The following is a 57,671-nucleotide window of genomic DNA, read 5'->3' on the forward strand; positions in this document are numbered from 1 at the left end:
CTTTGTGGAATAATTGAATCACAATTTGCTAATTAGCATACTGCCTCATTATCACATTGCATTTTTTAACCTCAGAGGGCACGGAGTTTTGCACAGAGGTACACAAAGTTTTATTTTATTTGGGAGTTCATTAGGTGATTTTCATGTTTTGTTTGGTTTTATGCACAATTGTAATTAATTCCAGCAAGACCCACTATTTTTGTTTTTGTATCAAGAACCACTAATCATAAATGAATATAAAGATGAAGTCGGGGGAGTTTATTACCCTCTCTGCCTGCACCATGATGTTGACTGCCTTGGGTATCGATATTATGCTACCTGCTTTTGCCAGTTTGAGAGAGCATTTTGGTTTCAAGCCTGAATCAACGGCCACAGCCCAAATCATCGTTTTCTTTTTTATGGGTCAAATCGCCCAATTGTTTTTTGGAATATTGTCGGATCGCTTTGGCAGATTGGCCATTTATCGCATTGGTTTTCCTTTATATATTTTAGGTGGCTTGGTAGCGGCTTTTGCACCCACATTTGAGATCATGCTGGGGGCGAGATTTTTTGCCGGAGTGGGAGCTTCGGCGGTATTTATGACTACTATTGCAGGGGTTAGAGACCGTTTTGTTGGCGATCAAATGGCCCGCACGATGTCGCTCATTTTTACTATTTTCTTGTTTACACCCGTCATAGCACCCTTTTTGGGACTGGCCATACTGTCGGTTTCGTCTTGGCAAATGGTATTTCTTACACCCGTTATCTTCGGCATCGTGATATTCATTTGGTCGTTCAGAATGGAAGAAACACATCCCGTTGAAAAGCGAACGGACCTCAATTGGCCCAGCGTGAGCTTATCCTTAAAAACAGTCATCAGCAATCGTCCATTTCTAAGATATACCACCATTACTACTTTATTATTTTCTGCTTTGAGCACATGGGTGGCCACTTCAGAACATATCGTCGGGGGAATTTACGGCAAACCTGAACTATTTGCTTGGGTTTTTGCGGGCATAGGACTCTTGATGTCGCTTTGTACATTTTTCAATTCTTACTTTTCCACCCGAATAGGAGCGAGGAAAAGTATAAAATGGCTTTTGATGGCCTATGCCACGGTGGCCATGGTTTTGTTTGTCATTACGATAGTTTTTGGGGAGCCGCCTCATTTGATGGTGTTTTTTGTGGGCATCGCACTTTTGATGGCTATCAACATCGCCATAGAACCCAACAGCAGTGCATTGGCTCTCGAACCTATGGGCAATATGGCCGGCGTAGCTTCTTCGGTTTATGGTACTTTTTTCTTTTTCATCGGTTCTGCCTTGGGCTCCTTGGTAAGTTTCTTTATGACAGAAAGTGTGTTTCCATTGATATTGAGTTTTTTTGTGATTGGTATTGTCAATTTGGTTTTGGTTTTTGGAGGAAATAAAGAGAAAGTATTATAATGTTAAAATCTATTTTCTATTTGTCTGGTATTTTACAAAAATGATCAGGTAGTTTGATCATGATTATTTACTATTGTGCAACCAAAAAAATAAATATCCATGTTTAAAAGTATTCTGGTGTTGTCGTTGAGCATTGCTTTTGGTTCCTGTGGACAATTCAAAAGCTTTTCAGTTATAACTGAGCCCACACGTCCTGGATTGGTTTATTTTTCAAAAAACGATGGATTGGATTGGGAAAATGTCGGTGAAGGTTTGCCTGATAGTTTGAGTATTGGGCTCGGTGGTATTGCGGTTTCGGAGAATTTGCTGGGCATAGCCACCAAAGAGGAAGGTGTTTATCTATTCGATGAAAAGGCTAGCAAATGGGATAATTTACCCACCAATGAACAAATACTAAATGATCAGGTGGGGCCGCTATTTTTTTATAGCAACCACATTTTCTTAGGAACTCAATATGGGGGCGTTTATTTTTCTAATGACTTGGGCAAAAGGTGGAGTTTAAGTAATGATGGGCTCAGCGATAAAACCATCAGAAGGTTTGTGGAAATAAACGGCGTGCTTTATGCTGCCACCAATGATGGATTGTATAGTTTTGACAATCCCCAACAAAAGTGGGATAAAGTCTATGGTCAAGCTGGTTTACAGGTAAATGGCGTCACTGAGTTTAAGGGCGATTTATATTTGGCAACCAACCGAGGCGTATATAAATCCAATAAAAACGCAAAAGATGGGTCCTTGATTTTGCCCAATCATTCTGTTCATAATATTGCTGCTGATGAGCGTACGCTTTATGCCATGACTTACACTTCCTTACTGATTTCGACAGTGGATGGCATAACTTGGAAAAGCTGCCAAGCAGGACTTCCTGATAATTTGTACACTTTCAATATAATAAAAAAAGGAGATAATTTGTATGCGGGACAATGGGATGGCGTTTATAGCAAAGTAGATACAATGGCTTCTTGGAAATCCACCAGTACTGGTTTACCCACCAAATTTGCCGCTACCAATTTGAAAGTATTTAAGGATATTTTGGTGGTTTCAACGGCAAAGAGCGAGCGAAAATAAAATAAGTATAAAGAAAGAAAAAGATATAAAAATATGAAAACCCTAAGATTAGAAGAACCAGAAGTTTTTAAATTCATAGAACAAGATCAGCCCTCAGGTTTGGAGCCACATGAGGCCTTAATAAAAATAAAGAACATCGGTATTTGCGGTACGGATTATCATGCTTTTAGGGGTAAACAGCCTTTTTTTAGCTATCCCCGAGTGCTTGGGCATGAGTTGGGTGCGGAGGTAGTGGCCGTAGGAGAGGAGAATGACCGAATAAAAGTAGGCGACAAAGTTACGGTAGAACCTTACATGAACTGCGGTGCTTGTCAGTCTTGCAAAAATGGTAAAGGTAATTGTTGTGAAAATCTACAAGTACTGGGTGTACATACCCATGGTGGTATGTGTGAGTATTTAAAAGTGCCTATGCACAAACTACATGCCTCCAAAAGTTTGAGTTTTGAACAACTGGCTGTGGTGGAGCCGTTGAGCATTGGAGCCCACGCGGTGCAACGTGCTGGGGTCTCTTCAGAAGATTTGGTGTTGGTAATAGGTGCTGGACCTATCGGTTTGTCGGTGATACAATTTGCCAAACTTACCGGTGCTACGGTGGCAGTCTTAGACATCAATGCCGAGCGACTAGCATTTGCCCAAGAGCAATTAAAAGCCGATATACTTCTTGACGGCTCGCAAGGTTTCTGCACGGAGATTTTACGAGAACAGCTAGAAAAGTCCCTCAATGGTGAATTTATGGGGCTTCTTCCCACAGTAGTCTTCGACGCCACAGGAAATCCGAAATCTATGAAAAATGCCTTCAATTATGTAGCCTTTGGCGGAAAGCTGGTATTTGTGGGCTTGTTTATTGGGGATGTCATTTTTGATGATCCACTTTTTCATCGTCGTGAAATTACGCTATTTGCAAGTAGAAATAGTTTGCCGCAAGATTTTACCAACATCATTGAACTGATGGAAAACGGAAAGATTGATATCAAACCCTGGATAAGCCATCGAGCCAAATTTGATGATTTGCCTGAAATTTTTAATCACTGGCTGGACCCCGAAAGCAAAGTGATTAAAGCGATGGTTTCGCTTTGAATGACTTGAAATTTTGTATAAGTGGGTTTGAATAGATACAGTTTGATTTATAATTTAGGACAATGAAATCCTGCAAAATTATAAAATGTTTTTGACTGCTTGGAAAAAATAAAGGGAATGGGCTGTGGAGCGTTTTCGATGTCTTCGACGAAGCAGGGTTTTGCCCAAATTTATTTAGTTATTTTATCTAGATAGTTTATTTGCTACCGTTTAAATAGGTAAATTATCTGTTTTGCTTTCGATTCGGAAAAAAACAGACCTATTTTGATTAAAATGCGTCTCTTATTTTTTGAGCTATATTATTAAGTGAACTGATTTGCTACCTATTAAATAGATAAAATATCTGTTTTGCAATCGATTTGAAACAATAGTACTGTTTTGACTAAAAAGGTTTAATATGCATTAAGATATTTTATCTAGTCATTTCATTAGCTTCCTTTTAAATAGTTAAATTTTCTGTTTTGTAATAAATATGGAAAAAACTCTTTATTTTTTGATTAACTAGAATTAATAAATAATAGTCAATTTTTATCTTTTAGGTCAATTAGTATTGCTTAGGTTGAGGTTAATTTTCAAGAATATACTTTTTATCAGCATTTATGCATTTTCACAACTATAACGTGTAAAATAAGTCACCGATCATATATCGCCCACTTTTTCAGCTTCTTTCTTCACTTTCAATGCTCGTTTCGTTACTTTTAAATCTTTGAAATAACCTATTGTAGCAATATCTACATATAGTCCAACATAGCCTTTTTTGCTATTGCCGAGCATTTTATTGACGATAAATGAAGAATATTTCAAATCGTTGATAAACATTTCAGCAGTTTCACCATTGATTTCTAAACGAAACGTAATCCACTCATTGAGCATCACTGGTGCAGATCCTTCATAAGAACCCGCTGGGAATTTATCTCTTAGGGTTTGAAACTTAAAATTGGGATAGGCAAAATACTGTACTGCGTGATTTCTCGCCATTTGGTTATTGATTCTTCCGACTTTTGGACGTAAATAAATAGATTCCCAAGCAGAATCATCTTCTGCAATTCTATAATACAAGCCTATAAAACCAGCAGCTGGCGGATAGGGTGATGGGTTTTGAATTTGGCTGTACATTTTTACTTCAATCGTGCCATTTTCAAAATCGGCAATGTCCAAAAGCCTTGCATAATGTCGGTCGTCAACGGTAGATTCTAAGTTCTTTTCATCGAACGGAAGTGCCTTTAAATCACGTTCAATTTTCAATACTTTTTTGCCTTCAAACTTAATAACTGAGCCCGTAACATTGTGTAATTCAAAGGTTTGTTTGCCGAATATTATATTTTGTCCTTTAGAAGTGGATAAAGTTATAAAGAAGGCAATAATCGAGATATACTTTTTCATCCTTTCACATTTAATTTTGATCATGCAAAGGTAAAGCAATGGAAATCTCAGCACTCTTAACCTAGATTAAGAAAACCATTATTGAATTACAAATTTATCAGAAAGCCTTTTTTGTCAACCCTTTCCGGATTTTACTCAAAAACTCGGGTGTAATGCCTAAATATGATGCGATTTGTGTATTGGGTAGTCTATTACTCAAATGTGGATATTGCTCTAAAAAACTTAAATACCGTTGTTCAGCAGTGGAACTGAAATTCTGTAGAACTCGGTTTTGAATCTCTACAAAATTATTTTCAGATATGACTTTAAACATCCTGTTCACTTTATGGACTTCTATAAACAACCCATACAAATCAGGTTGGTTTATTTGGTAAATTTCAGAGCCTTCAATAGCTTCAATATATAGCTTGCTTGCCGTTTGGGTATAAAAACTACCAATATCTGCAATCCAATCACCCTCTGCAGCAAATTGAATGTTGTGACTAAAGCCTTTGTCATCAATGCCATACATCTTAAAACAGCCTTTGATTACGAAAGTATAATGCTTGCAGACTTGCCCTTCCTTCAAAATTAATTCTTTACGTTTGATATTTGATTTAGTTATCAAACTTTCAATTAAAGCCGCCTCTTCAGCCGATAAAGGTAGTATTTCTTCAAAATCTTTGAAAAGAGATTGCATTATAAAATAAAATTGGGTTTTAAAATTGAGAGCCGAAATTACGGTTAATTTGTAAAATAGTATATCAAATACTTTATTTGATATTTAGAAATAAAACCTAATACCACAAATGTCTAATATTGAAATAACTAGGGTTTGGACTGATGATATAAAACAACTGCAAATCATTGGCAAGCAGACTTTTTTGGAGACCTTCTCAGAAGGAAATTCGGAAGAGAATATGAAAATGTACCTGGAAGAAGGTTTTGCAGAGGAAAAACTTTTGTCAGAACTTCAGGACCCCAATGCCGAGTTTTATTTTGCTACCTCAGAAGGTGATGTAATTGGTTATTTAAAATTAAACTTTGGAGACTCCCAAACCGAGTTGAAAGATAACAGTGCCTTAGAAATAGAAAGAATATATGTTTTAAAGGATTTTCATGGAAAAGGTGTAGGTCAATTGCTTTATAAAATAGCTTTAGAAATTGCCCAGATGAAAAAGGTCAGTTATGTCTGGCTGGGTGTTTGGGAAGAAAACCCGAGAGCCATAAGTTTCTATAAGAAAAATGGTTTTGAGGAGTTTGATAAGCACATCTTTAAGCTGGGAGATGATGAGCAAACTGATATTATGATGAAATTGATTCTTTAAATTCAAAAACACCCTAATAATCTTTATTTTTATAAAATAAATATTGGGTAAAAATGGTAGATGCGGCCGTAAAAATGGTATTTGGATATTACGCAAATAATAAGAACTTTGCATTCGAATAACCCAACCGCTATAAATGAAGTTAATTTTCCTCTCTATTTACTTGATACTTTCTTTCTTCGCTACATTTTCTCAGCAAACTGACAGCACTCAAACTCCAAGTTTCTTAAGAGGACAAATTACAGCAACCAATAACGGCGTTTCGCTAATTCCCACGTTTTCATTAGGCAGACCAGCCGTTTTGTTTGATATGAACGTTGGAAAGGGGCGATTGAGTTTTGATCCCATGTTTCGCTTTGGTATGAATGGCAAACCATGGGCTTTTGTATTTTGGTGGCGGTATAAACTTATTCAGCAGAAGAAATTTAACCTCGGCTTGGGAGCTCATCCTTCGGTGGTATTTCGGGATATATCGGTGACAGATAATGGAATCACCAGGAATTTATTGGCAGCTCAAAGATACTTTGCATGGGAGGTTTCGCCCACCTATCTGGTCTCCAAAAATGCCAACCTAGGTGTATACTATTTAGGCTCAAAAGGTCTAACCAAAGATGTTTTGCAGCATACTACATTCATTGCATTGCGAAGTGTGTTAAACTTGAAGCTTTCTGATAAGTTAAGAATGTCCTTAATTCCACAGGCTTATTACCTAAAAATGGATGACTACGATGGCACGTATGTAAACGCCACGCTGAATTTATTCAAAAGAAATTTCCCTGTCTCGTTGAACGCCATTGCGAGCAAAGCCATAAAAACGGAGATTGCTGGTAAAGATTTTTTATGGAGTGTAGGGCTGGTGTATAACATTAATAACCAATACACTAAGTTAAAGTGATGGTTTAATTCAAGCCCCGAAACTCATTTGGACTTACCCCAACTTTTTGTTTAAATAGACGTGTGAAATGTTGAGGGTATTTGAAGCCGAGCTCATAGGCTATTTCGCTTATAGATTTGCTGTTGTCCATAACTTTATCTTTGGCCAGGTCTAAGATTTTCAAATGGATAAGTTCGAGCGTGGTTTTGCCAGTTTCTTTTTTTAGTAAATCTCCCAAATAGTTGGGCGAAAGGTGTAGTTCTTTAGCAAAATAGGTAACGGAAGGCAAACCTGTATTTTGGAGATTTTCACTTAATATATAATCTGTCAAAAGATTTTGAAATTTCTCGATCACTTGGTGGTTAGCGGTTTCTCTGGTAATAAACTGCCTGTCATAAAAGCGAGAACAATATTTCAAAAGCAACTCAATGTTGGCCACCAAGATTTTTTTACTGTGTTGGTCAATGTTTTGCTTTATTTCTGTTTCAATATTTCCAAAACATATATCTATGAGGCCCCTTTCTTTCTCTGAAACATGCAAAGCTTCGTAAGAATCATAGCTAAAAAAAGAATATTCATGAATAGTTTTGGCCAAAGAAGTGCCTTTGATGAGGTCAGGATGAAAAACCAAAGCCAGTCCATAAGGCTGGTGCCATTCGCCTTCTGGCTCTGAGCCGCCCACTTGCCCAGGGCCAAAGAACACGATGGTTCCTTCTTCATAGTCATAGTGCTTTAAGCCATATCTCAGATCACCACATTTACTGTCTTTGATGATGATGGCATAAAAATCCAAACGAAATTTACTTCTCTTCAGTGGATTCCCTTTACTCAAATCCAACAAACTGACGAGTGGATGCAAAGTGGGGTGATTGAAGGTTTCGTTATAGGTTTTAATGCTATCGTAAATGACCATATTTTCTAATTTTTAGGTAAATCTAAAAGAATAGAATCATATATTTTTCTATAAAAGGGAAATTGGTAAGTCAAACCGTAAAATGTATAAGAGATTGGGATAAAGAGCTTGGTAATTTTGTAAATTAAAATTATTCATATCTGAAAATGAGGTTATTAGTACTATTTGTTCTCTTATTTTTTTGTTCCTATTTAAGCTTTGCTCAGTCTGAGGACAGCACACAAACTCCCATGGTTTTTTCAGGCAATGTCGGCTTTACCAACAATGGTTTTTCTATTATTCCAACGTTTTCTCTAGATTATCCCGCATTTGTGGCCAATTTATCTTTTAGGAAAAAGAAATTGAGTTTTGAGCCAGATATTCGTTTAGTACCCAATGCCGAAAAAGGAGGCCTAATATGGTGGCTGCGATATCGTTTGGTCGATAATAAAAAATTTGGTTTTAGGATTGGTGCACACCCCGCATTTACGCTCATTCGTAGAACCGATGTAGAAGACGGGAAAACCAAGGAAATTACCGAAATGCTTCGTTTTTTAGCTTTTGAGGCTGTGCCGAGTTATCAATTCAACGATAAAATTGGTGTAAGTGCCATGTATTTACAAGGCAATGGCCTGCAAAACCACGGTCCTCAATTGACTCGAGTTTTGTTTCTAAACGCAAACGTCACGCATATGGGTATGGGCAAAAATTTATATTTTAATTTATTCCCTTCCATATATTTCTTATATACCGATGGCTACAGAGGGGATTATTTTACCTTGACAGGTTCGGTGGCACATAAAAAATTTCCATTTAGCTTACAATCTACCATTAATCAGACTTTTACTTCCAATGTTCCTGGTAATAAAGATTTTATGTGGAATGTGACTTTGAATTATAATTTCAAGAAGATTTATAAGAAACTCAACTAAATATTTATCAAAGTGAAACGATTGTTCTTGCTCTCTTTTATTCAGATATTCATTGGTTTGAGCATTTCATACAAAGCCGAAAATCAAATATTATCAGAAACAATGATTGAAAAAAACAAATTTGTAAGCGGAAATAAAATACAACTCAAAATTGGAGAAAAAAAATTCACGGCTACGCTTTTAGATAGCCCAACCTCCAAAGCTTTCAAAGCTCTTTTGCCTTTGACGCTCAATATGGATGAATTAAATAACAACGAAAAATATGCCCAATTGCCCCAAAGCTTACCAACAAATGCCTCTGTACCTGCAAGCATTCAGTCGGGCGATTTAATGCTTTACGGTTCGAGAACTTTGGTGCTGTTCTACAAAAGTTTTTCTACTTCCTACAGTTATACCGCAATCGGAAAAATTGATGATGTATTGGGGCTTTTGGTGGCATTGGGTGATGATGATATCAAGGTAGTATTTCAATTGGCTGATTAAAGCGTACATAGTTCAACTCCTAGAAACTAAGGGTGCTCATCTAAGCTTCGCCTTAAAATAGCTGGTAAAGTCATAAAATATTTGAACTCAAGACCGCAGCTGCTTTTAAAAATGGTCATAATAAGGCAAGTAAGGTATTTTAATGAATTGTGGTTATTCTCGATTGAAAATACTTTCTAATCCTTTTAATATTTGATTTTCGTAAGTTTTCCTTTGAAATTTGTTTAATAGAGAGTGTTTAATACTTCTAAGTTTGTAGAATAATTTAAACATTCATTTTAAATAATATGTCTTATTCTATACCAAACGCTTTTTATAGAAACATACTTTCATTATTTCTTTTATGTAATATTTCTTTTAGTTCATTAGCTCAAGAAGATACTACCTCAAAAATCATCAATTTCAGAGGGGCTGTTAGTGTTACTCAAAATGGGTTTTCATTTATTCCTGCCTTTTCGCTGGGAAAACCAGCCGCTATTTTTAATTTTAATATCAATGGAGGAAAAAGATTTAGTTTTGACCCTGAGTTTCGATTTGCTTTGAAGGATGGCCGTCCTTGGTCATTTATTTTTATTTGGCGTTACAAACTTGTCAATCAAAAACGTTTCCAAGCATCTATTGGTACGCATTTCCCAGCTGTACCATTTAGAGTTTTGGCTTATGAAACTTCACCCAAAGTCAAAAACACTTTAGCAGTTTCTCGTGTCATTCCTTTTGAATTTACGCCCAATATCATCCTCAACAAAAATAATAGCCTCAGCCTTTTTTGTCTTTATGCCAAAGGCGTGAGCGACGACGCCAATAATCACACTGCTTTGGTTTCGCTGAGATCTGTTTCAACAATTCAGCTAATTAAAAGCTTATCTTTAAGGGTTAATCCCCAACTGTTTTATCTGAAACTAGATGCAAAAGAGGGTTATTATTTTGCCTCAAATTTTACACTTTTATCGAAAAAAACGCCATTTTATTTGGGTTCGACTATAAATAAACCATTAAAAACTGACATTGCAGGGAAATCATTCGATTGGAATATTAGTTTGGGATATGCGATGGATAGAAAGCTGATTGTAAAAAAGTAGATTATGGAAAAAATAGAATCTTTACAAGATTTTTATAGCAGGAAATTTGAGTGGATACCCGAAAATCTGGGTCGAGATATCGGACATGTCAATGTTTTTAGATTGCCACATCCAGCAACTAAACCTGTGCCATATCGCCGTCGAGATTTTTTCAAAATTACGCTTTGTAGAGGAAGTAGTCGTATACATTATGCAGATAAAGTTTTCTCCTTCGAAAAACAAGCACTTGTGTTTTCAAATCCGTTTATTCCTTATAAATGGGAGCATGTCGATGACGACCTTTCAGGGTTTTATGTAGTTTTTGATGCCAGTTTTTTTAATCTATTCGGCAACTTGATTCAATATGAGGTTTTTCAACCAACGGGTACACATGTATTTGAATTAGATGATACCCAATTTGAGTATTTATCGAAAGTCTTTGAAAAAATTGAAACCGAACTCAACTCTGAGTACATCCATAAATATGATGCCATCAGAAATCAGATTTATGAGTTGATTCATTATGCCATGAAAACCCGTCCTTCATCGCGAATTGAGAAGTTACCCATTAATGCTTCACAGCGAATTTATTGGCTATTTTTAGAACTGCTTGAACGCCAGTTTCCGATTGACGAAAATCATACCGAAATTATTCTGCGGACAGCCTCTGACTTTGCCTTTCAACTCAATGTTCATGTAAATCATCTTAACCGAGCTGTGAAAGAAGCTGGCGGAAAGACAACTTCACAACTCATTGCCGAACGCTTATTACAAGAATCTAAAATTATGCTTAAACAAAGCAAATGGAATATCTCCGAAATAGCCTATTCGCTTGGCTTTCAAGAAGTGACACATTTTAATAATTTTTTTAAAAAACATACATTATTGAGCCCTACTAAATTTAGAAATAACTGAAAATTTTTGGCCATATTCAGAGTTTAAACCGTTTAAAACAGAACTATCTACATGAAAAAGAGAACTTTAGGAAAAGATTTGGAAGTTTCCGCCATCGGTTTGGGATGCATGGGTTTGAGTTTTTCTTATGCTCCATTTCCAAGTGATGGCGAAGCTATTACCTTGCTTCAAAAAGCGGTTGAAGAAGGTGTAAGCTTTTTTGACACAGCAGAAGTATATGGGCCTTTTACCAATGAAGCATTGCTAGGAAAAGCTCTTAAGCCCTTTAGGCATAAAGTCCAAATTGCTACAAAATTTGGATTTGATATAGTCGATGGCAAAATGATTGGTGTAAATAGCAGACCAGAAACAATTAGAAAAGCCGTTGAAGGGTCTCTAAAAAGACTAAGCATTGACTGTATTGATTTGCTATATCAACACCGGGTTGATCCTAATGTGCCTATCGAAGATGTGGCAGGCACGGTAAGTGACCTTATAAAAGAGGGTAAAGCCAAATATTTTGGGCTTTCAGAAGCAGGAGCAAATACGATTAGAAAAGCACATGCTGTGCAGCCCGTTACGGCTCTACAAAGCGAATATTCTTTATGGACTCGTCAACACGAACTTGAAATCATACCTACCATAGAAGAGCTGGGAATAGGTTTCGTTCCATTTAGTCCACTAGGAAAAGGTTTTTTAACAGGTACAATTGATGAAAAAAGAGAATTTGCTGCTTCGGATATTCGATCAATAATTCCTAGATTTACGGAAGAGGCTAGAATGGCCAACAAAGCATTGGTTGATGTAATTGCAGAATATGCTCAAAAATATAATGCTACAAATGCTCAAATAGCCTTGGCTTGGGTTATGGCTCAAAAACCTTGGATAGTTCCAATTCCCGGAACCACTAAAATTCATCGATTAATAGAAAACAATGGTGCTGAAAATCTTCAACTTAGTTCTGAAGACTTGAGACAACTGACCTTAGCATCCGAGGGTGTTAAAATTACTGGAGAAAGATATACGGAGGCCATGGAAAAAACGACAGGATTGTAATTTCCCTTTCAACAAATTAGCTTTCAAAATCTATTGGGCTAAAATAATTAGGCTGAAAAATTTTGTGCTTTTTTATTTATTTGTTTTCGATTATTTTAAATTGAATTAATACCTAATTTGGATCACCTAAAAGTAGATATTCACTCATTTTTAACCATAGAACATTTGAATTTCGTAAGAAATCGTTTGAATGACGTAGTTTTTATAGAATAAATAGCAATATTTTTGTAAAGAGATAAAAGTCTTTAAATATCAATTATCATGGCAAAATACAATCTTAAAATAAACGGAAAAACCCGTAATGTGGATGTTGATCCTTCCACACCAGTGCTTTGGGTTCTTCGTGATACGCTAAATATGCCTGGTACCAAATTCGGCTGTGGAATGGCTCAATGCGGTGCTTGTACCATTCATTTGGATGGAAATGCCACTCGCTCATGTGTGCTGCCTGTTTCAGCTATTGGAAAATCAGTCATTACGACAATCGAAGGGCTGTCTGAAAATGGCACTCACCCAGTACAAAAAGCTTGGCTCGAGCATGATGTGGCCCAATGTGGCTATTGTCAAGGTGGACAAATGATGTCTGCTGTTGCTTTGCTGAAAACCAACCCAAATCCTTCGGATGAAGATATTGATGCTGCCATGAGTGGTAATATTTGTCGTTGTGGTACTTATCTAAGAATAAAAGAAGCGATCAAAACAGCGTCTAAAACATCAAACTCTAAATAAGAACATAATGGAAAATATAAAAGCACAAAGTAGAAGAGAGTTCTTAAAGTCTTCAGCCCTTGCTGGAGGAGGATGGTTGTTAAGTTTTAGCTGGTTTTCTGAAGCAAAAGCAGCGGGAAAGCTTGCTGAATTGAACCTAGCCGAAACTTGGAGTGAGCTGACTGGATATATTAAAATTACTCCTGAGAATGTTATTAAAATCTTTTGCCCTAATCCTGAATTTGGTCAAAATGTAATGACCTCACTGCCTATGATAGTTGCGGAAGAATTAGACTGTGATTGGAAAAATGTGATAGTAGAAATGAGTACTCATGATAATATTAAGTTCGGTTCACAGTTTACAGGAGGAAGTAATTCGATAAGAGCATACTGGAAACCATTACGAAATGCAGGAGCAGCAGCTCGTAAAATGCTTATCGAAGCCGCAGCTCAAACTTGGGGAGTTCCAGCAACCGAAATCACAACTAATGCAGGCGTTTTGTCTCATTCAAATGGAAAAACAGCGAAATATGGCGAATTAGCTGCAAAAGCTGCTACCCTTACAGTTCCGAAAGATATAAAATTGAAAGCCCCAAAAGATTTTTCTATTGTAAGAAATTCAAAGAAAAATACTGAAGGAGTAAAAGTTGTAACTGGAAAGCCACTTTTCGGAATAGATTATAAGGTTGACGGAATGTTGATTGCTATGATTGAGCATCCGCCAGCATTTGGTATGAAATTAAAATCTTTTGATGCTACCGCTGCAAAAAAAATGTCGGGCATCAAAGATATTTTTAGTTTCAAACTCTATGATGATGGTTTCGAGCAAGGTGGTTTTGATACGCGTGCTTTCAACGAAATGATTGCTGTAGTTGGAAATTCTACTTGGGAGGTAATGAACGCCCGCAAAAAGATAAATGCTCAATGGGAAGCGGCGGGCGATGTAAAAGAAACCATCATGGGCAGAGGTGGGAAAACTGAAAAAGTAGTGCCTGCCAGATTAGAAACTACAAGTAGCCAATTTGAAATGATGGCTGAGTTTGCCAAAAAGCCAGCTAAAGAATTAAGAAAAGATGGCGACCCTGAGACAGCTTTCAAAAATGCAGCTCAGATTATTGAACGCACGTACAATGCTCCGTTTTTGGCACATAATTGTATGGAACCAATGAATTTCTTTGCCCATGTGCAAGATGACAGAGCCTTAGTAGCTGGGCCATTGCAAGCACCTGGGTTGATGGAGCCAACGCTTGCAAAAATCTTGAATCTTCCTGCTGACAAAATAGAGATTCAAATGACCCGCATGGGCGGTGGTTTTGGTCGTAGAGCTTATGGGTCGTATGTATATGAAGCGGCTCGTATCTCTCAGAAAGTCAAAGCTCCCATAAAATTGATATATTCTCGTGAAGATGACATGACTCACGGAATCTATCGTCCGATGTATACCGCTACTTATCGTGCAGCTTTGGATGCCAATAAAAATCTGATTGGTTTTCATGTAACTGGTGGTGGTATTCCCGAAAACCCAATTCATGCCAATCGTTTTCCAGCTGGTGCTGTGGATAATTATTTGGCAGATGGATGGGAGATTCCTTCGAACATTACGATTGGAGCGTTCAGAGCTCCTCGTTCAAATTTTAATGCCGCTGCAGAGCAGTCGTTTTTGGATGAGGTAGCCGAGGCCATGGGAAAAGACCCAATCGCTTTCCGACTTGATTTGTTGAAACGTGCCAAAGAAAATCCAGTAGGCAAAAATAACGATTATGATGCCAGTAGATATATAGGTGTTTTAGAATTGCTCAAAGAAAAATCAGGTTGGGGCAAACCCGAAAATGTGGGTAAAAAACGTGGTGTAGCTGCCTATTTCTGTCACGCATCGTATGCTGGGCACGTGGTGGATATGGTAATGCGTGATGGACAACCATATGTTGAATCAGTAACTTCTGCCGTTGATTGTGGGGTTGTGATAAACCCCGACGCAGCCCGTAACATGGTACAAGGTGCAGTGGTTGATGGAATCGGACAGTCGTTTTATGGAGCATTGACCCATAAAGATGGTGTTCCTGAGCAGAACAATTTCCATAATTATCGCATGATTCGTCATAATGAGGCTCCAAAGAAAATTGATGTTCATTTCGTTGAAAATGAAATAGATCCTACAGGTCTTGGCGAACCACCTTTCCCGCCTGTATTTGGAGCTGTGGCAAACGCTTTGTTTAAAACCACGGGCAAAAGGTATTATAATCAACCTTTTATGAGTGAAGGTTCAATGCAAAATATAAATTAACTCAACTCGGCTAGTTTCAAATCATACCCTTAAGAATTATTATTTGATTCTTTTTGGGTATGGTTTTGTTTAATCAACCTATGGTATATTTTTTTTGAAATTAATATTGCCTTTTGTATTGCTTAGCACTCATAATTATTTAAAGTTTTGATTATGCCGAAAAATCATGATTAATCTTTCTCGAAATTTATACATTCTAAACAAAAACGAGTACATTAGGTATCTAAAATCAAACTATTTAGTTCTTAATCATGGGAGACTAAGGAATTGTTAAAATTTTGTAAAGCAGACGGATGTATTTGCAAAAAAAGTCCTCGTTTTTTTTATTTAACTTAAATTTTAATCTTGTAAAGGTATGGGGCTTTATTCTTAGCCCCAGTAAATTTTTTTTCTAAGCGTTCCAGCACATTCATTTCTAATATTTTTTTTTGGAAATTTGTTCTTACATACTCTCTTTCAAATATAGTTTCATAAATGTCCTGTACCTCCTTGATTGTAAATGTCTCTGGTAATAAATTAAATGCATTAAACTTCTTATCAATGTCTTCTTTCAAGTGATGGAGAGCATGCTTAAAAATTTCATCATGATCCATTATTAAATCAGGGATGCTATGAACATTATGCCATTCAATTGACGCATCTATTTCAGATTTTTTGGGATGAATTTTTTGAATGTCTACTAAAGCATAGTAGCCGATTGAAATAAATCGATTGGTAAACCAAAGATACTTATCACTATTTTTTATATTTTTATCATAGGCTGCAGAATTAGCTTCAATGAGTTTGTCTATAAATTCTTTACGTTTTCTATTTGCCTTTCCAAATACTTCAAATTGGTTTAAATAGATGTCGTTTAGCCCTGTTCTTTCCAGCAAAATCCTTTTAGCAGCTACGTCAATATCCTCATCTTGGGTAATAAATCCACCTTGCAATGCATAAAAATCACCGCTGAAATTTAGCTTTGAAATGAGGACCTTCAAAGTTTGCTCTTCATATCCAAAAATTACACATTCAATAGAAATTTGATTAATATAATTGCTATCTTTTAAAAAATCCATTACACAATTTTAGTTTCTATAGTTTAAACTTCACAAAATCTTACCCCATAGTTTAAGAAAAACAAATATAACTTATATTCTATTTTTTATTGTATATTTTTTTATACAATAGCTTTTTTTTGTATAAATTTGTCTTGAAATTTTATAATGATGATTTTTTAATAAATCATAAGAAATTTTATTTGAAATAGGTTTCATTAAAACAAAATCGACCATGTTGAAAAATCAAAAAAAATGGCTAATTATTGTTGTAAACATTTTAGTTATTAACTTTTGTTTTGCACAAACTAAACTTGTGCAAAATAATGATGAATTGTTTAAGTCATTTTCAACAAAAGACTCCATATTCAAAGCTCCCTTCATTGATAATGAGGAATGGCGAGACTTACCGGTGAGACATCTATACATACACGGAGGTTTTACGGGAACAGAAACTCGTTTTTCTTTTTACTTTCCAGAAAAACAAAATTATCAAGGTCGTTTTTTTCAGTATATCACACCGTTTCCTGATAATGAAAATCTTTCGCAAGGAGCAAAGGGAGAAGACGATAAAATTGGTTTTTCGATTAGTAGTGGAGCATACTTTATCGAAACGAATGGAGGTGGAAAAGTAGATTTTGCTAAACCATCGTTCAATTCAGACCCTACGATTGGAGCATTTAGGGCAAATGCCGCTTCGGCTTCTTTCTCTAAAATTGTTGCAGGCAAACTTTATGGTACTCATCGTACATACGGCTATGCTTTTGGAGGAAGTGGTGGAGCTTACCGTACAATTGGAAGTATCGAAAATACTGATGGCGTGTGGGATGGTGTAGTGCCTTATGTATTAGGCTCGCCAATGGCTATTCCTAACGTATTTGCTGCAAGAATGAATGCCATGAGAATACTACATGATAAGTTTCCTCAAATTATTGATGCCTTAGATGCAGGTGGCAGTGGAGATATGTATGCAGGATTGAACGCAGAAGAAAAGGAAGCCTTGAGCGAAGTTACCAAAATGGGCTTTCCGCCACCATCTTGGTTTGGCTATAAAACCATGGGGATTCATGGATTCATTGCTCTGTATCAAGGTATGAGAATGGCTGATAGAACGTTTTTTGATGACTTTTGGAAAGTAAAGGGGTATTTAGGAGCAAATCCGACAGCATCACTTTTGAAGGCAAGACTTCAGAAAACATCCAAAATTAAAGCAGCTATTAACATTGATGAGGCTGTAAAATTGGGTATTAAAGAAGCTGAAACGGCTGGAGAAAGAGGTTCGGCTGATTTGGCTTGGAAAAGCATGGGAGGCGTAGAAGGGAAAATGCCTGTCGCCTTTCAAATTGAAGATATACTACCCGATGTCAATTTTATGGGTGGCGATTTGGTTATAAAAACAGGGGAAGCCGCTGGTAAAACGATTCAGTTGGCCAGTATCAAAGATGATAAAGTGATTTTTGGCCCTGTTGATTTGTCGGTTTTAGCCAAAATAAAAGTGGGAGATGAAGTATATATCGACAATTCTAATTTCTTAGCTGTTCAGACTTATCACCGTCACCAAGTTCCTGGTAAAGAATATAAAGTTTGGGACCAATTTCGTGATGCAGAAGGTAAACCGATTTACCCGCAACGTCCATTTCTGTTAGGCCCATTATTTACCAGAGGTGCAGCAGGAGTTTTACCAACTGGAAAATTCAAAGGTAAAATGATTTTACTTTGTTCACTTTGGGACAGAGAGGCTTTTGCTTGGCAAGGCGACTTTTACAGAGATATGGTTAAAGCGAATTTAGGAGAAAAAACAGATGATAATTTCAGATTATGGTACACCGACCGTGCTTTGCATGGCGATTTGTCTAAACAAGAAGACCCAACCAGAACGGTAAGTTATTTAGGCGTTTTGCAACAAGCCTTACGTGACCTGAGTGCTTGGTGTGAAAAGGGAATTACTCCGTCAGCTTCTACCAATTACCAAATCGAAGATGGTCAAGTAATCGTGCCTTCCACCACTGCTGAACGTAAGGGCATTCAGCCAATTGTAAAACTTACGGTAAAAGGTGAGAAGAAAAAAGTAATCAAACAAGGACAAACCCTAACCTTTACCGCAGCAGTAGATGTACCTAAAAACACAGGTAAATTGGTTTCGGCTGAATGGGATTTTGATGGAAAAGGAGATTTTCCGATTAGTTCTAAAAAGATAACATTTGATGCCAAAAATAGCCAAGCAAGCGTTTCCATTACTTATAAATTTACTACAAAAGGTACTTTTTTCCCTACTGTAAGAGTAGCATCACAAAGAGAAGGAGATAGTAAAACGCCTTTTGCACGCATCCAGAATTTGGATAGGGTTAGGGTCATTGTTCAATAGTTTTTTTGTTAAAAGATGGCTTGCCAATTGCAGAGCACATGAACCCGATTGATGGTTAGTACAAGAATTACAAGATTTAACAGGGTTATCATAACAGTTTGACCAAAATGAAACATTTACACTTAATGAAAATAATTTCTCGATATAGCATTGCATTTCTTTTGATTTGTATCATTTGTGTTAATCAGCTTTTTTCACAAAATACAAATCCTGATTTATTGTATAAACCTTGGAAAGCGTCTTGGATTACTCCTCTAAATATCAATCCGAATGCCTATGGAGTGTATTACTTCCGCAAATCTTTTGAACTTAGACAAAAGCCCAATTCTTTCACGATTCATGTTTCTGCTGACAATCGTTATAAGCTTTTCGTGAATGAAAAGTTGGTTTCTCTTGGCCCTGCCCGTGGCGACCTCGACCATTGGAATTATGAAACCGTTGATATTGCCACTTATTTAAAAGAGGGAAATAATATCGTTGCTGCCCAGGTTTGGAACGAAGGAGAAGTCAGACCCGAAGCTCAAATTACTTTCCGTACCGCTTTTATTTTACAGGGTGCAAGTGACAAAGAGGCTTTTCTTAACACAAACGAAACTTGGAAATGCCTACAAGACGATAGCTATGCACCTTTGGTATTCAATATTAATACTTATTATGTTGCAGGCTCTGGAGAAATTCGCCATCTTGAAAAACATCCCAAAAATTGGCAATCTCAAGCTTTTAATGACACACATTGGCAAAATGCCCAGAAGCTATTTAATGGAATGCCTAAAAACTTCTACCGTTATAATGGCTTTTCAACGGGTTGGCGACTTGTTCCTTCATCCATCCCGCAAATGGAGTTGCGAGATGAAAGATTTCAAAAAATAGCAAAAAAGGAAGGTAATGTTTTACTTCCTGCTGATTTTCCGTTGACTAAAAGAGAGCTAACCATACCTGCAAATACAAGCGTTAGAATCATGCTGGACCAAAGTTATCTGACCAATGCGTATCCAAACGTAATTTTTAGCGGTGGAAAAAAGGCAAGTATTACGATGAAATATGCAGAAGCTTTGTTCAAAGAGTTTCCCATAAAAGCAAACCGAAACGATATTGAGGGGATGAAATTTATTGGTAGAACCGATAGCCTCATTTCTGATGGAAGCAATAATCAAAAATTTACTACGCTTACTTATCGTACTTATCGTTATGTTGAACTTTCCATTAAAACGCAAGAAAGTCCACTTACTTTAAACGACATCTATGGCACATTTACAGGCTATCCTTTTGAATTAAAATCGAAAATTGAAGGCAGTATTCCAGAGTTAGACAACTTCCTGACTATTGGCTGGCGAACCGCTCGTTTATGTGCTACCGAAACCTATATGGATTGTCCGTATTATGAACAATTGCAATATATTGGCGATGGGCGTATCCAAGCGTTGGTTTCACTTTACAATACAGGCGATGACCGTTTAGTGAAAAATGCACTCAATTTGATGGATTTCTCAAGAATCCCAGAAGGGCTAACCTCCAGTCGTCATCCTTCTTATACGCCCCAGTATATACCCACTTTTTCATTATGGTATATTGGAATCCTACATGATTATAGTCGTTATGGGACAGATTTAGACTTTGTAAGGGCTAAAATGGGAAGTGTTCGTCAGGTTTTTGAATATTTCAAAAAATACCAACAAGCAGATGGCTCACTGAAAGATGTACCTTATTGGATGTTTACCGATTGGGTAGATTTTAAAGAATGGAACGATGGTATCGGCCCAAGTTCACACGGTAATTCTGCTATGCTCGACTTGCAGCTATTATGGGCGTATCAGGTTGCGGTCGATTTAGAAACAAAATTTGGAATGCCTGAATTGGCTCTACGCTATCAAAAATCAATTGATTTATTAGCCAAAACTATTCGAGATAAGTATTGGGACAGCGATAAAAAACTATTTGCCGACCGTATCGAAAAAGATATTTTTTCGCAACATACCAATGCCTTAGCCATCTTAACGGGAATCGTTGCCACCAAAGATTTACCCCATTTGACAAAGCAACTTTTGACAGACAAGACATTAGCACCAGCTTCTATTTATTTTAAATATTATCTGCATCAAGCCTTGATAAAAGCGGGTTTAGGTAATGACTATTTAAAATGGTTGGATAAATGGCGAGAAAACCTCAGTATGGGATTGACTACTTGGGCAGAAACCTCTGATTTGACCAATACTCGTTCAGACTGTCATGCTTGGGGTTCGAGTCCAAATATTGAATTTTACAGAACAATTCTTGGCATTGATAGCGATGCTCCTGCATTTAAGGCTGTTAAAATTGAACCTCATTTAGGAGATATTCAGACAATAAAAGGAGAAATGCCACATCCAGATGGCATAATAAAGGTGGATTATAAATTAGTCAATAACAAACTAAAGGCAATAATTGAATTGCCCAAGGTTACAAAAGGACGGTTTATTTGGCAAGGTAAAACCTATCCTTTGAAAGGTGGAATCAATAATTTTTCTTTTTAAGAAACAAGTGGATATATGAAAAATCTAATAATATACATAGGATTGACACTGAATTGTAGTGTTGCTCATGCACAGAATGCAGTAAATTCCATCGCATTATCAAAAATGCCATTCATCGGAAAAGTAGATACACGTTTTCAATCATACAATATTGAAATGTGCGAAGTAATTGGTGGTGACTTCTGGATACCTTATGAGTTAATAGATTCTGTTAGAAAACACTCAAATAAAAAAGGAATCGAGGCCTTGAAATGGAAGATTGAACCTATCAATCTTTATGAAAGAAAACTACGTAACCTTGCAGCTGCATTGGGACCAACTTATGTAAGAGTAAGTGGTACATGGGCAAATGCACTTTATTTTCAAAACAATGATGAACCAAAAATGACAAGCCCCCCTATTGGCTTCAAGAATATTCTCACCCGCCAGCAATGGAAAGGTGTAATCGATTTCTGCAAAGCGGTTGATGGGAAATTGGTAAGTTCTTTCCCAATGAGTGAAGGAATGCACGATGAAATGGGTAATTGGAAACCTGAGCAAGTAAAAGCTATATTGGACTATACACATTCTTTGAAAGGAGAAATTGTCGCAGCTGAATTATTCAATGAGCCGTCTCATGCTTATCATGGTGATGTTAGTAAAGATTATAAAGGAATCAATTATGCAAACGACTTATTGGCATTTAAAAAATTAGTAGCCGATGTTGCTCCTAAAATGAAAATTATTGGGCCAGGTTCTACGGGCGAAGGTGGAATACTTCCTCCCAAAAGTATAGATTTATCTTTGGATGAGCTGTTAAATCAAACCCCAAAACCAAGCTTTGATGTATTTACATATCATTATTACGGCACAGTATCCAAACGCTGTGGCGGTGGACAAAAAGTTGAGAATGCCTTAAGTCCTGAGTGGCTGAGTAAAACAGAAAAAGGACTTGAATTTTATCAAAATGCAAGAGACAAATACAATCCCAATGCTCCGATATGGCTTACAGAAACAGCCGAAGCGGCGTGTGGCGGAAACCCATTAGCGGCCACCTACATTGATAGCTTTAGATATTTAGAACAACTCGGACGGTTGGCAAAAAAAGGTGTTCAGGTGGTTATGCACAACACCCTTGCTAGAAGTGAATATGCCTTGCTAGACCATGACACCCACCTACCACGACCGAATTATTGGGCAGCACTGCTTTGGGGCAAATTGATGGGAACAGATGTCTATAAAGCAGATAGTTTGGCTAATGGAGTGGATGTTTTTGTACACAATCTTAAAGGAAAACCCAAAGGACGTACCGTTCTAATTTTAAATACGACCGAAAAAGAAACAAGTTTTTCCATACCTGTCAACGCTACTCAGTATCTACTTACTGCAGATGAATTATTGACCAAAAAAGTGAAGTTGAATGGCAAAGTACTTCAATTGAACTCGAATGATGAAGTGCCAAAACTCATTGGTGAAAAAGTAAAATCAGGTACACTTTTGATTCCAGCCCACAGTATTTTATTTCTCACTTTTGATAAAATCAATTAATGAATTTAGCCAATAAAACCATGGTAGTTACAGGAGCAGGAAGCGGAATGGGAAGAGAATTAGCCCTTCAACTGCTCAAAAAAGGGGTAAAAGTCATTGGTGTTGATATTAATCCCAGTTCACTGGAACAAACAAAACAAATAGCCCAAGCAACCGACCAGCAATTTAAAGGTTTTGTATTGGATATTTCTGATAAAACTAAGGTTGAGTCTTTCGCCAAAGAGTTGATAGACCAATCTGGTGCAATAGACGGAATTATCAACAATGCGGGCATTATCCAACCTTTTATTCGGGTCAACGAACTGGATTATGACCAAATTAATCGAGTAATGAATATCAATTTTTTTGGAACTGTTTATTTGACGAAAGCTTTTCTACCCCATTTTTTAAATCGACCAGAAGCCCATATTGTCAATATTTCAAGTATGGGTGGCTTTATCCCATTTCCTGGACAAACCATGTATGGTGCAGCCAAAGCCGCTGTGAAAATTTTTACTGAAGGACTTTATGCCGAACTCAAAAATACCAATGTAAGAGTAACAGTTGTACATCCAGGAGCGATAGCCACCAACATTACCGAAAATTCAGGACTGGGAAAGCCCAAAATAGACCCAGATAAACCGCAGTCAAAACTGGCTATGCCTGCATCAAAAGCAGCAGAAATAATTTTAGAGGCAGTAGAGCAGAACAAATATCGTGTAATGGTGGGAAAAGATGCACGTTTCTTAGACCTTTTTTATCGCTTTAGTCCACAGCGTGCTACCGATTTTATTTTGAAGAAAATGGCAAATATTATGCGTTGATTTCCTTTTTGCGAAGAACTAACAATATGAATAGATAGTCTGTTTTTTACATTTACTCAGAGATAAAAATCATTAATGAAAAAACTAATTTTGGTTGTATGTTGTAGCCTTGAATTATTTTATTCTCAGCCAATGATATGGTTCAAATTAATGGGCCTTTACAAGAAATTGAAATTATTGGAGACCGTTATCCTGCGGCTTTGCAGGCAAGAGTGGGAAAATAAATATGAGATACTTGCTTTTAATTTTAGCTTGCTTGAGTAGCCTTACTGCTTGCTCGCAAGATTATTCACATGCTAAGCAAAATAATATGGATAATAATTCAAACGAAGCATTTGCAGTGGTGCAACAATTGGCTAAACTCATGATTACACGAGACACCACCGAATTAAATAAAATCCTCGATAAATATTTTACCTTGACTCACATGACGGGCTATGTACAATCCAAAGAGGAGTGGCTACATGAAATAGCAAAGGAGAGCATGAAATACTACTCAACAAGAGAAGTAAATCATACCATTAAAGTAAATGGCAATTTTGCCGAGGTTATGATTCAACGTATGGTAGATGCAAGAATTTGGGGCAATAGGAATACTTGGAGGCTTCAACAAAAAATGAAATTAGAAAAACGCAATGGGTCTTGGGTTATTCTAAGCTCTGTCGCTTCTACTTTCTGATACAGTCATGATTTTTTAATTTAAATAAACAATAAAAATAGTTATGCAATCAAATGTAATAGTTGTAATCGGTGTAGGTGGTATTGGTATGGCCATCGCCAGACGTGAAGGTGCTGGTAAAGTGGTTTTATTAGCTGATATTAATGAAAAGAATTTAGCAAAAGCCTCTCAGGATTTAATTGATACTGGCTATGTGGTAGAAACCCAGCAAACTGACGTTTCCTTACTCAGTTCAGTAAAAGCATTAGTTGCAAAAGCAGTATCATTAGGTAATGTATTGCAGGTGGTGAATACAGCAGGGCTTTCACCCAATATGGCTTCCGTCGAAAAGTTATTGGAGGTAGATTTAGTGGGTGCGGTTTATGTATTGGAAGAATTTGGAAAGGTGATTGCAGAAGGTGGTGCAGGTATCCATATTTCAAGTATGGCTGGTCACATGATTCCAGACTTAGGAGCGGAAACAAACACGGCTCTTGCAGTTACCCAAGCCAGCGAATTACTTAGCTTGCCTGTATTGCAGCCTGCTAATGTACCCAATACTACTTATGCATATTGCCTCTCTAAAAGAGCCAATCACCTCCGTATTCAAGCCGAGAGTATCAAATGGGGTGAAAGAGGTGCGAGAGTAAATTCTATTAGCCCGGGTATCATTTTAACTGCCTTAGCAAAACACGAGTTAGAATCTCCTATTGGAGACGGGTATCGTGCCATGATTACCGCTTCTGCGGCTAAAAGAGTAGGTACTGTAGATGAAGTAGCCACATTAGCCCACTATCTTTTAGGCCCTGATTCAAGCTTTGTCACAGGAAGCGACATTCTGATGGATGGTGGTGTAATAGCAGCAATGAAAATGGGGAAAATAGCATTTTAGTCCAAAAGGAACTAAAGTTTTTTTAGAACCCTTATTTGGAAAATTTCATAAAATTAATGAATAAAGTATTAATAATAGGTGCAACAGGAAGCCTTGCAACAGTTGTAACAGAAGAATTAAAGAAGCAAGCAGATGTACAGTTAACGTTGTTTGCAAGAAATACAAGTCTCCTATCAACCGCAGATAATATAACACTCAAGCAAGGAGATGCAATGATTTACGACCATGTAAAAGATGTTGTGTCAGGACATGATATTGTATATGTGAACCTAACAGGAAATTTAGAAATAATGGCAAAAAACATCGTAAAGGCAATGCAAGAGACAGGGGTGAAAAGAATTATTGCTATAAGCTCCATAGGTATTTACGAAGTGCCATTGAAATCAATTCTACTTCCCTATCGTGTATTAGCAGACGTAATTGAAAGTTCGGGCTTAGAATATACTATTCTTCGCCCAGATTGGTTTACGAATGCCAACGAAGTGGATTATGCACTTACCAGAAAAGGGCAAGCCGAATCTGGGTCTGCCATTTCACGAAAAAGTATTGCTGCTTTTATAGGCACGCTCATACAAAATCCTTTGCTTTACATCAACGAAAATTTAGGAATTAGTAAACCTTAAAATAGCTGGATTAATATGCAATTCGAAAAAAACAAACGACTATATTCAAATAAAATATTGATAACGAGTACCTTAATTAAAAATAAACTATGAAAAAGTATCTATTTTTGTTTCTATCCCTTGTAATTTCAAAAATTACGTTTGCTCAAAACAACTTACCATTGCTTTTCGGTGTGGCTTATTATGATGAATATATGCCATACGAACGTCTTGATAAAGATATTGCCATGATGAAAGATGCAGGCATTAACGTAGTTAGAATTGCAGAATCTACTTGGAGCACAGTTGAGCCCCAAGATAACGTTTGGGACTTTAAGAGTATTGACCGTGTGCTTAATGCCATGCATAAGGCAGGTATCAAAGTCATTATTGGTACCCCAACTTATGCAATTCCTACCTGGTTAGCCAAAAAATACCCTTCAGTTTTGGTAACAAATCCACAAGGACAGAGAAAATACGGAGCAAGACAAAACATGGACATTACTGATGTTCACTATCGTTTTCATTCCGAGCGTGTCATTCGCAAAATCATGGAACATGTAAAAAATCATCCTGCAATTATTGGATATCAGGTCGATAACGAAACCAAACATTACGGCACATCCAGCGAAAATGTTCAGAAGGCATTTGTGGCTTACATAAAAGATAAATTCAAAACTTTAGATGCCGTGAATAAAGCTTTTGGTCTTGATTATTGGAGCAACAGAATCAATAACTGGAATGATTTTCCTGCGGTAAATGGTACTTTCAGTGCTTCTATTAATGCCAGTTTAAACTCCGAATTCTCGAAATTTCAACGTAAAATTGTAACAGATTTTTTAAATTGGCAAACTAAGATTGTTAAGGAATACGCCAAACCTAATCAGTTTGTAACTCAAAATTTTGACCTTGAATGGCGTGGTTATTCTTATGGAATTCAGCCCGATGTTGACCATTTTGCAGCCGCAAAAGCACTTGATGTTGCTGGAATCGACGTTTATCATCCTACACAAGATAACCTTACCGGAATAGAGATTTCATTGGGTGGTGATTTGACTCGCTCAATGAAAGATGGTAAAAACTACTTCGTTATAGAAACCGAAGCTCAGGGCTTTGCCCAATGGGTTCCTTACCCGAATCAATTGCGTTTACAGGCGTTTAGCCATGTGGCTTCGGGGGCAAATATGCTTGAATACTGGCATTGGCATTCGATACATAATTCCTTCGAAACTTACTGGAAAGGACTTTTAAGCCATGATTTTGAGCCAAACCCGACTTATAATGAGGCCAAAACCATCGGTAAAGATTTTGCTCGATTGAGTGATAAACTCATCAGTCTAAAGAAAAATAATGACGTTGCCATTCTTTTCAGCAATGAAGCACTTACGGCTTTCAACGCTTTTGGATTTGGCTTTGGAACAAAAGAAAACTACAATGATATTCTCCGCCCTTACTATGATGCACTTTATAAAATGAATGTTGGCACTGATTTTATTGATGCCACAAAGAATCCAGATTTGAGTAAATACAAACTTATCATCGTCCCAGCACTTTATGCTGCCTCTGATGATATTCTAAAAAAACTCAATCAATTTGTAAAAGAGGGTGGTCATGTTCTTTATACCTTCAAAAGTGGCTTTTCAGATGAAAACGTAAAAGTAAGAAGTATTATTCAACCGGGTATCATCAACGAAGCTTGTGGGATTTCGTACAGCCAATTTACAATTCCTCAAAATGTTTCGCTAAAAAATGACCCATTTGGTGCTGGAAAAGACAATAAGGTATCTAATTGGATGGAATTCATTACGCCGAGTACTGCCAATGTTTTAGCATATTACGAGCATCCTTCTTGGGGAAATTATGCAGCAGTTACGCAGAATCAATTTGGCAAAGGTACTGCTACCTATGTGGGTTGCATGACCAGTTCTGTTATCACCGAAAAAATTGTAAAAAATGTAGTAGAAAAAGCGAATCTTTGGAAAACTGAACAGCAATTTGCATTTCCAATTATTGTGAAATCTGGTATCAATCAACAAGGCAAAACAATTCGCTACATTTTCAATTATTCGGCTGTTCCTCAGCAGGTTAAATATAATTTCAGTAGTGGCAAGGAATTACTATCCAACGAACTTGTCTCAAAAGACGCAAACTTGAATTTAGAGGCATGGGGAGTGAAGATTGTGGAAGAGAACTAAGTTTTGTGGTGTTAGCTAATGTTTTATACCAAACTAAAGGTAAACGTTATTATGATCAACCGTTATCTGTGGAGCCACGGCAGTCCTGAAGATAATTAAAGTATTTGTGCCTCGAATCTGATAACATATATGCTTATCATTCGGGGCATTTTTTTTACCTTTTTTTTCAAAAGACTAAAAACGCTTCTTCAAAAGCTCATCACTTCATTATGGTAATTTGCAATAATACCCTATATTTGAAATCCATTTAAATTCAACCTCACCCTGATGAAAAGCCGTTTTTTGCCTATTTTCTTAACTTTATTTTGTGTCATAAATTTCCAATTATTTGCTCAAAAAAGTTTGCCTAAACTCGTAAAAAAAGGAACTACCACGCAGTTAATCGTTGATGATAAGCCATTTATTGTTTTAGGAGGTGAGCTCGGCAATTCTACTGCTACAACAATAGAAAACATGAAATCGGTTTGGCCAAAACTAAAAACCATGAACTTGAATACCGTCTTGGTGCCTGTTTATTGGGAATTGATAGAGCCAATAGAAGGCAAGTTTGATTTTAAACTTTACCAAGATTTGATAATCGAAGCTCGTCAAAACGATATCAAATTGGTATTTCTGTGGTTTGGATCATGGAAAAACAGCATGAGCAGCCATGCTCCAGCTTGGGTAAAACTCAACCAAGACCAATATCCGCGAGTAAAAGACCAAACTGGCCGAAGCCAAGAGATTCTGAGTTCTTTTAGCGAAAATGTATTGGAGGCCGACAAAAATGCTTTCGAAAAACTCATGCAGTTTATCAAAGATTTTGATAACAAAGCCCGAACCGTTATCATGGTGCAGGTAGAGAACGAGATCGGTATGTTGCCTTCTGCCCGAGACCACCAAAATTTGGCCAATGAGGCATTTAAGAAGCCTGTGCCGACTGAATTGATGCGTTATTTGCAACAGAACAGAGATAGTTTGGTACCAGAATTTCGAGAGATTTGGAAAAAGAATGGATACAAAACCTCAGGAAACTGGGAAGAAGTATTCGGTAAAGGTTTGCATACCGATGAGATTTTTATGGCTTATTACTATGCCGACTTTACCGACAAAATCACCGAAGCAGGTAAAAAAATATATCCCTTACCTATGTTTGTCAATGCCGCTCTAAATAAAGCCGGACGTGAGCCTGGCAATTACCCAAGTGCAGGGCCATTGCCACATTTGATGGACGTTTGGAAATCGGCAGGAAAGGGAGTGGATTTCTTATCGCCAGATTTTTATAATCCCGATTTCAAACATTGGTGCGACTTGTACACCCGCCAAGGCGATGTGCTATTTGTGCCAGAACATGTTTTTGACCAATCTGTAGCAGCGAAAGCTCTTTACACCATTGGGCACTACGAGGGTATGGGTTTTTCACCTTTTTCTATTGAATCTACCCAAAAGCCAGAAGATGAGCCGCTTGGTAAAATGTATGGCTTGATCAAAGAACTCAGTCCGCTTATTACCAGTAATCAGGGCACAGGAAAAATAAAAGGCATCATGCTGAGCAAAAGCGACGCGGAAACCATTGTTCGTTTGGGCAAATACGAGTTTACTTGCAAACACGATTACACCCTCAGCTGGACACCAGGAGCAAGAACAGAAACTTGGCCACTGGGGAGTGCCATTATCATCCAAACGGCTGAAAATGAATTCTATATAGCTGGTTCGGGTGTAGTGATTACCACAAAATTCATCGAAAACAAAGACCTCAACATCGGCCTCCTAAAAGTGGATGAAGGTAATTTCACAAACAACCAATGGGCCGTAAAACGCCACCTCAACGGCGACCAAACCCACCAAGGCCGTCACATCAACATCGGCACCAATCAGTTTGGTATTCAGCGGGTGGAGTTTTATGGGTATAGGTGAGGGGACTAGATTTTGGTTTTATCGCTGTTTTTTGAAATAATTAAAAGTCGACTAGCTTTTTAGTTTATTCGACTGTTTTTTTGTTCCTTTTTGCCAAATTCTCAAATAATCAAATTTACATCAATGAAAATAGTTCTATTGACTTTCTTTACATTATTCGTTATTCAACTTAGCCAAGCTCAAAATCTTATCACCACAGATTTAGATAATTTCGGAGAAATGTATGGTCAGTTGCCAAAGGCTAAAACTACTGAAGATACTTTGAACTTAATTAGAGCCAACTTATTGGCTAAAGGTTCGGCCACATTTCAGGAATATATCCGGCTGAAGGAATCATTGAATAATTATAAAATTGAAGAGGTGTTTTTAAACAGGCTTCGCCTTTATCCCAAATATTATGCTTCAGTTTTGAGGCAATCTGAGGTTTTTAAATCGAAAGAGATGATTCAGAGGATAAATGCCGCTTACGGTAAACTGCTCAAAATTTATCCAGAAGCCAAAATTAAACCCAATGTGATTTGCATAGGTATCATGGATGACGGCGGTAAGTCCTTTGAAAGTGGGCAATATGTTGGTTTAGAGTTGTTTACATGTAATAGTTTTGCCGATACGACAGAACTTATCAATTCAAATGGTTTTATAGATTATCTGAAAGCTGGGTCGTTCGATATCAGGAGAATGGACGAACTCATTGTGCATGAACTGGTACATTTGAGCCAATTCAAGGGAAATGATGAATTCCTTAAGACCTTTAAGGGGACAATTCAATACATTCCATTGCTGGGTGAAGGCGGAGCTGCATTCATTGCTGATTTGGTTTTTGATTTCAAGGCAACGATTGGTCCGGGTACATTTAATGCCATCCAATATAAATACTGCGAGGAAAACAAAGTGAGGCTATGGCAAGACTATAAAAATCTGACCGATATGTCTAAAATTAGTGATTATTTCTACAAAAATACCCATCTGTATCCTGTTAGAAGCGTGGGTTATTACTTGGGTTATCAAATTTGTAAACAATACTACGAGAAGGCAAAAAATAAAAGAAAAGCCATTAAAGAGATAATAGAAGTTACTGATTATGACAAGTTAGTGACTGAAAGTGCGTTCTAAGCTTTCGGCGAAAAATAAGCTTTTGTGTAAATGCGTTATATTTTAAATCATTGTTATTTTGACAAACCGTAACCTCACTTTTTGTAGTTTCGCTCCATGAACATCTACCGCCGAAATTTCCTCAAAAAAACCTTGCATGGTCTGGTTACCACCTCAAGTTTGTTTGCTTTGGCTTGTGAAGAAAAACTTATTCCCGGTGCATTGGATAAGACAGTGGTGGTAGTGGGAGCTGGTATTTCGGGCTTAGCAGCGGCTAAATGCTTACAAGAGAAAGGTTTTAAAGTGATCGTTTTAGAAGCTCAGGATAGGGTAGGTGGTAGGCTTAGAACAGACCGTAGCCTTGGCGTAGCATTTGATGAAGGGGCAAGCTGGATTCATGGAATACGTCGAAATCCAATTACGGATCTGGCTAAAGATGCTGGCATGGCCACATTCGAAACCTTGGACGAAAGTCAAAAATCATATGATATCGGAGGTGTTCTTAGAAATTCAGAACTTTATCAAAATACGGAAGATGAGTTTTATAGGGTTATAAAAAATATGATGAAAAATGGTAAAGCAAACGAAAGTTTCGAAACCGTTTTCAATCAATTATATCCTGAAAAATCAAAGGACAGACTTTGGAAATTTCTTATTTCTGCCTTTTTAACATTTGATACGGGTGATTTGGATAAACTTTCGTCTTTATTATATTATGAAGGTGAAGAATATGGTGGGGTGGAGGTAATAGCCACTAACGGGTATGACCATATTCCAAATTACTTGGCTAAAGACTTGGATGTCAGACTCAACCAAAAGGTTTCTAAAATAGATTATACTTCCGAAAAAGTCAAAGTTCATCACAGTAATGGAGTTTTGTCTGCCGATTTTGTACTTGTAACCGTACCATTGGGTGTTTTAAAAGCCCAAGCGATTGACTTTGAACCAGCTTTGCCTAATTTTAAACAAACAGCCATACGAAAAGTAGGAATGAGCTGTGTAAACAAGTTTTTGCTTACTTGGGAAACTGCTTTTTGGGACGATGTTCAGTACATCACTTATACCCCCGAAATACCCGATAAATTCAACTATTTCGTGAATATTAAGAAATATAATCCTAACCACAACGCCCTCATGACTTTTGCCTATGCTGAATATGCCCGACAAACAGAAACAATGTCTGATTCTCAGGTTATTGCCGAAATAATGAATCACCTGCGTGACATTTATGGGAAAAATATACCGAATCCAACCAAAATGTTAAGGACCAAATGGCAGAGTAATGAAAACGCTTTTGGAGCATATTCTTATACAGCTGTTGGAACTGAAATGCAGCATTTTGATGAATTGGCAGCTGAAGTAAACAATAGGTTGTTCTTTGCTGGTGAACATACCGAAAAAGATTATTTTTCAACCGCTCATGGTGGCTATTTGAGTGGTAGGAGAGAGGCGGATAAAATTATTCAATTGATTAATTAAGGTCTTATTTGTTCAAATTCTTTATTTAACTTTTTTAGTTTAGATAACTTCTGAACGGCATTTTTTGTCAAAAATAATTTAGCTAAATTAGAATGTCCTTAGAATCAAACTATTTAGAGTTAAATATGAAACAATCCATTGGTTAGGCGGTTGGAACTGAATAACAAACATAATTTCATTACAAACATGAAAAGGAAAAGTTTCAAACTCCACTTATTCGCTCTACTATTAACTGGTTTTACATTTACGTCTTGTGAGGAGGATGAACCCAAAACAAGTAACATTGTTGATGTAGCCACTTCTAATTCACAGTTTTCAACACTTACGGCGGCTTTAACGAAAGCCGAATTGGTTTCAGCTCTACAAGGAACAGGGCCGTTTACGGTTTTTGCACCAAACAATGATGCATTCACAAAGGCAGGAATTACCAGTTTAAGTGGGTTAACAAAAGAAGCACTTACGCCTATTTTGACTTCTCATGTGCTGGCTGGAAAAGTTAAAGCGGCCGACGTGAAAAGCGGCAGTGCTACAACTTTGAATGAGACCAATAATATTTATTTGTCTGTAAACTCAACAGGCGTATATATCAATGGAAACATAAAAGTAATTTCAACAGATTTGGATGCATCAAATGGTGTGGTGCACGTGATTGATAACGTGATAGTGCCACCAAGCAAAAATTTAGTAGAAATTGCCATAGGAAATCCGAATTTTTCAGAATTGGTTTCCTTGGTAACAGCAGCTGATCCTTCTGTTGCAGCAGCACTTACGGCGGCATCACAAAACGGCCTGACAGTATTCGCACCTACCAATGCTGCGTTTACCGAGTTGTACAAAACTACTCCAAAAGCCTCACTTTTGAGTCCAGCAAATAAAACACTCCTAACCAATGTTCTTTTGTACCATGTTGTTCCAGGTAGAGTTTTCTCAACAGACTTACCAAATGTCAGTGGGGAGGTAGCAACTGCCTCTACAGTAAAAGTTAAGTTTGACCTTAGTTCTGGTGCAAAAGTAGTGGGTAAAAGCAGTGGAGCTTCAAATATTACTTTGGCCAATCTTTTGGCAACCAACGGGGTGATTCACGTAATTGACAAAGTGCTTCTTCCGTAATAGGGGTTATTTAACGGAACTCGAGTAAAAATTGCCAGTGGGTTCCACTGGCTTTTTTTATAACAAGAGTTTTTGGCTGAAATTGAGTAAAAATGATAATAGTCAGTTTGTCGTCAAAACTGTTTTTAAGCCTTCAAACATTTTTTTTAGTCTTTTGTAGGCAGTTTGACTATTTCTTTTGCGTTCCATCTCAATTTTTAAGCGTCCTTCGGCCAGTTTCATATAGAAAAACGTACCATCTTCAAGCGATATATTTTCTTCTATTTTGTTGTTCTTGGTAGATATATTTTTGCTTAGTTTCAGTTCTTTTTTTAAGTAGTTTTTAACAACGGGTGTTTTTTCATCAGGAAATTCAGCTGATATATTTAGTTCAGATTCATTTTCTGAAACTTCGAGATTGATGTCATTTCGGTTAGCAAAATGAAACGCTAGGTAAGATAACAAGGCAAGTGCCGCTAATGTCAATAATAGATTTTTCATAAGTTTTTTATTGAATTATTAAATGTTGAGCAAATATAGTGCATAAACCAATACATTGCAATACATAGTACCTTGTTTGTGTAAATTTTTTATTTATTGGATACTTTTTTATTAGAAATCCTCTAAAAAATCAGTTTATTCGATAGTTTTTTGTAAAAAAAGTGAAGAAAAGGATTAGTAAAGCCCTATTAATCAATAAGTCTATAACCCACCGACTTGAGGGTGATGATTTCAATTTTCGGATCAGATTTGAAATAGCTGCGGAGTTTGGTGATGTAAACATCCAAATTTCGAGAATTGAAGAAGTGGTCATCTCCCCAAACCGTATCGAGAATGACCTTTCGGGTTACGATTTCTCTCATGGAATTGGTGAGTAGATCCAGCAATTGACATTCTCTGAAGGATATTTTGCGGACTTCTTTCTCAAATCTAAGCTCTTGTTTGGTAGTAGAAAAAACATACTTTCCAATTTTTACACCGGTTGAACTGTCGGCTATTCCCGACTTATTCTTACTTAAGAAATAGAGGTTATTTATTCTAACGATCAGTTCTTCAAGGCTAAATGGCTTTTTGATGTAGTCGTTTCCTCCCGCGTCAAAACCCATCAATAGGTCTGTGGTTTGGTTTTTTGCGGTCAAGAAAATTATCGGTGTTATGGTATTATGGGCTCGGATTTCCTTGGCCACTTCAAATCCATCTTTTTCAGGAAGCATCACATCAAATACGCAAACATCGGGCTTAAATTCGTTAAAAATTTTTACTGCATTTTTGCCGCTTTCGAGATGCATCACCTCAAAAGACCTACTCGCTAGTGATTCTTTAACTATTTTGGCCAATGATGCCTCATCTTCTAAATACAATATTTTAAGCATTTGTTTGGATGTTTTTTATGATAAAACTGTTGCCATTGGGCAAGGCAGAGTATTCGATAAGGCATCCCATCCCTTTTGCCAAGCTTTCAACAATATATAGTCCCAGACCATGGCCCTTAACATTATGTATTTGGCCGTCTTGTGGTACCCTATAAAACTTCTCAAATATTTTGTCTCTAAAATCAGCTGGGATAGTTTGGCCGTTGTCGGAAACTTCCAATTCTGCAAAGTTTCCGTTTCTTTTTGATGATATTGCTATTCGAGGATTTGCGGTTTGGTTATACTTTATGGCATTGTCTAACAAATTATAAACGATTGTGCTAAAGCTTTTTAAGTCAGAAACCACTTCGAGTTGGTTTGTTGAATTTTCAAATAGAATCTCCAGTTTCTTATCTTTAATCCTTGGCTGCAATTCGTATAATACTTCTCTAACTAAGGCATTTAAATCGAATACTTCTTGCTCAGATTTTATCTCTAAGTCCGTCATTTTAGAGACCTGCATCACTTTATCTACCAAATCTGACAATTTATCAGTCTCCAAGCGGGCAATTCCAAGATATTCCATTTTTTTCTCAATACTTTGCAAATCAAACCTTTCTATGGCTTCCAATGCTATACTGATGGTAGCTATTGGCGTTTTGAGTTCGTGTGTCATGTTGCTGATAAAATCGGTCTTTATCTGAAACATCTCTTGTCTTTTTTTGTCCGCTCGGATGATCAAAAAAAACGAAAGAGCAACAAAACCAAATAATAAAAAGGTCGTTAAAACCTGCGGAAAGATATTTTTGATGATTATTCCGAATTTATGTTGGGCAGTTACCCAAAGTTTCTGATTGGAAGGTATATCGTTGTATTTGGCAATATAATTATCTGAGGGTTTTACCGAATCCACCACTATTGTGTATGGGGTACTAATCTTCCCTTTTATAAGATTTAGGGCGAATTGTTTTTTTACTTCTGGTAAAATCGTTTTCAAATTCGAGCCTTGTTGAAGTTTCAAAATGCCATCTGGGCTATCTTTGCGGTTTACTTTTAGCATTATAGAAAGCATTCCGCTCACTTCTTTGTCATCGTCTAGGTCTTTTGTACGTCTCTCAATACGGTTGTTTAAACGTATTTCCTTTTTACCTGATTTTTTTATTTCCGTTTTAGAAGTAAAGACCGCCACGTTGTTTTTCGGCATATGGTCTATATTTATTGATATTTGATTATTGCCTTTGTTGGTGACTTTAATCAAATTGCCCATCAATTTGCTTTCAATTTCCTTGATAGAGTTGGTGAAAATATAACCCATTTCACGCTCTATTCTTTCTTTTTCAGTAGAATAAGTACTGAAAAGGTAAAATCCCAAGAAAGTACCCAGCAATAACAAGCTCATTGCCATCATCCAATTGCCCAACTTTGTTTTAATATGTTTCAACATAGCTTCGATATTGTATCACAAATGTAGTAGCTTGAAGTTCAACTCTTAAGCACTTTAACCTTAATTAACCTTATATAAACTTTCATTAACCTTGCTTTTATCCAAAAGATTATAGTTTTGTGCAATTAATTTACAAAAGTCTATAACCCAATGAAAAGTACCCTTGTATTGTTGTTTATCTCATTCTCTGCTTTTTCGCAATTTCAAAAATCAGGGAAAATCTATTTTAAAGAATCTATAAAACTGAATATTCAAATTTCGGAAGAAAATAAAGAAATGGCCAAAATGATGCCTACTTCTCAAGATTCTTACAAGGTTCTTTATTATGATTCAAATGAAAGCCTATTTAAAGTGGAGGAGAAAAAAAATGAAGACCTTGATATCAAACACGAAGAGGGCGGTAATCAAATAAGAATGGTTTTTAAAGTGCCACAAACCACCATTTACCAGAACTTGTCGGAAAACAGTTTTATTCAAAGTCAAGAGTTTTTAGACAAAGAGTTCTTAATAGTTGATCAAATAAATGACAAAAAGTGGAAAGTAACTGGCGAACAAAAAAAGGTGCTGGATTTTGTATGTATAAAAGCAACTTTGGCCGATACCTCTCAAAAAGTGGTGGCGTGGTTTACTCCGCAAATACCTGTGGGTATGGGCCCAAATGGCTATAGTGGCCTTCCTGGGATGATATTGGCCTTGGATACTGATAATGGACAAAGACTAATTGCAGCCACCAATATCGAACCTCTGCCCCAAGGATTTACATTTACAAAGCCTGAGAAAGGTAAAAAGGTGAATAAAGCAGAATTTAAGAAAATTCGGGATGAAAAATTGAAAGAAATGGGCAGCGATGGTAAAAGCGGTGCGAGGGTGATAATCAGAAACGAAAACTAAAAACAATATGCTTCGTTTTGTACTTCTATTTTCGTTTGTTTTTTTTACAACGATCAGTGTTTTTAGTCAAAAAATACAAGGAAAAGTGGTAGACAAAAACCAAAATCCAATGGAAATGGCCTCGGTTATGCTACTGGATGCCAAAGACTCCTCTTTGGTGAGTTTTGTTTCTACTACTTCCAATGGTGTTTTTGAAATAAAAGAAGTTACTAAAGGTAACCTTTTGGTTCAAATTACCTATCTCGGCTATGAAAACTTTTGGAATAAACTAACTTTTGAGGGCAACACGATTGAACTTGGTACAATAGTATTAAAAGAAAATACCAAAGAACTCCAGAGCCTAGTGGTGTCAGACTATGGAAGTCCTATGGAATTTGGCAAAGATACCGTGACTTACAATGCCGCTGCTTTTAAAATTAAAGCTGGCGATGTCGTAGAGGATTTGCTCAAGAAACTTCCGGGTGTAGAAGTGGAACGCGACGGTTCTGTGAAGGCTTTCGGCGAAAATGTCCAGAATGTATTGGTGGATGGAAAGGAGTTTTTTGGAAAAGACACCAAAATAGCTACCAAAAACCTGGATGCTGATGCCATAGAGAAAGTGCAAGTTTTTGACAAAAAGTCAGATATGGCCGAGTTTACAGGTATAGAAGACGGTCAGGACGAACGCACCATTAACCTAAAACTGAAACCAGGTAAGAAAGCTGGCTATTTTGGTACAGCAGAACTTGCAGGCGGAACCAGCGAAAGATTTAAGGGAAGAGCGAGTATCAACAGATTTTCTCCCAAAAGTAGAATTTCGTTTATTGGCTTGGCCAACAACATCAATGAACAAAATTTTTCTATGGAAGACTATATTTCATTTATGGGTGGCATAGGTTCAATGATGTCGGGAGGAGGAATGAACATCAATTTAGGTGAAAATGGTGGTCTGCCGATGGGCTTAATCAACAACCAAGGTGTACAAAAATCATTTGCTGGAGGTTTAAATTATGCTAAAGATTTTAATAAAAAAACTTCCTTAGTTGGCAGTATTTTCATCAATGATTTTTTTAATGATCTGAACAAAAACGTTTCAAGAGAAAATTTCCTGAAAGATGCCAGTTATTGGTCTCAAATACTTGGAAGTCAAAACTCTAACAACTTGTCCACTTCCTTCAATTTGAAACTTACCTCTAAAATATCAGCCTTTCAGAATGTGATTTTTAGATTGGACGGTGGGTTGGGAAGTAATCGCTTGAATTCGGTGTCTTCGGATATTTCTTTGAGAACTGACAACAGCAAAATCAATGAAAATGATGCTATTTATAACATTTCAGGAAATAACTATAGGCTGAATCCCGATCTTACCTACCAACAGAAGTTTTCAAAACTGGGTAGATCAATGGTTTTGAAAGCCAAAACAAAGGTCAATCATACAGATAACAATGCAGATTTAGATGCTAAGTATGCCTTTTATTCAGATCAAATAACTACCAGAAAAATCTTGCAAAATCAGCAATCTGCCAATGAGGGTGTAAGTTATGAGCTGAATGCTGCCTATATCGAGCCTTTTGGCAAGAAAAGATACTTGGAGTTTAGTGCCGGCATGGATGACCAAAACAATAAGCTAAATACTGACTTTTTTGATGTCATAAACGAAGCCTTGATTTACAATCTTAACCTTTCTACCTGGTATAATCGAGATTATATCAATCGTAAAACAGGCCTGAAATATAGCAGCACACAAACCAAATACAATTGGGCAGCTGGCTTTAGATATGAAAATTCCTTTTTGAAAGGTCGCATAAATAATGAAAATACTAACATTACGAATACCTTCAATGCTATTTTGCCCGAGTTATACTACAATTATGAGTTTGGAAATGGACATAATTTCAATTTGGATTATAACACAGATATGGTGGAGCCTTCACTCATTCAGCTACAGCCGATTGTCAACAACGCTGATCCATTGAATATTTACAAGGGGAATCCATCACTTTCCAATGAATATAAGCACAATTTGTCGATGCGATACTTGAAATACAATGCATTTGAATTCAGGATGTTTTATGCGAGTTTTAGAGCTGGATTTACCCAAAATAAAATCAATAATAGCATAAACATCGACGAGTTTTTTGTTCGGACAGTGAGTCCCGTAAATAGTAAAAATGAGCAATCAGGCAGTGGAAGGATTGAATACAGCACGCCTATAAAACCTTTGAAGCTGAAAACTAAAATAACTTTGAGGAGCAATGTCTCCAACGGGTTTAGCCTGATAAACGATGTTTGGAATCAAACGACCATTTTTGGAAAGGGTTTAAATTTTTCGATAGAAAACAGAAAGAAGGATAAGGTTGATGTCCTGGCAGGTATCCGATATTATAGAAGCGATAGCCGTTATTCCGAAAACACTAATTTGGGACAGTTTTATACAGAAACTACGTTGTTTGTTGAAGGAAGTCTGAATATTGGAGAAAATGTGATACTCAAAACCAATTTTGACAATGTAAGTTATCAGCAATCCTTTTCAAAAGACCATGTAAATGTGCCGCTCTGGAAGACAAGTATAACTGCATTTGTCGATAAAAGCAAAAAGTTAAGACTTACGGCAGAGGTGTTTGATATTTTGAACCAAAACAAAGGAATAAGTAGAAACAGTAATTTGAGCTACAACGAAATAAGTAGAACCAATGTCTTAGGAAGGTATTTTCTTTTTGGTCTTTCTTATAACATCAAAGGTTTCAAGAAAATGAATGGAATCGAAATTAAAATGGGGGATAGGGATTAGGAAAAGTGCTTATGTAGATTAGGGCTTATTTTGAAATATTAGGAAATTTTGTATGTCTCGTCCGAAAAATCAGTTCTCAATTTAGTCTCTTGTAACCCAGTTGTCGAGCAGAATAGCCTTTTCATCTAAATGTAAATATGTTCCTAAAAATTTATATTAATTTGAGTTTCGTATTCAACCTTAATATAAAAACATGAAAGAAATTTTACGCAAGTCTAGAAAAAGATTCTCCATTAAAAACGCTTTTTTGGTTTCTATTGTTGGCATTGCACTCAGTTCCTTTGTTATTTCAAACACCCCAAATAATTTTACCGAAACTGGTATCAAGGGAGATACTTTACCCAAAGTCAAAATTCCTGAAGGCGTAGATCCCAACAGCGACGACTGGAAAGGCATAGATTTAGAACCTAAACAACCTATATTGCCTCTAAGTGTGGCTGAAGAACAAAAACAGTTTTTACTGCCTCCAGGCTATAAAATCGAACCAATTTTGACCGAACCCGCCATTCAACAGCCAGCGGCTATTGCTTTTGACGGCAACGGCAGAATGTATGTTTTGGAGTTGAGATCTTATATGCTCGATGCCGATTCTAAAAACGAATTAGAGCCTACCAGCAGAATTTCTCGTTGGGAGGATAAAAACAACGATGGTGTTTATGAGAGTGGTACTACTTTTATAGATAATCTGATATTTCCTCGTTTTGTGTTGCCTTATGGCAAAGATTGCGTGCTAACAATGGAATCAGACGCGGATAATGTTTACAAATACACCGACACCAATGGCGACGGTAAAGCAGACAAAAAAGAACTTTTTACAACCAAATACGGTCGATCGGGAAATGTTGAACACCAACAAGCATTTATGTATTATGGCATGGATAACTGGTTGTATAGTACCGTAAATGCATTCAGGGTAAGAGAAACGCCCAATGGTGTTATCAGAGAAAAAACAGGATTTAACAGAGCCCAATGGGGCGTAACCCATGACGACTACGGTAAACTTTGGTTTCAAGGAGGTGCAAGTGGATTGCCTTCCCATTTCCAGTTTCCGATTCACTATGGAAACTTCGACGTGCCAGGTGAATTTGCCAAAGGCTTTGATGTGCCTTGGGGTGCAGCAGTGAAAATTGCTGATATGCAAGGTGGAATGGACGAAATTCGTCAGCCAGACGGTTCTTTGAACAGAGTGACTGGATCAGCTGGAAATGACGTGTATAGGGGTGACCGACTTCCAAGTAATCTCAGAGGGCAATATTTCTATGGTGAACCTGTAGCGAGAATTGTTCGACAGATCAATCCGATAGTAACGGAGGGAGTGACTACCCTTCACAATGTTTTTCAGGACCAAAAATCAGAGTTTTTGTGTTCGACAGACCCACTTTTCCGTCCCGTTGATATGGCCACCGCTCCCGATGGTACCATGTATATTGTGGATATGTACCGTGGTATCATTCAAGAAGGACAGTGGACCCAGAAAGGAACCTATCTGCGTACAAAAATTGAACAGTATCAACTAGATAAAGTGGTGGGTTTGGGTAGAATCTGGCGTATCACATATGATGGAAAAGAGCGAGACAAATCTCAGCCAAAAATGCTAAATGAGTCGGCTTCAGCCTTGGTGAAACATTTGGAGCATCCAAATGGCTGGAGACGGGATGCCGCACAGCAACTCTTGGTTTTGAAAAAAGACCTTTCTGTAATCCCCTCGTTGAGAACGATGGCGACTTCGAGTAAAAACGAATTGGCCAGAATACACGCCATCTGGACATTGGAAGGCTTGGGTGCTTTAAAAATCGACATGGCCAAAAAACTGTTGAAGGATGTAAATCCAAAAATTAGGATTCAAGCTTTGCGTGCCAGTGAAACGCTTTATAAAGCCGGTGCAAAAGAACTAGAGTCAGATTATAAGGCTGCCATGAATGATGCCAACACAGATGTAGTGGTGCAGGCCATGCTTTCAGCCAAAGTTTTGAAAATAAATGATTTAGAAACGGGAATAAAAACAGCCATTGCGAATAACAAAGCTACAGGTGTAAAACTCATTGGTGAGCAGATTATAACACCTCCAAAACCAAGGAATAATGGGCCTTTTGGAGCAGCGGAATTGAGCAAAGACCAAAAGGAATCGGTTGATAGAGGTATGGTGATTTACAGTGAATTATGTTCACAATGTCATGGAAATAATGGCATGGGAGCACCAGGTGGAAATGGAAAATTGATGGCACCAGCTTTGGCTGGTTCGCAACGCATTCAGGCACATCCTGAATATGCTATAAAAGTTGTATTGCATGGCATGGAAGGAAATATTGAAGGTAAAAACTATGCAGGAGGTCTTATGGCTCCAATGAAAGACCACGATGACATGTGGGTAGCCGATGTGATATCTTACATCAGAAATGGCCTTTCGAATGATGCTTCTTTGGTCACACCAAAACAAGTTGAAAAAATTCGTGCAAATACAGCCAATCAGAGCGTTTTATTCAAATATGATCAACTCATAAAAACTACACCCAAGGAAATACAAGTGGCAGATGGATTAAAAATAACGGCGAGTCATACGGCCTCTACTCGAATCGGTGGAAATGTTTCTCCACAAAGTGCATTTACCTACGAAGGTTGGTCAACGGGCAAAAAGCAAGAAAAAGGCATGTGGTATCAAGTGGAATTTCCAAAGGCCATGAGCGTTTCAGAGTTTCAATTTAATTCTGCTGCAATAAGAAGATTTGGACCAAGAACTGCCAATAATCAGCAAGCACCACCTCAGGTAACGCAAACTTTTCCAAGAAAATACATAATTGAGGTTTCAGTGGATGGAAATAATTGGGAGCAAGCTGCCAAAGGTCTTGTGGGTAATGAGGGAGATAACATAGTTTCACTATCAACTCAAAAAATTAAGTTCTTAAGGTTAAAACTTGAAGAAGGTCTGGATCAAGAAACTGAAGCTATCCCTTGGACAATGAAGCAAGTAAAAATATTTGGATTGCAGTAATTTACAGCTCATAATTTCTTAACAGATTAATGCGGAAAAAAAAACCGTGTTAATCTGCTTTGGAACATCCGCTTCATTCGTGTACAATTAGGAATTATAGTTTCCATATTCAGGTCAAAATATCCACAAAGGCAGGTAAGTACATAATACGTAAATAATTATTCGGCAGTACTTTGCAGAGAATAAATTTAACCTTTATAATAAAAATATGTTAGATCGAAAAGGAAAATGGATAACAATTGTGTTTTTGTTGTCTATTGTTAGTCAGGTATTTGCAGGATTTACGCTTGATAATCTCAAAGTGGATTATGAAAATACCCCTCTAGGAATTGATATTACTAATCCGCATTTTTCTTGGCAAATGAAGGCTACGGATAACAAACGAGGTTACGCTCAAACAGCCTACCAAATAGTAGTAACAGATGCCAATAATCAAATAGTTTGGGATACCCAAAAAGTAAATTCTGATCTTTCTCATGGAATAGAGTACTCTGGACCAGCTCTAAAAGCCACTACTCGATATACTTGGAAAGTAAACGTATGGGACAATTCCAAAACGATGAGCACAAAAAGCTCTTGGTTCGAAACCGGTCTCATGAATCCTGATATTTCCGCATGGTCAGGTGCTAAATGGATTGGTGGAGGTAGCGAAGACTTGGTGTTTTATTCCCACTATTTATCGGTTTATAAATTTCAATATGCAGTTCAGCTTGATAAAGCCACAAATTCTACCAAAGCAGCATTTGTATTTGGAGGAAATGATGCCCGATTGATGGACAAAGACCTCAATATTCAAGGTGTTGAAAACAAAAAAGACGAAAGTTTTATTGCTTTAGAGTTGGATATTAGCAATGTTTCTGAAGCAATAGATGGATTGGCAAAACTCAATATTTATAGAGTTGGCTATACTAAAAATGATAGCAAAGAAACCCCATTCAAAAGTCTTTCGATTCCGAAAAACTTGATAAATGAAGCCAATAAGTATGAAAAGCATAAGATTTTTGTGACTTGTAATTTTGGTTTGTATGAGTTTTTTATTGGTGAAAATAAGCCTGAGAATAAAGTGGTAGAAAAAGTGGAAGGAACGCCTTCGCCTTTTGGCCCTCGTGGCTTAAATCTTAATCCAGTGGGAAGTGGAAATAATTTTATAAGTTTTCCGATGATGGCAGATGTGGGTTTTCAAACCAATGAGAATCAAACAGCCATTTTTTCGGAGGTAGAATTAAAAAACTTCCGTTTCCCTTCAAATACTTTGTTTAGTGAAAAGCTAAATGTGAATGACTATAATGGTATTTTCAAATCCAATAAATTGTCGGTTAAAAATGGTAGTTATGTTGTAAAAGGCGGAGCATTGATATTGGCAAATCCAAGCAAGAATGCCGCCCCTATGCTTAGAACTACTTTTGAGGTGCAACCCAAAACTATCAAAACAGCCAGATTATATGTGACTGCCAGAGGGATTTATGAGGTTTTTATGAACGGAAAACGTGTGAGCAACGATTATTTTAATCCGGGCTTGACGCAATACAATAAAAACCACATGTATCAAACCTATGACGTGAAAGAGGCTCTGAAACAAGGTGGCCAAAATGCCATAGGAGCATGGTTGAGTGAAGGTTGGTGGAGTGGAAACATTACATTTAGTGGCGAAAACTGGAATTATTTTGGCGATAGACAATCACTCTTGAGTAAATTGGTCATAAAATATACAGATGGCACAGAACAGATAATCACCTCAAATCCAAACGAATGGAAGTATTTCAATGATGGACCCGTTCGTTATGGGAGTTATTTTCAAGGTGAAGTGTATGATGCCAACAAAGAAGCTGTTATAAAAGACTGGTCAACGTCCTCTTACAATGCAAGTGCTTGGAAGTCAGCGGTGGAGGTGCCATTGGAGGGAACGGCCTACCAAGGAACTTTTACAGACGGCCGTGGACAAAAATCTACTTTTTCTTACAGAGATCTGAAACTAATCGGTCAAATGGGAAACAATGCAACTATTGTAAAAACGATGCCTGCGGTTTCAGTAGAAGAAGTTCGTCCGAAAGTGTATGTCTACGATATGGCTCAAAATATGGTGGGTGTTCCTCAAGTTTTTATAAAAAATGGAAAAAAAGGCCAAGTAATTACCATGCGATTTGCTGAGGTAAAGTATCCAAACTTGAAAGAATACAGTGAAAATGTAGGCATGGTGATGATGGAAAACATTAGGGCGGCACTCACCCAAGATGTTTATATTTTAAAAGGAGGTGATGAAATTATCCAGCCTCGATTTACTTTTCATGGATATAGATATTTAGAAATAACAGGTTTATCGAATGCCTTGCCAATTGCTGCCGTAAAAGGATTAGTAATAAGTTCAGTGTTAGGTTTGTCGTCGAGTTATGAAACTTCCAACCCTTTAGTGAATAAACTATGGCAAAATATCACTTGGTCGCTTCGTAGTAATTTTCTTTCAATTCCAACAGATACACCTGCACGAAATGAACGTATGGGTTGGAGTGGGGATATTTCTGTTTTCTCAAAATCAGCCACTTATCTCACAGATGCAGATATGTTTTTAAGAAGACACCTGCTCGCCATGCGTGATGTACAGGCTGAAAGCGGTCGATTTACTGATGTGGCTCCCATGGGTGGTGGCTTTGGAGGAACTCTTTGGGGAAGTGCTGGTTTGACGGTAGCTTGGGAGACTTATCAACAATATGGCGATGTGCAACTTCTCAAAGAGCATTACGATGCCATGAAAAAGTATATGACATTCTTGGATACCAAAGTAGATAAAGCCACTGGAATATTAAACGAAGGACCCTTGGGCGACTGGTTAAGTCCCGAAAATGGTAAAAACGATAATACGGCGTTCTGGATGACCTATTTTGCTTATGATTTAGAAATCATGACTAAAGTGGCTACAATTCTTAACAAAACTGAAGATGCCGCAACTTTTAAAGCTCGCTACGAGGAAGTTAAGAGGGTTTTTAATGAAGTTTATGTAGACAAAAATACGCATAGAACCATAAAGTCAGGTGTTAAAACTGCAAGAATGGGACCGCCAAATGCTAGGAATTTGGAAGAAAAATCAGACAAAGGGCAATTGGTAGATACACAAGCTTCTTATGCTATTCCGCTAGATTTGAGTTTATTTAATGATGAAAATAAGCCTTTTGCTATTAAATATTTAAATGAGGCCTTGACTCGTAAAAACAAAGACGACGAAGGCGTTGAGCGTCCAGAATATTCGTTGATGACAGGCTTTATCGGAACGGCTTCCATCGCCGATGCCCTTTCTGAAAATGGAAATCATGCCAATGCTTACAGATTGTTACAGCAAAAAAGCTATCCATCTTGGCTGTATTCTGTTGTGAATGGGGCCACTTCTATTTGGGAGCGATTAAATTCTTATACGGTTGAAAATGGTTTCGGAGGTAATAATTCCATGAATTCCTTTAATCATTATTCTTTCGGAGCTGTTTCTTCATGGATGTACAATTACTCGCTGGGTATTCAAAGAAGTCCTGAAAAAGCTGCTTTCAAACATTTTATCTTGAAACCAACACCTGACCCTGATAAAGTGATGACTTTTGCAAAGGGACATTATGAGTCGGTTTATGGTTTAATTAAAAGCGAATGGAAAACAGATAATGGCAAGTTAAGCTATAAATGCACAGTGCCAGCCAACAGCACTGCTACACTTTATTTACCAACTAAAAGTGTTAGCCAAATCATCGAATCTGGCAAAGTTATCAGCAATTGGATAGGTTTGAAAGTAGATGGTGAAAATCTGATGATTCCTTTGACTTCTGGCGATTATGATTTTGAAGTGAGGTAATTTATGCTTGAATTTGATGATAACCAGAGTTTTCAAACGAGGAAGCTCTGGTTATTAGTTTTATAAAAATGGATATAGGCACTAAATTGTTGAATAACTTAAATATTGTTCTGGGTAAATGGAATCCATCATAATCCATTTTAGGATATTACTCGAATAAGTTATTGGATTATCCAAGATACACAATTCAGCAAATTCAACTTTAAGGGTATAGTTTTAATTCATTTACAGTTATTAGTATTTAGATTTCTTTAAAAAATATAAATAAGGGGAATCATATTGATTGATTTTGAATCTAATTGGAGTTTTTTTGATTCACAAATTCAATGAGAATATCTGAAGTTTGTATTATATTTTAGAAAAATAGTTTTATTTTCTTAAGAGGCTGGAAATTGATATTTCCTATAAGGTCATTGTGAAATTTCAATAACTAAAACTTTAATAAAAATTCAGTCAATATTAAGTTTTTAAAATATCATTTGATTAGGTTAAAAAAAATTATCGTTCTTGTTATCAGCTACTTATATTTTTTACTGTATGGTTTAAACTAAATAGGGCGTTCAGAAGAATCAAATTCATTGCAGCAGTAATAGTGGTGGGCATATAAATAGCAGAAGACATGTAAAAACAGGAAGGTCCGCCTCCAAACCCTTTTGTTGGTCTGCCTAAAGATTATGGGGCAGACATTTTATCCAAAATTCTGCAGATGCGTTTTATATCTTAGGACATGGAATAAAAGCAGATTTTGTATTGAAAAATGGCGTTACTATTAAACACCTTGGCTATCGTTTTATCGAAAAAGGACATTTCAAAAACAATGAATTCATCACCGCTAAGCTTTGGAATGGGGATAAGTAAAAATTAAGTTGGCTATGAGATAAAATCAGAATTTTGAATTTAAATTATACAGAAATTGATTTTTCAAAACTTAAAAAACAAAACCATTTTGTTTAATATTTCGGTTTTTTAGAAGTATTTTTAGGTATGTCAGTTTTAGTGGCTTTTCAGGAGATAGGATTTCAAAATTATATTTAAATACTATCAATTGTAATCAAAAGAATGACTGTTTTAATGTTTGTTTTTTTTAATTATTTCAACCTATTAATGTAAATGAAAAAATACTCCATCTTGTTTTGGGTATCAACTTGTCTATTATTTTCTGAAGCTTTATTTGCTCAGATAAAGGAAGGTAAGATAGTCATTGTAAAAATTGATTCTAAGGCACTACAAAATACTGGCGGTGAGCATACTACCAGATCGGTTTCAGTTTATTTACCTCCAAATTATGAAGCTTCAAATTTAAAATACCCAGTAATCTATTATTTACATGGGTTTATGGGCAAAGACCTAATCAATAACCAAATGAAAGGCATTTTGGACGAAGCCATTGCTCGCCAAAAAATTAGGCCCTTTATTTTTGTTCAAGCTGATCATTATACGCTTTTTGAAGGAAGTTTTTATAGCAATTCTACTTTTACTGGCAATTGGGAAGATTTCCAAGCAGAGGAAGTAGTGAAATATATAGACCAGAATTTTAGAACCATTGCCCAGCGTGAAAGTAGAGGAATTGCTGGTCATTCAATGGGTGGTTATGGGGCGTTTAAGATAGGCATGCTTCATCCAGAAGTTTACAATAGTATATATGCACTTAGCCCGGGATTGGTGGCTATGGTAAAGGAATTTGGGCCAAATAGCAACTCATTTAAAGAGGTGCAAAAAGTAAAAACTGTAGAAGAACTCAAAAAAACATATTATCCAAAGGTACTTGTTGCCACGGGCCGAGCATGGTCGCCAAATCCCAACAAACCACCATTCTTTTGCGATTTTCCTTTCGAATATGAAGGCGATAAAATGACGATAAATCAATCTGTTCTCGAAAAATGGGAGTCTAATATGCCTTTTTATATGGTTGAAAAATATGCTGACAACCTAAGGAAAATGTCAGCCATAAAGCTTGACTGGGGAAGAAATGATTCGCCCAGATTTCCGGTACAAATAGGTATGCTGAGCCAAAGACTTGAAAACCTCGGAATAAACCATTTTGCAGAGGAATATATCGGAGACCATGGCAATAAAATTTGGACCAATGATGGGCGAGTTTTGAATGAACTCTTACCTTTTTTCAATGATTACCTAAAATTCCAATAATATGTTGGCTTGGTTTGGATTCGGGACTATTTTAGTCTTTTTGGTACTGATTATCAGCAAAAAAATGTCAGTTATGACTGCTCTGGTGCTTACGCCCATACTGTTTGGACTGCTTGCTGGCTTTGATGTTCAAGCGTTAGGGAAATTTGCTCTAGACGGAATAAAGCAAGTAGCACCAACGGGTATTTTATTGATGTTTGCGGTTTTATATTTTGCCACAATGTTAGACGCGGGCCTTTTTGACCCAGTCATAGCTTTTATAGTTAGAACAGTAAAAGGTGATCCACTAAAAGTAGTTATGGGTACGGCAATTCTTACTATGATCGTGCATTTAGACGGCGATGGTACTGCTACGTTTATGATAGTGCTCTCGGCATTTTTGCCAATATATAAACAGTTAAAAATCAACAGATTAATTTTGGCTTCTGTAGTAGCTTTAGGGGTTGGTCCTTTGCATTTGGTGCCTTGGTCTGGTACATCTGCAAGAGCAATTTCCACTTTGAAGACTGAATCGGTTCACATTTTCAATCCCAATATTCCCGCCATCGCGGCAGGTATTGTTTGGGTGTTATTTGTAGCTTATTATTTTGGAAAAAAAGAAAGAAAACGACTAGGAGTAATTGAGTTTGAATATAATCATAAAGAAAACTTAAGTGCTGAACAAAAGCATTTAAGAAGGCCTAAATTGATAATTTTTAATGCTATACTTACGATTGGATTGATTATCAGCCTAACAAAAGGATGGATTCCAGCACCTGCACTTTTCGTATTAGCAAGTATGATAGCATTGATGCTAAATTATCCTAAACTTGCTGATCAAACAAAAGTGTTGAAAAGCCATGGGACTAATATCTTTTTGGTTTCAAGTATGATTTTCGCTGCTGGAATTTTCTCTGGTATTTTGACGGGCTCCAAAATGATTGAAGAAATGGCTTCTGGTTTGGTTACCCTTATTCCTGCGAATCATGCTAATCTTTTGCCACTCATTACAGCCATCTCGAGTTTGCCCGCTAGTGTTTTGTTTACACCTGATGCTTACTATTTTGGTGTGGTACCTATTTTGAGTGAAACTGCCATCCAATTTGGTATAAATCCGTTGGAGGTTGGGCGTGCGGCATTGTTGGGACAAATGACAGTAGGTTTTCCAATTAGTCCGCTCACAGCATCCACCTTTTTATTGGTAGGTTTAGCTGAGGTTGATTTGGGAGAACACCAGAGGCATACGTTTTTTTGGGCATGGGGAACTACCATTGTTATGACCATTGTGGCACTTTTAACAGGATCATTGAGTATATGAAAAACAAGATAAGGATAGGTTGTGGAGCGGGGTTTTCGGGAGATAGGTTAGAGCCTGCTGAGATTTTGACTGACAAAGGAAATCTCGACTATTTGGTTTTAGAATGTCTAGCAGAAAGAACCATAGCCTTGGCTCAAAAACGCAAGCAATTAAATCCTGAGTTGGGCTATGATACGTTTTTAGAAAGAAGAATGAGAAAGTTATTGCCTACACTTTCGAAGAATAAAATTTGCCTAATTACCAACATGGGAGCCGCTAACCCTTTGGCTGCTGCACAAAAAGTTAAGGATATTTCTCTAGAATTGGGGTTAGATATAAAAGTTGGGGCTGTTTTTGGGGATGATGTTTTATCAATGTTAGATTTTGAAGCACTTGCTATGGAAACCAATTTGCCTGTCAAACAATCAGGCGAAATTATCTCTGCCAATGCTTATTTAGGCGTCGATGGTATTTTAAAGGCATTAGAGAATGGTTCACAAATAATTATTACGGGTAGAGTGGCTGATCCATCGTTGTTCCTAGCCCCGATGATTCATGAATTTGGTTGGAAACTAGACGATTATGATATTCTTGGGCAGGGAACAGTAATTGGCCATTTGTTAGAATGTGCTGGTCAAATTACGGGTGGATATTTCGCTGATAAAGACAAAAAATCGGTTCCCGGTTTAGACATTTTGGGTCATCCCATAGCTGAGATTTCAAATGATGGCTCGGCCATCATATCGAAAGTAGAAGGAACTGGTGGTCTCATAAATCTGGCTACAGTAAAAGAGCAATTGTTGTATGAGGTAATAAATCCCAACCATTATATAACGCCAGATGTAGAAGCCAATTTTACTACAGTCAAACTGGAGGATTTAGGACAAAATCAAGTTTTGGTAAAAGGCGGGACTGGCAAAAGTAAACCTGTCAATTTAAAAGTTAGCGTAGGATTTAAAGCATTTTACTTAGGCGAGGGTGAAATTTCGTATGCAGGGTTTGGAGCAGAAGATCGGGCAAGGTTGGGAGGTGAGATAATAGAGAAGCGTCTGAGCTCAAGTTTTAAAGAAATAAGAATAGATTATATCGGGATTTCCGCAGTACATCGTACCAGTTTTGGGCATAATAATAGTCCTTATGAAATAAGGCTTAGGGTAGCGGCTAAAGCTGACACAGTTGAAGAAGCTGCAATAATTGGCGAGGAGGTGGAAGCTTTATATACCAACGGTCCAGCAGGTGGCGGAGGAGTTAGGAAAATCCAAACTGAGGTAATTGGGGTAGTTTCAGTACTCATGGAAAGAAATAAAATAAAAGATCAAATCGCGTATTTTTAATCAATGAACATCCAATTATAATATGCATCAGACAAAATGAAATTATATGAAATAGCCCATAGCCGAGCCGGCGATAAAGGAAATATCTCCACGCTTTCACTGATACCTTTTGATGAATCAGACTATCCCAGACTTTGTGATTTTGTGACTTCAGAAAGAGTTAAACTACATTTAAAAGAAATAGTTTCAGGAGAAATTGAGCGGTTTTGTTTGCCCAATATTTCATCCTTATTATTTGTATGTCAAAATGCTTTGTTAAGTGGCGTGACAACCTCTTTGGCCATAGACACACATGGTAAAGCACTAAGTTATGCACTTTTAGAAATGGAAATTTAATCGCTTTTTAGAAATCGCAATTAATTTTAAACCCTAAATAAAAATGAAAAAAGGACTTTTTACCTATGAAAATGGCATTGTGATGCTCATGGCACTCACTTTTGGCTGTTTGTTTTTCGACCGACTGGCACTTAATTTTTTGATGCCTTATGTGGCCAAAGATTTGAATCTGAACAATACACAAATTGGGCTGTTGGCAGGAGCTTTGTCATTGGCTTGGGCATTTTCTAGTTTCTTTTCAACAGCTTGGGCGGAGACTAACAATAAGAAGAAAATTGTATTCATCGTTGCAGTTTTTATTTTCTCCATTTGCTCATTTGGGTCCGGATTAGCTACATCTTTTATTACTTTGCTTTTGGCTAGATTGGTGATGGGTTTCGCAGAAGGACCAGTCATACCATTGGCACAAAATTTTGTTGAAAGAGAATCTTCACCCAACCGGTTAGGACTGAATGCGGGAATTCTACAGGCATTTGGTTCAGCATTGTTTGGCTCTATTTTGGCTCCAGTGTTATTGGTTCAAATCGCCGAAAATCTGGGTTGGCGAAATGCTTTTTTTGTCGCTGGTCTACCTGGCTTACTTTTAGGTCTCTTGGCTTGGAAATTTGTTAAGGCTTCTACAGCAGAGAGTAGCAAAGCGTTCTCAGATCAAATATCCGCATCCCAAAACAAAGAAAAATCATCCTTAAATATCAAGGAACTTCTACAATACAACAACATCAAATGGGGTATTGGAGCCGCTTGTTGCGTGTTTGGTTGGTGGTTTGCAACATTGCCATTTATCTCTAATTATTTTGTAAACACACAAAGTATGTCCGCTGATGATATGGGTAAAACCATGGGGCTTTTGGGCGTTTCTGGATTGGTCTCTTCCATCATTGTTCCTGGTCTTTCTGATAAAATTGGACGTAAGAAAGTGCTATATGCTTTTATTTCACTGGGAGTTATTTATCCTTTTGCGGTTTATTACTTGTCGGGTTCAGCACTGCATTTGCCAGCTATGTTTCTAACTTATTTTACCATGGGTACTATTCCATTGGTGGCTGCGGTTATACCCTCTGAAGCTGTTCCAAATCACCTCAAGGCTAAGGCAATTGGGCTAATTACGGGCGTTGCGGAGATAATTGGAGGTGTTATTGTTCCTGGAATCGCCGGCTTACTTTCTGATACCATTGATCCATCGGCCTTTTTGTGGTTGTCAGGATTGTTAGCATTATTGGCCATATTTTTTATAAGTAAACTTCAGGAGAAGCCTAAGATCCACCATCAAAATATTGATTGATTTTGAATATAATTGGATTTCTTTAGACTAATATTTCGTTGGTTTCGATGCTTATATTTGTAGGTTATTGTCTCGAAAGATAAAAGACTGATTATGATTTCAAAAGTTGTAAATAATAGTGATGAAGCCATTGCTGACATTGGTGATGGCTCTGTTCTGATGTTGGGAGGATTTGGACTTTGCGGCATTCCTGAAAACTGTATTCAGTCTTTGGTAGAAAAAGGCGTAAAAAACTTAACCTGTATTTCTAACAATGCGGGCGTGGATGACTTTGGAATAGGTTTGATGCTCCAAAAACGGCAAGTCAAAAAAATGATTTCATCCTATGTAGGTGAAAATAAGGAGTTTGAAAGGCAATTGCTCTCTGGTGAACTAGAAGTGGAGCTTATTCCTCAAGGCACTCTGGCAGAAAGGATTAGGGCTGGTGGAGCTGGAATTCCTGCATTTTTTACTCCAGCAGGAGTTGGTACAGAAGTAGCCGAAGGAAAACAAATGGAAGAATTTGATGGAAAAAAATACTTGAAAGAAGCCTGGCTCCGAGCAGATTTTTCAATCATAAAAGCGTGGAAAGGCGATAAATCTGGCAATTTGATTTTTAAGGGTACAGCCAGGAACTTCAGTCCTATGATGGCCGCCGCAGGTAAAATATGTATTGCAGAAGTTGAAGAAGTGGTAGAGACCGGTGAATTAAATCCCAATGAAATTCATGTACCTGGTATATATGTTCAGCGTATTTTTAAGGGAGAAAATTATCAAAAAAGGATTGAGCAGCGGACAACGGCCCCCCCCGCCCCCCATGGAGGGCTAGGGTCTGGTGAACAAAAGGTTTTGTTTGAATATGGAAAAGGATTAACTAAGTATGGTATTGCCAAACGTATTTCACAAGAAATTAAAAACAACTCCTACGTTAACCTAGGCATAGGAATTCCCACATTGGTCGCTAATTATATTCCCAAAGAAATCAATGTGATGCTGCAATCTGAAAACGGTTTACTTGGGATTGGCCCATTTCCAACTGGAGAAAACGTAGACGCCGACTTGATAAATGCCGGGAAACAAACCGTTACCATGCAAGCAGGGTCGGCTTTGTTTGATTCAGCCGAAAGCTTCGCCATGATTAGAGGGGAGCATGTAGACTTGACAATACTTGGAGCCATGGAGGTATCAGAAAACGGGGATATTGCCAATTGGAAAATACCAGGGAAAATGGTTAAAGGTATGGGTGGAGCGATGGACTTAGTGGCTTCCGCCAAAAATATTATTGTTGCGATGCAACATGTGTCAAAAGATGGAAAATCCAAACTTTTAAAAGAATGTGGTTTACCCATAACGGGTCTTCAATGTGTTAAAAAAATAGTCACAGAGCTTGCTGTTATAGAAGTATTACCTGATGGAGGTTTTAATCTTTTGGAAATAGCTCCAGGAATATCAAAAGAACAAGTAAAAGCCGCAACTGAGGCAACCCTAAATATTGATACAAATCTCAAAGAAATGAGCTTTAAAAATTAAAAATATGAAAAATAAAATAGCTGGTTTATTGGCCTTACAATTACTATTTGTTACCGCCACTGCTCAGACAAAATGGTCAGAAACAAAAAAGGGAGAGTTTAATATTGTAAAAAATCCAAGTGGCCAAACACTAGGGTACTCACCAAATTCTGGCGTGAAGATTCTCACAGTTAATGGTTTAGCATTCAAAGATTTGAACAAAAACAACAAGTTAGATAAATTCGAAGATTGGAGATTGTCTTCTGAAATACGTGCTAAAGATTTAGCCTCTAGGCTAAGTATCAAAGAGATAACCGGTTTAATGCTTTATTCTTCGCACCAATCTATTCCGGCCAGACCAGGAGGATACTTTGCGGGTACTTATGGTGGAAAACCTTTCAAAGCTGGTGAAACAGACCCAAGCGATTTGACAGACCAGCAAAAGAAGTTTTTAGCAGAAGATAATCTTCGACATGTTTTGGTCACGACCGTCCAAACACCTGAAATAGCAGCCAAATGGAACAATAAATTGCAGGCCTTTTGTGAAAGTGTCGGTTTTGGTATTCCAGCCAATAACAGTACAGATCCAAGACATGGCACAAGAGCCAAGGCCGAATATGATGCCGCCTCTGGAGGGGAAATTTCTATGTGGCCCAACTCACTTGGAATGGCCGCAACATTTGATCCGGCTTTGACGCAAAAGTTTGGCGAAATTGCAGCCAAAGAGTACAGAGCATTAGGAATTACGACGGCACTTTCTCCTCAGGTTGATATAGCAACAGAGCCAAGATGGGCAAGATTTAATGGTACATTTGGCGAAAGTCCACTTTTATCGGCGGCCATGGGTCAGGCCTATTGCGATGGATTTCAAACTACTTCAAAGTCAACCACAGGTTGGGGTGATGGCAGTGTGAATGCAATGGTAAAACACTGGCCAGGAGGAGGTTCTGGTGAGGCTGGGCGTGATGCTCATTACGGCTCTGGCAAATTTGCTGTCTATCCAGGTAATAATTTCTCAGCACATCTAATCCCTTTTATTGAAGGGGCTTTTAAGCTAAAAGGTAAAACTCAAATGGCTTCAGCTGTTATGCCTTATTATACCATCTCTTGGAACCAAGACCCAAAAAATGGAGAAAATGTAGGAAATAGTTATAATAAATATTTGATAAACGACTTATTAAGAACTAAATACAAATACGATGGCGTTGTGTGTACCGACTGGGGAATCACTGGAGAACATAAAGCATTAGACCAATTTTTAGATGGCCGTTCTTGGGGAGTAGAAAACCTTTCTGAAGTAGATAGACATTTCAAAATTTTGATGGCAGGCGTAGATCAATTTGGTGGCAATAATGATGCAAAACCCATACTTGCTGCATATGAAAAGGGAGTCGGAGAATTTGGAGAGGTTAAAATGAGGACCAGGATGGAACAATCAGCGGTGAGATTATTGAAGAATATTTTCAGAGTTGGTGTTTTTGAAAATCCATACCTAGTTCCAGAAGAAACCAAAGACATTGTGGGTAAGCCAGAATTTATGAAAGAAGGTTATGATGCTCAATTAAAGTCTATTGTAATGCTCAAAAACCACGGTAAAACGTTACCCTTAGACGCTAAAAAGACGGTTTTTGTTCCTAAAAGATTTACACCAGCCAGCCGAAATTTTTTAGGAATGGAAACTCCCGCCTCAACAGATTACCCTGTAAGTATTGATTTGGTCAAGAAATATTTTAATGTCACTGAGGATCCTGACGCTGCGGATTTAGCCTTGGTATTTATTCAAAACCCAGCCGCTACTATTGGCTATGATAAAGAAGATCTTAAAAATGGAGGAAATGGATATCTGCCAATAAGTTTGCAATACGGAGATTATACAGCCACTGAAGCTCGAGAAAAAAGTATTGCAGGCGGAGACCCCTTAGAAAAATCTAACGATAGGGGGTATAAAAATAAATCGACCAAGACAGCTAATATTTCAGATGCGACTTTGGTAAAAGAAACCAAAGCAGCGATGAAAGGGAAACCCGTAGTAGTTTCTGTTTTTACCTCTAATCCAATGATTTTTAGTGAAATAGAAAAAGATGCCAGTGCTATTTTGTTGAATTTTGGTGTGCAAGATCAGGCAGTTTTTGAAATACTCTCAGGTAAAGCTGAGCCATCTGCCTTGTTGCCCATGCAAATGCCAGCAGATATGAAAACCGTAGAAAAGCAAGCCGAAGACGTACCATTTGACATGATGCCATACAAAGATTCAGAGGGCAATGCCTATGATTTTGGATTTGGATTGAACTGGAAAGGTGTAATCAAAGACTCAAGAGTCATGAAATATAAAAAGTAAAGGATGTCACAACCAATCAGAAGAATAGTAACTGGACATACCAAAGAAGGAAAAGCGATTTTTACAATTGATGAAGAAATCGAAACTGTGGTCATTCCGACAGGCGACGCTGCCATGGCTACTTTATGGACTTCGGCATCTGTACCTGCAGATTGTAACGACCAAATTAACGGAAGAATACGTGATGCAGGAACTACCTTAAAAGGTGGTTCGGTGATACGCGTGGTTGACATGTTGCCAGGAGCCTCATCACCCATGCACCGCAGTGCAAGTATTGATTATGGAATAGTAATGAGTGGCGAAATTGAGTTAGAACTTGATGACAAAATTTTTAAAACTGTTGGTATAGGTGGAGTCATTATTCAAAATGGTACCATACATAAATGGAGAAATCCAAGTCCGAGCAAAATTTGTAGAATCATATTTGTATTAACTGAGGCAAAACCATTTGAAGTAAATGGTGTGCCGCTTACCGACGAAATGATTCATGATTAATTTATTTGATTTGTCTGGCAAAACCGCCTTGATAACGGGTTCAAGCTCCGCTATGGGAAAAGCAATTGCACAAGCAATGGGATTACATGGAGCTAAAGTGGTGGTTTCAAGCTT

The 57,671-nt window shown here is 37.3% G+C and carries 45 protein-coding genes and 1 pseudogene (1 of these 46 running past the window's edge); 39 read left to right on the forward strand and 7 right to left on the reverse strand.

Going from position 1 to position 57,671, the window contains the following annotated elements; genetic code table 11:
• The first annotated feature begins 230 nt into the window (after positions 1-230).
• The 3 genes from EGI24_RS08600 (at position 231) to EGI24_RS08610 (ending at position 3,569) form a co-directional block, all read left to right on the forward strand.
• Complete coding sequence (locus tag EGI24_RS08600) at positions 231-1,424, forward strand: MFS transporter (RefSeq protein ID WP_255047964.1); 1,194 nt, start codon at positions 231-233, stop codon at positions 1,422-1,424.
• A 99-nt stretch (positions 1,425-1,523) separates the two neighbouring features.
• Positions 1,524-2,492 carry a hypothetical protein gene (locus EGI24_RS08605; protein WP_255047965.1) on the forward strand — a complete coding sequence of 323 codons (969 nt, stop codon included), beginning with the start codon at positions 1,524-1,526 and terminating at the stop codon, positions 2,490-2,492.
• 33 nt (positions 2,493-2,525) lie between these two features.
• The gene (locus EGI24_RS08610; protein ID WP_255047966.1) at positions 2,526-3,569 is read left to right on the forward strand and encodes a zinc-binding alcohol dehydrogenase family protein; all 1,044 of its coding nucleotides are present in this window, start codon (positions 2,526-2,528) and stop codon (positions 3,567-3,569) included.
• A gap of 639 nt (positions 3,570-4,208) precedes the next feature.
• Here EGI24_RS08610 and EGI24_RS08615 read toward each other — a convergent pair.
• Together EGI24_RS08615 and EGI24_RS08620 are read right to left on the reverse strand one after the other, a co-directional pair.
• Complete coding sequence (locus EGI24_RS08615) at positions 4,209-4,952, reverse strand: hypothetical protein (RefSeq protein ID WP_255047967.1); 744 nt, start codon at positions 4,950-4,952, stop codon at positions 4,209-4,211.
• Between the two features lie 97 nt (positions 4,953-5,049).
• Positions 5,050-5,631: a Crp/Fnr family transcriptional regulator gene (locus EGI24_RS08620; protein WP_255047968.1), complete on the reverse strand. Its 582-nt coding sequence runs from the start codon at positions 5,629-5,631 to the stop codon at positions 5,050-5,052.
• A gap of 109 nt (positions 5,632-5,740) precedes the next feature.
• Here EGI24_RS08620 and EGI24_RS08625 point away from each other — a divergent pair, with 109 nt between their 5' ends.
• Both EGI24_RS08625 and EGI24_RS08630 read left to right on the forward strand, forming a co-directional pair.
• Positions 5,741-6,259, forward strand: a complete 519-nt coding sequence (locus EGI24_RS08625; RefSeq protein WP_255047969.1) for a GNAT family N-acetyltransferase — start codon at positions 5,741-5,743, stop codon at positions 6,257-6,259.
• Positions 6,260-6,395: 136 nt separating this feature from the next.
• Positions 6,396-7,154: a hypothetical protein gene (locus tag EGI24_RS08630; RefSeq protein ID WP_255047970.1), complete on the forward strand. Its 759-nt coding sequence runs from the start codon at positions 6,396-6,398 to the stop codon at positions 7,152-7,154.
• A 4-nt stretch (positions 7,155-7,158) separates the two neighbouring features.
• Here EGI24_RS08630 and EGI24_RS08635 read toward each other — a convergent pair whose 3' ends face one another.
• Entirely contained in the window at positions 7,159-8,046 is an 888-nt protein-coding gene (locus EGI24_RS08635; protein ID WP_255047971.1) for an AraC family transcriptional regulator, read from the reverse strand.
• Positions 8,047-8,192: 146 nt separating this feature from the next.
• Between EGI24_RS08635 and EGI24_RS08640 the strand changes: the two genes are divergently transcribed.
• The 7 genes from EGI24_RS08640 to EGI24_RS08670 all read left to right on the forward strand — a co-directional run bounded on the left by EGI24_RS08640 (position 8,193) and on the right by EGI24_RS08670 (position 15,440).
• Positions 8,193-8,957: a hypothetical protein gene (locus tag EGI24_RS08640; RefSeq protein ID WP_255047972.1), complete on the forward strand. Its 765-nt coding sequence runs from the start codon at positions 8,193-8,195 to the stop codon at positions 8,955-8,957.
• Positions 8,958-8,969: 12 nt separating this feature from the next.
• The gene (locus tag EGI24_RS08645) at positions 8,970-9,440 is read left to right on the forward strand and encodes a cyclophilin-like fold protein (protein WP_255047973.1); all 471 of its coding nucleotides are present in this window, start codon (positions 8,970-8,972) and stop codon (positions 9,438-9,440) included.
• A gap of 287 nt (positions 9,441-9,727) precedes the next feature.
• On the forward strand, positions 9,728-10,519 hold the full coding sequence (locus tag EGI24_RS08650) for a hypothetical protein (RefSeq protein ID WP_255047974.1): 792 nt from the start codon (positions 9,728-9,730) through the stop codon (positions 10,517-10,519).
• Positions 10,520-10,522: 3 nt separating this feature from the next.
• Positions 10,523-11,413: an AraC family transcriptional regulator gene (locus tag EGI24_RS08655; RefSeq protein WP_255047975.1), complete on the forward strand. Its 891-nt coding sequence runs from the start codon at positions 10,523-10,525 to the stop codon at positions 11,411-11,413.
• A 51-nt stretch (positions 11,414-11,464) separates the two neighbouring features.
• A complete protein-coding gene (locus tag EGI24_RS08660) occupies positions 11,465-12,448 on the forward strand; it encodes an aldo/keto reductase (protein WP_255047976.1) in 984 nt (327 codons plus the stop codon).
• Between the two features lie 261 nt (positions 12,449-12,709).
• On the forward strand, positions 12,710-13,177 hold the full coding sequence (locus tag EGI24_RS08665; protein WP_255047977.1) for a (2Fe-2S)-binding protein: 468 nt from the start codon (positions 12,710-12,712) through the stop codon (positions 13,175-13,177).
• A 7-nt stretch (positions 13,178-13,184) separates the two neighbouring features.
• On the forward strand, positions 13,185-15,440 hold the full coding sequence (locus EGI24_RS08670; protein ID WP_255047978.1) for a xanthine dehydrogenase family protein molybdopterin-binding subunit: 2,256 nt from the start codon (positions 13,185-13,187) through the stop codon (positions 15,438-15,440).
• 332 nt (positions 15,441-15,772) lie between these two features.
• Here EGI24_RS08670 and EGI24_RS08675 read toward each other — a convergent pair whose 3' ends face one another.
• Positions 15,773-16,498: an NrtR DNA-binding winged helix domain-containing protein gene (locus EGI24_RS08675; RefSeq protein WP_255047979.1), complete on the reverse strand. Its 726-nt coding sequence runs from the start codon at positions 16,496-16,498 to the stop codon at positions 15,773-15,775.
• A gap of 214 nt (positions 16,499-16,712) precedes the next feature.
• Here EGI24_RS08675 and EGI24_RS08680 point away from each other — a divergent pair, with 214 nt between their 5' ends.
• From EGI24_RS08680 to EGI24_RS08735, 12 genes are all read left to right on the forward strand, one after another.
• On the forward strand, positions 16,713-18,842 hold the full coding sequence (locus tag EGI24_RS08680) for a PKD domain-containing protein (protein ID WP_255047980.1): 2,130 nt from the start codon (positions 16,713-16,715) through the stop codon (positions 18,840-18,842).
• Positions 18,843-18,967: 125 nt separating this feature from the next.
• Positions 18,968-21,352 carry an alpha-L-rhamnosidase N-terminal domain-containing protein gene (locus EGI24_RS08685; protein WP_255047981.1) on the forward strand — a complete coding sequence of 795 codons (2,385 nt, stop codon included), beginning with the start codon at positions 18,968-18,970 and terminating at the stop codon, positions 21,350-21,352.
• A 15-nt stretch (positions 21,353-21,367) separates the two neighbouring features.
• Positions 21,368-22,879, forward strand: coding sequence for a hypothetical protein (locus EGI24_RS08690; protein WP_255047982.1), 1,512 nt, complete (start codon positions 21,368-21,370; stop codon positions 22,877-22,879).
• The gene (locus tag EGI24_RS08695) at positions 22,879-23,682 is read left to right on the forward strand and encodes an SDR family oxidoreductase (protein WP_255047983.1); all 804 of its coding nucleotides are present in this window, start codon (positions 22,879-22,881) and stop codon (positions 23,680-23,682) included. The genes EGI24_RS08690 and EGI24_RS08695 overlap by 1 nt, the downstream gene beginning before the upstream one ends.
• A 226-nt stretch (positions 23,683-23,908) precedes the next feature.
• Positions 23,909-24,361, forward strand: a complete 453-nt coding sequence (locus EGI24_RS08700; RefSeq protein WP_255047984.1) for a nuclear transport factor 2 family protein — start codon at positions 23,909-23,911, stop codon at positions 24,359-24,361.
• A gap of 43 nt (positions 24,362-24,404) precedes the next feature.
• Positions 24,405-25,232: an SDR family oxidoreductase gene (locus tag EGI24_RS08705; protein ID WP_255047985.1), complete on the forward strand. Its 828-nt coding sequence runs from the start codon at positions 24,405-24,407 to the stop codon at positions 25,230-25,232.
• 56 nt (positions 25,233-25,288) lie between these two features.
• Complete coding sequence (locus EGI24_RS08710; RefSeq protein WP_255047986.1) at positions 25,289-25,855, forward strand: NAD(P)H-binding protein; 567 nt, start codon at positions 25,289-25,291, stop codon at positions 25,853-25,855.
• An 89-nt stretch (positions 25,856-25,944) separates the two neighbouring features.
• The gene (locus EGI24_RS08715; protein WP_255047987.1) at positions 25,945-28,029 is read left to right on the forward strand and encodes a beta-galactosidase; all 2,085 of its coding nucleotides are present in this window, start codon (positions 25,945-25,947) and stop codon (positions 28,027-28,029) included.
• A gap of 342 nt (positions 28,030-28,371) precedes the next feature.
• Positions 28,372-29,925, forward strand: coding sequence for a DUF5597 domain-containing protein (locus EGI24_RS08720; protein ID WP_255047988.1), 1,554 nt, complete (start codon positions 28,372-28,374; stop codon positions 29,923-29,925).
• A gap of 123 nt (positions 29,926-30,048) precedes the next feature.
• On the forward strand, positions 30,049-31,038 hold the full coding sequence (locus tag EGI24_RS08725) for a DUF2268 domain-containing protein (RefSeq protein WP_255047989.1): 990 nt from the start codon (positions 30,049-30,051) through the stop codon (positions 31,036-31,038).
• Positions 31,039-31,170: 132 nt separating this feature from the next.
• Positions 31,171-32,496 (forward strand): NAD(P)/FAD-dependent oxidoreductase, encoded by a 1,326-nt coding sequence (locus EGI24_RS08730; RefSeq protein ID WP_255047990.1) that lies wholly within the window; start codon positions 31,171-31,173, stop codon positions 32,494-32,496.
• A 186-nt stretch (positions 32,497-32,682) separates the two neighbouring features.
• On the forward strand, positions 32,683-33,606 hold the full coding sequence (locus tag EGI24_RS08735; protein WP_255047991.1) for a fasciclin domain-containing protein: 924 nt from the start codon (positions 32,683-32,685) through the stop codon (positions 33,604-33,606).
• A gap of 102 nt (positions 33,607-33,708) precedes the next feature.
• On the opposite strand, the gene EGI24_RS08740 is transcribed toward EGI24_RS08735, so the two are convergent.
• The 3 genes from EGI24_RS08740 to EGI24_RS08750 all read right to left on the reverse strand — a co-directional run bounded on the left by EGI24_RS08740 (position 33,709) and on the right by EGI24_RS08750 (position 36,381).
• Positions 33,709-34,086: a hypothetical protein gene (locus tag EGI24_RS08740; RefSeq protein WP_255047992.1), complete on the reverse strand. Its 378-nt coding sequence runs from the start codon at positions 34,084-34,086 to the stop codon at positions 33,709-33,711.
• A 188-nt stretch (positions 34,087-34,274) separates the two neighbouring features.
• Entirely contained in the window at positions 34,275-34,958 is a 684-nt protein-coding gene (locus tag EGI24_RS08745; RefSeq protein WP_255047993.1) for a response regulator transcription factor, read from the reverse strand.
• Positions 34,951-36,381 carry a sensor histidine kinase KdpD gene (locus tag EGI24_RS08750; protein ID WP_255047994.1) on the reverse strand — a complete coding sequence of 477 codons (1,431 nt, stop codon included), beginning with the start codon at positions 36,379-36,381 and terminating at the stop codon, positions 34,951-34,953. The genes EGI24_RS08745 and EGI24_RS08750 overlap by 8 nt, the downstream gene beginning before the upstream one ends.
• A gap of 150 nt (positions 36,382-36,531) precedes the next feature.
• On the opposite strand from EGI24_RS08750, the gene EGI24_RS08755 reads away from it, so the two are divergent.
• The 15 genes and pseudogenes from EGI24_RS08755 to EGI24_RS08820 all read left to right on the forward strand — a co-directional run.
• Positions 36,532-37,272 carry a GLPGLI family protein gene (locus EGI24_RS08755; protein WP_255047995.1) on the forward strand — a complete coding sequence of 247 codons (741 nt, stop codon included), beginning with the start codon at positions 36,532-36,534 and terminating at the stop codon, positions 37,270-37,272.
• 7 nt (positions 37,273-37,279) lie between these two features.
• Positions 37,280-40,042: an outer membrane beta-barrel protein gene (locus EGI24_RS08760; protein ID WP_255047996.1), complete on the forward strand. Its 2,763-nt coding sequence runs from the start codon at positions 37,280-37,282 to the stop codon at positions 40,040-40,042.
• A gap of 193 nt (positions 40,043-40,235) precedes the next feature.
• Positions 40,236-43,031, forward strand: a complete 2,796-nt coding sequence (locus tag EGI24_RS08765; RefSeq protein WP_255047997.1) for a c-type cytochrome — start codon at positions 40,236-40,238, stop codon at positions 43,029-43,031.
• 208 nt (positions 43,032-43,239) lie between these two features.
• Positions 43,240-46,860 (forward strand): alpha-L-rhamnosidase, encoded by a 3,621-nt coding sequence (locus tag EGI24_RS08770; RefSeq protein ID WP_255047998.1) that lies wholly within the window; start codon positions 43,240-43,242, stop codon positions 46,858-46,860.
• A 690-nt stretch (positions 46,861-47,550) separates the two neighbouring features.
• Complete coding sequence (locus EGI24_RS21970; protein WP_409035474.1) at positions 47,551-47,718, forward strand: DUF5597 domain-containing protein; 168 nt, start codon at positions 47,551-47,553, stop codon at positions 47,716-47,718.
• A gap of 252 nt (positions 47,719-47,970) precedes the next feature.
• A complete protein-coding gene (locus EGI24_RS08775) occupies positions 47,971-49,008 on the forward strand; it encodes an alpha/beta hydrolase family protein (RefSeq protein WP_255047999.1) in 1,038 nt (345 codons plus the stop codon).
• Between the two features lies 1 nt (position 49,009).
• Positions 49,010-50,305 (forward strand): CitMHS family transporter, encoded by a 1,296-nt coding sequence (locus EGI24_RS08780; protein ID WP_255048000.1) that lies wholly within the window; start codon positions 49,010-49,012, stop codon positions 50,303-50,305.
• Complete coding sequence (locus EGI24_RS08785; RefSeq protein WP_255048001.1) at positions 50,302-51,618, forward strand: acyclic terpene utilization AtuA family protein; 1,317 nt, start codon at positions 50,302-50,304, stop codon at positions 51,616-51,618. Before EGI24_RS08780 ends, EGI24_RS08785 begins: the two co-directional genes overlap by 4 nt.
• Before the next feature lie 36 nt (positions 51,619-51,654).
• A complete protein-coding gene (locus EGI24_RS08790; protein WP_255048002.1) occupies positions 51,655-51,954 on the forward strand; it encodes a hypothetical protein in 300 nt (99 codons plus the stop codon).
• A 43-nt stretch (positions 51,955-51,997) separates the two neighbouring features.
• A complete protein-coding gene (locus EGI24_RS08795; protein WP_255048003.1) occupies positions 51,998-53,236 on the forward strand; it encodes an MFS transporter in 1,239 nt (412 codons plus the stop codon).
• 93 nt (positions 53,237-53,329) lie between these two features.
• Positions 53,330-54,013 (forward strand): annotated as a pseudogene (locus EGI24_RS08800) (CoA transferase subunit A); the annotation flags it as partial.
• Positions 54,014-54,064: 51 nt separating this feature from the next.
• Positions 54,065-54,745 (forward strand): 3-oxoacid CoA-transferase subunit B, encoded by a 681-nt coding sequence (locus EGI24_RS08805; RefSeq protein WP_255048066.1) that lies wholly within the window; start codon positions 54,065-54,067, stop codon positions 54,743-54,745.
• A gap of 4 nt (positions 54,746-54,749) precedes the next feature.
• Positions 54,750-57,062 carry a glycoside hydrolase family 3 N-terminal domain-containing protein gene (locus tag EGI24_RS08810; RefSeq protein ID WP_255048004.1) on the forward strand — a complete coding sequence of 771 codons (2,313 nt, stop codon included), beginning with the start codon at positions 54,750-54,752 and terminating at the stop codon, positions 57,060-57,062.
• 3 nt (positions 57,063-57,065) lie between these two features.
• Complete coding sequence (locus tag EGI24_RS08815; RefSeq protein WP_255048005.1) at positions 57,066-57,557, forward strand: cupin domain-containing protein; 492 nt, start codon at positions 57,066-57,068, stop codon at positions 57,555-57,557.
• On the forward strand, positions 57,550-57,671 hold the 5' end (the start) of the coding sequence (locus tag EGI24_RS08820; protein ID WP_255048006.1) for an SDR family NAD(P)-dependent oxidoreductase. The gene runs 649 nt beyond the window's last position; the window shows 122 of its 771 coding nt (coding positions 1-122); it begins with the start codon at positions 57,550-57,552; its stop codon lies off the right edge, out of view. Before EGI24_RS08815 ends, EGI24_RS08820 begins: the two co-directional genes overlap by 8 nt.

The sequence above is a fragment of the Lacihabitans sp. CS3-21 genome (genome assembly GCF_024343675.1).
Taxonomy (GTDB): Bacteria; Bacteroidota; Bacteroidia; order Cytophagales; family Spirosomataceae; genus Leadbetterella.

Bases quoted from the DNA above. Each gene is read 5' to 3' on its own strand.
- EGI24_RS08650 (WP_255047974.1), top strand. From the start codon at position 9,728: ATGTCTTATTCTATACCAAACGCTTTTTATAGAAACATACTTTCATTA.
- EGI24_RS08700 (WP_255047984.1), top strand. From the start codon at position 23,909: ATGAGATACTTGCTTTTAATTTTAGCTTGCTTGAGTAGCCTTACTGCT.
- EGI24_RS08715 (WP_255047987.1), top strand. From the start codon at position 25,945: ATGAAAAAGTATCTATTTTTGTTTCTATCCCTTGTAATTTCAAAAATT.
- EGI24_RS08815 (WP_255048005.1), top strand. From the start codon at position 57,066: ATGTCACAACCAATCAGAAGAATAGTAACTGGACATACCAAAGAAGGA.
- EGI24_RS08775 (WP_255047999.1), top strand. From the start codon at position 47,971: ATGAAAAAATACTCCATCTTGTTTTGGGTATCAACTTGTCTATTATTT.
- EGI24_RS08765 (WP_255047997.1), top strand. From the start codon at position 40,236: ATGAAAGAAATTTTACGCAAGTCTAGAAAAAGATTCTCCATTAAAAAC.
- EGI24_RS08735 (WP_255047991.1), top strand. From the start codon at position 32,683: ATGAAAAGGAAAAGTTTCAAACTCCACTTATTCGCTCTACTATTAACT.
- EGI24_RS08600 (WP_255047964.1), top strand. From the start codon at position 231: ATGAATATAAAGATGAAGTCGGGGGAGTTTATTACCCTCTCTGCCTGC.
- EGI24_RS08810 (WP_255048004.1), top strand. From the start codon at position 54,750: ATGAAAAATAAAATAGCTGGTTTATTGGCCTTACAATTACTATTTGTT.
- EGI24_RS08620 (WP_255047968.1), bottom strand. From the start codon at position 5,631: ATGCAATCTCTTTTCAAAGATTTTGAAGAAATACTACCTTTATCGGCT.
- EGI24_RS08705 (WP_255047985.1), top strand. From the start codon at position 24,405: ATGCAATCAAATGTAATAGTTGTAATCGGTGTAGGTGGTATTGGTATG.
- EGI24_RS08660 (WP_255047976.1), top strand. From the start codon at position 11,465: ATGAAAAAGAGAACTTTAGGAAAAGATTTGGAAGTTTCCGCCATCGGT.
- EGI24_RS08665 (WP_255047977.1), top strand. From the start codon at position 12,710: ATGGCAAAATACAATCTTAAAATAAACGGAAAAACCCGTAATGTGGAT.
- EGI24_RS08670 (WP_255047978.1), top strand. From the start codon at position 13,185: ATGGAAAATATAAAAGCACAAAGTAGAAGAGAGTTCTTAAAGTCTTCA.
- EGI24_RS08680 (WP_255047980.1), top strand. From the start codon at position 16,713: ATGTTGAAAAATCAAAAAAAATGGCTAATTATTGTTGTAAACATTTTA.
- EGI24_RS08630 (WP_255047970.1), top strand. From the start codon at position 6,396: ATGAAGTTAATTTTCCTCTCTATTTACTTGATACTTTCTTTCTTCGCT.
- EGI24_RS08640 (WP_255047972.1), top strand. From the start codon at position 8,193: ATGAGGTTATTAGTACTATTTGTTCTCTTATTTTTTTGTTCCTATTTA.
- EGI24_RS08635 (WP_255047971.1), bottom strand. From the start codon at position 8,046: ATGGTCATTTACGATAGCATTAAAACCTATAACGAAACCTTCAATCAC.
- EGI24_RS08625 (WP_255047969.1), top strand. From the start codon at position 5,741: ATGTCTAATATTGAAATAACTAGGGTTTGGACTGATGATATAAAACAA.
- EGI24_RS08610 (WP_255047966.1), top strand. From the start codon at position 2,526: ATGAAAACCCTAAGATTAGAAGAACCAGAAGTTTTTAAATTCATAGAA.
- EGI24_RS08675 (WP_255047979.1), bottom strand. From the start codon at position 16,498: ATGGATTTTTTAAAAGATAGCAATTATATTAATCAAATTTCTATTGAA.
- EGI24_RS08750 (WP_255047994.1), bottom strand. From the start codon at position 36,381: ATGTTGAAACATATTAAAACAAAGTTGGGCAATTGGATGATGGCAATG.
- EGI24_RS08790 (WP_255048002.1), top strand. From the start codon at position 51,655: ATGAAATTATATGAAATAGCCCATAGCCGAGCCGGCGATAAAGGAAAT.
- EGI24_RS08725 (WP_255047989.1), top strand. From the start codon at position 30,049: ATGAAAATAGTTCTATTGACTTTCTTTACATTATTCGTTATTCAACTT.
- EGI24_RS08690 (WP_255047982.1), top strand. From the start codon at position 21,368: ATGAAAAATCTAATAATATACATAGGATTGACACTGAATTGTAGTGTT.
- EGI24_RS08685 (WP_255047981.1), top strand. From the start codon at position 18,968: ATGAAAATAATTTCTCGATATAGCATTGCATTTCTTTTGATTTGTATC.
- EGI24_RS08780 (WP_255048000.1), top strand. From the start codon at position 49,010: ATGTTGGCTTGGTTTGGATTCGGGACTATTTTAGTCTTTTTGGTACTG.
- EGI24_RS08605 (WP_255047965.1), top strand. From the start codon at position 1,524: ATGTTTAAAAGTATTCTGGTGTTGTCGTTGAGCATTGCTTTTGGTTCC.
- EGI24_RS08785 (WP_255048001.1), top strand. From the start codon at position 50,302: ATGAAAAACAAGATAAGGATAGGTTGTGGAGCGGGGTTTTCGGGAGAT.
- EGI24_RS08740 (WP_255047992.1), bottom strand. From the start codon at position 34,086: ATGAAAAATCTATTATTGACATTAGCGGCACTTGCCTTGTTATCTTAC.
- EGI24_RS08655 (WP_255047975.1), top strand. From the start codon at position 10,523: ATGGAAAAAATAGAATCTTTACAAGATTTTTATAGCAGGAAATTTGAG.
- EGI24_RS08710 (WP_255047986.1), top strand. From the start codon at position 25,289: ATGAATAAAGTATTAATAATAGGTGCAACAGGAAGCCTTGCAACAGTT.
- EGI24_RS08745 (WP_255047993.1), bottom strand. From the start codon at position 34,958: ATGCTTAAAATATTGTATTTAGAAGATGAGGCATCATTGGCCAAAATA.
- EGI24_RS08615 (WP_255047967.1), bottom strand. From the start codon at position 4,952: ATGAAAAAGTATATCTCGATTATTGCCTTCTTTATAACTTTATCCACT.
- EGI24_RS08695 (WP_255047983.1), top strand. From the start codon at position 22,879: ATGAATTTAGCCAATAAAACCATGGTAGTTACAGGAGCAGGAAGCGGA.
- EGI24_RS08760 (WP_255047996.1), top strand. From the start codon at position 37,280: ATGCTTCGTTTTGTACTTCTATTTTCGTTTGTTTTTTTTACAACGATC.
- EGI24_RS08795 (WP_255048003.1), top strand. From the start codon at position 51,998: ATGAAAAAAGGACTTTTTACCTATGAAAATGGCATTGTGATGCTCATG.
- EGI24_RS08770 (WP_255047998.1), top strand. From the start codon at position 43,240: ATGTTAGATCGAAAAGGAAAATGGATAACAATTGTGTTTTTGTTGTCT.
- EGI24_RS08755 (WP_255047995.1), top strand. From the start codon at position 36,532: ATGAAAAGTACCCTTGTATTGTTGTTTATCTCATTCTCTGCTTTTTCG.